General features: G+C 41.2%; 55 protein-coding genes (2 of these 55 cut by a window edge). 20 read left to right on the top strand and 35 right to left on the bottom strand.

Annotated elements, in window-relative coordinates; all coding sequences use genetic code 11:
- Positions 1–529, bottom strand: partial view of a hypothetical protein gene (locus LP316_RS03350; protein ID WP_193022680.1) — the 5' portion only. Its footprint begins 245 nt before the window's first position; only the first 529 of its 774 coding nucleotides appear in the window; its start codon is at positions 527–529; its stop codon lies off the left edge, out of view.
- Between the two features lie 134 nt (positions 530–663).
- A complete protein-coding gene (locus LP316_RS03355; protein WP_193022681.1) occupies positions 664–1,644 on the bottom strand; it encodes a phosphotransferase in 981 nt (326 codons plus the stop codon).
- Positions 1,645–1,867: 223 nt separating this feature from the next.
- On the opposite strand from LP316_RS03355, the gene LP316_RS03360 reads away from it, so the two are divergent.
- A complete protein-coding gene (locus tag LP316_RS03360; RefSeq protein WP_193022682.1) occupies positions 1,868–2,524 on the top strand; it encodes a LiaF domain-containing protein in 657 nt (218 codons plus the stop codon).
- Between the two features lie 99 nt (positions 2,525–2,623).
- On the opposite strand, the gene LP316_RS03365 is transcribed toward LP316_RS03360, so the two are convergent.
- From LP316_RS03365 to LP316_RS03385, 5 genes are all read right to left on the bottom strand, one after another.
- The gene (locus LP316_RS03365) at positions 2,624–3,253 is read right to left on the bottom strand and encodes a TetR/AcrR family transcriptional regulator (protein WP_193022683.1); all 630 of its coding nucleotides are present in this window, start codon (positions 3,251–3,253) and stop codon (positions 2,624–2,626) included.
- Between the two features lie 141 nt (positions 3,254–3,394).
- Positions 3,395–4,450 (bottom strand): DUF2955 domain-containing protein, encoded by a 1,056-nt coding sequence (locus LP316_RS03370; protein ID WP_193022684.1) that lies wholly within the window; start codon positions 4,448–4,450, stop codon positions 3,395–3,397.
- Positions 4,440–5,534, bottom strand: a complete 1,095-nt coding sequence (locus tag LP316_RS03375; RefSeq protein WP_193022685.1) for an HlyD family secretion protein — start codon at positions 5,532–5,534, stop codon at positions 4,440–4,442. The genes LP316_RS03370 and LP316_RS03375 overlap by 11 nt, the downstream gene beginning before the upstream one ends.
- Entirely contained in the window at positions 5,534–6,619 is a 1,086-nt protein-coding gene (locus LP316_RS03380; RefSeq protein ID WP_193022686.1) for an AI-2E family transporter, read from the bottom strand. The genes LP316_RS03375 and LP316_RS03380 overlap by 1 nt, the downstream gene beginning before the upstream one ends.
- A gap of 159 nt (positions 6,620–6,778) precedes the next feature.
- Positions 6,779–7,606 (bottom strand): choice-of-anchor H family protein, encoded by an 828-nt coding sequence (locus LP316_RS03385; RefSeq protein ID WP_226960793.1) that lies wholly within the window; start codon positions 7,604–7,606, stop codon positions 6,779–6,781.
- A gap of 226 nt (positions 7,607–7,832) precedes the next feature.
- On the opposite strand from LP316_RS03385, the gene LP316_RS03390 reads away from it, so the two are divergent.
- The 6 genes from LP316_RS03390 to LP316_RS03415 all read left to right on the top strand — a co-directional run bounded on the left by LP316_RS03390 (position 7,833) and on the right by LP316_RS03415 (position 13,506).
- Positions 7,833–8,090 (top strand): PepSY domain-containing protein, encoded by a 258-nt coding sequence (locus LP316_RS03390; protein ID WP_226960794.1) that lies wholly within the window; start codon positions 7,833–7,835, stop codon positions 8,088–8,090.
- Positions 8,091–8,101: 11 nt separating this feature from the next.
- Entirely contained in the window at positions 8,102–8,779 is a 678-nt protein-coding gene (locus LP316_RS03395) for a response regulator transcription factor (protein ID WP_193022688.1), read from the top strand.
- On the top strand, positions 8,769–10,106 hold the full coding sequence (locus LP316_RS03400; protein WP_193022689.1) for an ATP-binding protein: 1,338 nt from the start codon (positions 8,769–8,771) through the stop codon (positions 10,104–10,106). The genes LP316_RS03395 and LP316_RS03400 overlap by 11 nt, the downstream gene beginning before the upstream one ends.
- A 137-nt stretch (positions 10,107–10,243) precedes the next feature.
- Positions 10,244–10,978, top strand: a complete 735-nt coding sequence (locus LP316_RS03405; protein ID WP_193022690.1) for a hypothetical protein — start codon at positions 10,244–10,246, stop codon at positions 10,976–10,978.
- A 10-nt stretch (positions 10,979–10,988) separates the two neighbouring features.
- Positions 10,989–11,813 (top strand): hypothetical protein, encoded by an 825-nt coding sequence (locus LP316_RS03410; RefSeq protein WP_193022691.1) that lies wholly within the window; start codon positions 10,989–10,991, stop codon positions 11,811–11,813.
- 334 nt (positions 11,814–12,147) lie between these two features.
- Positions 12,148–13,506, top strand: a complete 1,359-nt coding sequence (locus LP316_RS03415; protein WP_193022692.1) for a DUF3300 domain-containing protein — start codon at positions 12,148–12,150, stop codon at positions 13,504–13,506.
- Between the two features lie 177 nt (positions 13,507–13,683).
- On the opposite strand, the gene glmS is transcribed toward LP316_RS03415, so the two are convergent.
- Complete coding sequence (glmS, locus tag LP316_RS03420) at positions 13,684–15,516, bottom strand: glutamine--fructose-6-phosphate transaminase (isomerizing) (RefSeq protein WP_193022693.1); 1,833 nt, start codon at positions 15,514–15,516, stop codon at positions 13,684–13,686.
- Positions 15,517–15,537: 21 nt separating this feature from the next.
- A complete protein-coding gene (locus LP316_RS03425) occupies positions 15,538–16,308 on the bottom strand; it encodes a DeoR/GlpR family DNA-binding transcription regulator (RefSeq protein ID WP_193022694.1) in 771 nt (256 codons plus the stop codon).
- 122 nt (positions 16,309–16,430) lie between these two features.
- Here LP316_RS03425 and LP316_RS03430 point away from each other — a divergent pair, with 122 nt between their 5' ends.
- Positions 16,431–17,597, top strand: coding sequence for a murein transglycosylase domain-containing protein (locus tag LP316_RS03430; protein ID WP_193022695.1), 1,167 nt, complete (start codon positions 16,431–16,433; stop codon positions 17,595–17,597).
- Between the two features lie 43 nt (positions 17,598–17,640).
- On the opposite strand, the gene glmU is transcribed toward LP316_RS03430, so the two are convergent.
- From glmU to rpmH, 20 genes are all read right to left on the bottom strand, one after another.
- Positions 17,641–19,011 (bottom strand): bifunctional UDP-N-acetylglucosamine diphosphorylase/glucosamine-1-phosphate N-acetyltransferase GlmU, encoded by a 1,371-nt coding sequence (gene glmU / locus LP316_RS03435; protein ID WP_193022696.1) that lies wholly within the window; start codon positions 19,009–19,011, stop codon positions 17,641–17,643.
- A 184-nt stretch (positions 19,012–19,195) separates the two neighbouring features.
- Positions 19,196–19,618, bottom strand: coding sequence for a F0F1 ATP synthase subunit epsilon (locus LP316_RS03440; RefSeq protein WP_193022697.1), 423 nt, complete (start codon positions 19,616–19,618; stop codon positions 19,196–19,198).
- A 31-nt stretch (positions 19,619–19,649) separates the two neighbouring features.
- On the bottom strand, positions 19,650–21,035 hold the full coding sequence (atpD, locus tag LP316_RS03445) for a F0F1 ATP synthase subunit beta (protein ID WP_193022698.1): 1,386 nt from the start codon (positions 21,033–21,035) through the stop codon (positions 19,650–19,652).
- A gap of 43 nt (positions 21,036–21,078) precedes the next feature.
- A complete protein-coding gene (gene atpG, locus LP316_RS03450; RefSeq protein WP_193022699.1) occupies positions 21,079–21,939 on the bottom strand; it encodes a F0F1 ATP synthase subunit gamma in 861 nt (286 codons plus the stop codon).
- 28 nt (positions 21,940–21,967) lie between these two features.
- Positions 21,968–23,509, bottom strand: coding sequence for a F0F1 ATP synthase subunit alpha (gene atpA, locus LP316_RS03455; protein WP_193022700.1), 1,542 nt, complete (start codon positions 23,507–23,509; stop codon positions 21,968–21,970).
- A gap of 14 nt (positions 23,510–23,523) precedes the next feature.
- Positions 23,524–24,057, bottom strand: a complete 534-nt coding sequence (atpH, locus tag LP316_RS03460; RefSeq protein WP_193022701.1) for a F0F1 ATP synthase subunit delta — start codon at positions 24,055–24,057, stop codon at positions 23,524–23,526.
- A gap of 14 nt (positions 24,058–24,071) precedes the next feature.
- Positions 24,072–24,542 (bottom strand): F0F1 ATP synthase subunit B, encoded by a 471-nt coding sequence (gene atpF / locus LP316_RS03465; RefSeq protein ID WP_193022702.1) that lies wholly within the window; start codon positions 24,540–24,542, stop codon positions 24,072–24,074.
- A 47-nt stretch (positions 24,543–24,589) separates the two neighbouring features.
- The gene (gene atpE, locus LP316_RS03470; RefSeq protein WP_116002224.1) at positions 24,590–24,808 is read right to left on the bottom strand and encodes a F0F1 ATP synthase subunit C; all 219 of its coding nucleotides are present in this window, start codon (positions 24,806–24,808) and stop codon (positions 24,590–24,592) included.
- A 144-nt stretch (positions 24,809–24,952) separates the two neighbouring features.
- Positions 24,953–25,780 carry a F0F1 ATP synthase subunit A gene (atpB, locus tag LP316_RS03475; RefSeq protein WP_193022703.1) on the bottom strand — a complete coding sequence of 276 codons (828 nt, stop codon included), beginning with the start codon at positions 25,778–25,780 and terminating at the stop codon, positions 24,953–24,955.
- A gap of 12 nt (positions 25,781–25,792) precedes the next feature.
- Entirely contained in the window at positions 25,793–26,188 is a 396-nt protein-coding gene (locus tag LP316_RS03480; protein ID WP_193022704.1) for an ATP synthase subunit I, read from the bottom strand.
- A 213-nt stretch (positions 26,189–26,401) separates the two neighbouring features.
- Complete coding sequence (locus LP316_RS03485; RefSeq protein WP_193022705.1) at positions 26,402–27,295, bottom strand: ParB/RepB/Spo0J family partition protein; 894 nt, start codon at positions 27,293–27,295, stop codon at positions 26,402–26,404.
- 16 nt (positions 27,296–27,311) lie between these two features.
- Complete coding sequence (locus LP316_RS03490; protein ID WP_193022706.1) at positions 27,312–28,109, bottom strand: ParA family protein; 798 nt, start codon at positions 28,107–28,109, stop codon at positions 27,312–27,314.
- 25 nt (positions 28,110–28,134) lie between these two features.
- Positions 28,135–28,764, bottom strand: a complete 630-nt coding sequence (rsmG, locus tag LP316_RS03495; protein WP_193022707.1) for a 16S rRNA (guanine(527)-N(7))-methyltransferase RsmG — start codon at positions 28,762–28,764, stop codon at positions 28,135–28,137.
- 4 nt (positions 28,765–28,768) lie between these two features.
- A complete protein-coding gene (gene mnmG, locus LP316_RS03500) occupies positions 28,769–30,658 on the bottom strand; it encodes a tRNA uridine-5-carboxymethylaminomethyl(34) synthesis enzyme MnmG (RefSeq protein ID WP_193022708.1) in 1,890 nt (629 codons plus the stop codon).
- A 397-nt stretch (positions 30,659–31,055) separates the two neighbouring features.
- Positions 31,056–31,502, bottom strand: coding sequence for a flavodoxin domain-containing protein (locus LP316_RS03505; protein ID WP_193022709.1), 447 nt, complete (start codon positions 31,500–31,502; stop codon positions 31,056–31,058).
- Positions 31,503–31,572: 70 nt separating this feature from the next.
- Entirely contained in the window at positions 31,573–32,955 is a 1,383-nt protein-coding gene (gene mnmE / locus LP316_RS03510) for a tRNA uridine-5-carboxymethylaminomethyl(34) synthesis GTPase MnmE (RefSeq protein WP_193022710.1), read from the bottom strand.
- A gap of 129 nt (positions 32,956–33,084) precedes the next feature.
- Positions 33,085–34,716 (bottom strand): membrane protein insertase YidC, encoded by a 1,632-nt coding sequence (yidC, locus tag LP316_RS03515; RefSeq protein WP_193022711.1) that lies wholly within the window; start codon positions 34,714–34,716, stop codon positions 33,085–33,087.
- A 3-nt stretch (positions 34,717–34,719) separates the two neighbouring features.
- A complete protein-coding gene (gene yidD / locus LP316_RS03520; protein ID WP_193022712.1) occupies positions 34,720–34,977 on the bottom strand; it encodes a membrane protein insertion efficiency factor YidD in 258 nt (85 codons plus the stop codon).
- Positions 34,941–35,303 carry a ribonuclease P protein component gene (gene rnpA, locus LP316_RS03525; RefSeq protein WP_193022713.1) on the bottom strand — a complete coding sequence of 121 codons (363 nt, stop codon included), beginning with the start codon at positions 35,301–35,303 and terminating at the stop codon, positions 34,941–34,943. Before rnpA ends, yidD begins: the two co-directional genes overlap by 37 nt.
- A 26-nt stretch (positions 35,304–35,329) precedes the next feature.
- The gene (rpmH, locus tag LP316_RS03530; RefSeq protein WP_074496262.1) at positions 35,330–35,464 is read right to left on the bottom strand and encodes a 50S ribosomal protein L34; all 135 of its coding nucleotides are present in this window, start codon (positions 35,462–35,464) and stop codon (positions 35,330–35,332) included.
- Positions 35,465–35,925: 461 nt separating this feature from the next.
- On the opposite strand from rpmH, the gene dnaA reads away from it, so the two are divergent.
- The 6 genes from dnaA to glyS all read left to right on the top strand — a co-directional run bounded on the left by dnaA (position 35,926) and on the right by glyS (position 45,089).
- Positions 35,926–37,281 (top strand): chromosomal replication initiator protein DnaA, encoded by a 1,356-nt coding sequence (gene dnaA / locus LP316_RS03535; RefSeq protein WP_193022714.1) that lies wholly within the window; start codon positions 35,926–35,928, stop codon positions 37,279–37,281.
- 12 nt (positions 37,282–37,293) lie between these two features.
- Positions 37,294–38,397: a DNA polymerase III subunit beta gene (gene dnaN, locus LP316_RS03540; protein ID WP_193022715.1), complete on the top strand. Its 1,104-nt coding sequence runs from the start codon at positions 37,294–37,296 to the stop codon at positions 38,395–38,397.
- Positions 38,398–38,400: 3 nt separating this feature from the next.
- Complete coding sequence (recF, locus tag LP316_RS03545; protein WP_193022716.1) at positions 38,401–39,489, top strand: DNA replication/repair protein RecF; 1,089 nt, start codon at positions 38,401–38,403, stop codon at positions 39,487–39,489.
- A gap of 8 nt (positions 39,490–39,497) precedes the next feature.
- Entirely contained in the window at positions 39,498–41,933 is a 2,436-nt protein-coding gene (gene gyrB / locus LP316_RS03550; protein ID WP_193022717.1) for a DNA topoisomerase (ATP-hydrolyzing) subunit B, read from the top strand.
- A gap of 160 nt (positions 41,934–42,093) precedes the next feature.
- Positions 42,094–43,023: a glycine--tRNA ligase subunit alpha gene (gene glyQ, locus LP316_RS03555; RefSeq protein ID WP_193022718.1), complete on the top strand. Its 930-nt coding sequence runs from the start codon at positions 42,094–42,096 to the stop codon at positions 43,021–43,023.
- On the top strand, positions 43,023–45,089 hold the full coding sequence (glyS, locus tag LP316_RS03560) for a glycine--tRNA ligase subunit beta (protein ID WP_193022719.1): 2,067 nt from the start codon (positions 43,023–43,025) through the stop codon (positions 45,087–45,089). Before glyQ ends, glyS begins: the two co-directional genes overlap by 1 nt.
- A gap of 31 nt (positions 45,090–45,120) precedes the next feature.
- On the opposite strand, the gene tusA is transcribed toward glyS, so the two are convergent.
- Positions 45,121–45,372, bottom strand: a complete 252-nt coding sequence (tusA, locus tag LP316_RS03565; RefSeq protein WP_193022720.1) for a sulfurtransferase TusA — start codon at positions 45,370–45,372, stop codon at positions 45,121–45,123.
- 61 nt (positions 45,373–45,433) lie between these two features.
- Positions 45,434–46,369 (bottom strand): SPOR domain-containing protein, encoded by a 936-nt coding sequence (locus LP316_RS03570; RefSeq protein WP_193022721.1) that lies wholly within the window; start codon positions 46,367–46,369, stop codon positions 45,434–45,436.
- A 238-nt stretch (positions 46,370–46,607) separates the two neighbouring features.
- Between LP316_RS03570 and LP316_RS03575 the strand changes: the two genes are divergently transcribed.
- The 4 genes from LP316_RS03575 (at position 46,608) to LP316_RS03590 (ending at position 51,977) form a co-directional block, all read left to right on the top strand.
- Positions 46,608–48,473, top strand: a complete 1,866-nt coding sequence (locus tag LP316_RS03575) for a transglycosylase SLT domain-containing protein (protein WP_193022722.1) — start codon at positions 46,608–46,610, stop codon at positions 48,471–48,473.
- 62 nt (positions 48,474–48,535) lie between these two features.
- On the top strand, positions 48,536–49,855 hold the full coding sequence (pepQ, locus tag LP316_RS03580) for a Xaa-Pro dipeptidase (protein WP_193022723.1): 1,320 nt from the start codon (positions 48,536–48,538) through the stop codon (positions 49,853–49,855).
- A gap of 24 nt (positions 49,856–49,879) precedes the next feature.
- Positions 49,880–50,500, top strand: a complete 621-nt coding sequence (locus LP316_RS03585) for a YigZ family protein (RefSeq protein WP_193022724.1) — start codon at positions 49,880–49,882, stop codon at positions 50,498–50,500.
- 25 nt (positions 50,501–50,525) lie between these two features.
- Positions 50,526–51,977, top strand: a complete 1,452-nt coding sequence (locus tag LP316_RS03590) for a TrkH family potassium uptake protein (RefSeq protein ID WP_193022725.1) — start codon at positions 50,526–50,528, stop codon at positions 51,975–51,977.
- Between the two features lie 51 nt (positions 51,978–52,028).
- On the opposite strand, the gene trkA is transcribed toward LP316_RS03590, so the two are convergent.
- From trkA to def, 4 genes are read right to left on the bottom strand one after another with little or no spacing between them, the layout of a single operon-like run.
- Complete coding sequence (gene trkA, locus LP316_RS03595) at positions 52,029–53,405, bottom strand: Trk system potassium transporter TrkA (protein ID WP_193022726.1); 1,377 nt, start codon at positions 53,403–53,405, stop codon at positions 52,029–52,031.
- 23 nt (positions 53,406–53,428) lie between these two features.
- A complete protein-coding gene (rsmB, locus tag LP316_RS03600) occupies positions 53,429–54,712 on the bottom strand; it encodes a 16S rRNA (cytosine(967)-C(5))-methyltransferase RsmB (protein WP_193022727.1) in 1,284 nt (427 codons plus the stop codon).
- Between the two features lie 8 nt (positions 54,713–54,720).
- A complete protein-coding gene (gene fmt, locus LP316_RS03605) occupies positions 54,721–55,698 on the bottom strand; it encodes a methionyl-tRNA formyltransferase (RefSeq protein ID WP_193022728.1) in 978 nt (325 codons plus the stop codon).
- Between the two features lie 28 nt (positions 55,699–55,726).
- Positions 55,727–56,236: a peptide deformylase gene (def, locus tag LP316_RS03610; protein WP_193022729.1), complete on the bottom strand. Its 510-nt coding sequence runs from the start codon at positions 56,234–56,236 to the stop codon at positions 55,727–55,729.
- A 174-nt stretch (positions 56,237–56,410) separates the two neighbouring features.
- Between def and LP316_RS03615 the strand changes: the two genes are divergently transcribed.
- Both LP316_RS03615 and dprA read left to right on the top strand, forming a co-directional pair.
- Positions 56,411–57,499, top strand: a complete 1,089-nt coding sequence (locus LP316_RS03615; RefSeq protein WP_193022730.1) for a LysM peptidoglycan-binding domain-containing protein — start codon at positions 56,411–56,413, stop codon at positions 57,497–57,499.
- A gap of 38 nt (positions 57,500–57,537) precedes the next feature.
- Positions 57,538–57,671, top strand: partial view of a DNA-processing protein DprA gene (gene dprA, locus LP316_RS03620; protein WP_193022731.1) — the 5' portion only. It continues 976 nt past the right edge of the window; only the first 134 of its 1,110 coding nucleotides appear in the window; it begins with the start codon at positions 57,538–57,540; its stop codon lies off the right edge, out of view.

Here is a 57,671-nt window from a genome sequence, read left to right on the forward strand (position 1 = left end):
CGGTGATCAATTGTCCCTCGCCAATACCATCAAAATCGTTGTCTACACGGGCGTGATTATTGGTACCACCGGCACTGCGTACTGAAAACAGCGGTAGATAGCCAGATTTATCCACCTGTGTCGCAATGGTAAAAGCAGTAGTCGCATCAATATCTTCGTTACCGTCACTGGCGTCATCTTCGGCAATAAACCAAGTAAGTGATAAGTTTTGCCAAGCACTGATATCGATATTTTGCCACTCGAGTGTGACTTCGTCTTGCGCGTTGGCCAAGGCGCTATCGGTATCTTGAACACCGTAAAAACCAGCGCCCTGATGATTTTGGTACGCTATTCCAGTAGGCAGGTTTACTGAGTTAAGTCGGCCATAGTAATCATTATTTGCCAGATCGAGCAGCGCATCACTGCTTGAACTTTGGTAGGTTGTAATATCATCCTCAAAATCTTCAAGTAAGATGATATCTGCAGTGGCATTGGCTTGAATCAACAGGTACGCGGCCGCCATGCCGCTATATAGTTTGGCTAGTCTCATATCGTTATTCCTTAACGAGGGTTAAAAATTCCTTTTTTGAAAAAGTAGTCAAGGAATTGAGCCCTGTAAAGTGATCAACGACATTTATTTAACCGGAACTCGGGATAAGAAGTAAGTTACATTCGATTTTTCTATTAACACTTGGCAAGCTCCAGTAAGCACAATTGAGTTTGCTGTTTCATAAATTCGCTAATTTTTGCGCTTTGGCTATTCCATCCCACTAAAAACCGATAAAAGTCAGCCCAAGCAAAAGGATATAAATAGTTAAGTTCTTGACTAACCTCAGTAAAATCGAGCGGTATTTGATACTGCTCAAACGCCGCCGCCAAATAAGATAGATAGCGCATTAGTACCTCTTGCCCCATGTCAAAAAGCTGATCGCCTGACAAACAACCTGAGGCTAAATAAGCAATATCTTTTACTGGGCTGCCGTAACCAACATACTGAAAATCGACTGCCGCAACATCGCTTTGCTGATGATGAAAACAGAAATTCGCAAACTTAGCATCACCGTGTATTAACGTTTTAAAGCGTGCGCTCGCCAAACGCTGGTCGATAGCTTTGGCTTTTTGTTTTAATTCGCTTTCAGGCATATTCTGCCATTCACTTTGCCTAGTCGATAAGTGCCAATAACTACCTGTTGGCCATAGATCTTGGCTTTGGATGCGCCAAGATTGAGCGTGAAATTGTGCTAACCAGCGCAATGCTAAATCGAGTGCTTTACCTTGCTGGTGTTCTATTCGGACATCAAAGCCCAACTCATCAAGATCTTCAAGTACCAACAACATATGCTCATCAAAGTGGTGTAAGGCAAGTAATTTCGGTACTTTGCATTGCTCATTGAGGATTGGTGAGACTTGCTGATAAAAAGCACTTTCCACTTGATAAGACTTTAATTTGCGCTCATGGCCAACGTCACTATGCCAACCTCTTGGATGATCGACTACTTGCGGTGGTGCCACTACTTTAACCACGTAACAGCACTGATAACGTTCACTAAACAAGCGAATAATTTGTCCGTAACCACTCCACAGCGATTGGAGTGACTCGCTCATTATTAAGGTATTGTCGTCTAATAAACGGCGTAAACAGCTGAGTAATTTATTGAGATCCATAACCAGGTATTTTTAATTAAAGCTAAGTAAAAGACTAGTGATATTGACCAATTGATGGCGTAAAAATTACCATAAATTAACAAAATTCATCACATCCACTAACACTAAAACAGCTTAAGAAGCTGAAATATAATGATTTTTATTTTCTGGTTTGTAAATTGCTTTATCTTGTTCTAGGTTATTCGACTCAACGCAATACGGATTTATAAAACAGGAACCCCCCATGACGAGCGTAAAATTAGAAGACAGACCGATAGACCAAGTTCGCGAAGAAGTTATCGATAAACTCATTTACAACTACAGTCGAGGGGTTATTTCCGCAGAAGCTTTTGAGCGCAGATTGGATCAAGCCATGGCGAGTGAAGTACACCAAGAAATCGTCGACCTAGCTAAAGACCTCCCGATGCAAACTGACTCCTCATTTAAGCAGCAAAAAGATGCTAGCTTTAGTGTTAATTACTCTCACCAAGGCGGCGCAGATACCTTAAAACTCAAAACCATCCTCAGCCACAATGAACGCAGTGGTCGCTGGCAAGTCCCCCAAGAAATTAACAGTATGAATATTCTCGGCTCGTCAGTGCTTGATTTTTCTGATGCTGAATTTACTTATCAAAACGTAACCGTCTATCTCGACTGTATTCTTGGCTCTAGCGTCATTTATATTCCCGAAGGTGTTAATGTCGTATGTGAAGCATTTTGCTTTATGGGTAGTATCGAAAATAACGCACCGTCAATTGCAACTCGACAATCGCCAACCATTACGCTTAAAGGTAATATGTGGTTAGGCTCTGTCGAAATAAAAATTAGACGAACAATTAAAGAAAAATTTGTCAGCTTTGCCAATGAACTCAAAGCGATGTTTGATCCCAAAACCTACTGATATTGAACCCGCGAATATGGCCAATAGTTTATTTATGGTACTTGAATTTCGCCCAATACATGATTGACCAATACTCGACTCAAAATTAGCAACGAATAACTATGGCTTTTGCAAATAAGCAACTAGCATTTTTGGTAGCGATTGTGCGAATTGTTCTGCTGTCTGTTCACAGGCAATTGCAGGCGTTAAAGTTGGATACAACACTTTTTCCAATAGCGTATTGACCATGATAAACACCACCATATTTGCCGCTTGATTCGCATCTTCAACCTGAATTTCATCACTAAAGTTGAGCATAATATTGGCAAGTCGTTGGTAAATTTGCCTGCGATCAACACTTTTATCAGACGCTAATATTTGGCTGTGTAATCTTGAGTTTAGATGCAGGGTTCTAAAAACGCTTTTTTTTCCTTCTAAAAACGCTAAGGTTGCCAGTGATAGCTGCTTTATCGCTTGGTTTAACGTTTGATAGCTTTGACTTTCTAGACTGGTGACCCAAAGATCTAAATCACGACCAAAATCTTGGTAAAGCAAAGGTAATAATGACTCTTTGTCTTTAAAACGACGGTAAAAAGTACCTACCGACACTCCAGCATGCTCGGCCAACTCTTTAATTGAGATATGTTCAAAAAATTTTTCTTCTAAACAGTGATGAAGGGCATCTAGTAGCTTGCGTTGCGTTTTTTGGCTACGCAATTGTTTTGGCTCGATTACACTATACTCTGACATTCTAGTTACAAAATATTAACAAACAATAAAAAAGCTAAATAATGCTTGTTTTATTAGCAAACGGCAAGCGTAAAATCAGCTAATAACTGCCAGTATGTCTTCACAACAAAGTTCTACCAAGGATAAACAATGCGAGTACTATCAAGTAGCAGACGCTTTTATTTTTTGCTGTAATTGCGCCTTGTCAAACCCGAGTAGTAAGACGGCTACATTAGATGAAAATAACACGTACAAACAAGCCAGTGCTATTTGTAATATCCTTGAGGCAAAAGTAGAAGACGCGCCGCCATCAGCTAATGTTGAGCTACCTAAAATAACCACCACGGTCGTGATCGCAATAGCAAACAGCGGTGCCACTTTTCTCGATGAAAAAATAACGAAAGACAGTAATAACGCCATAACACCATAAAGCAAGACCATAAAGCCATAGTCGGTGACGGCAATTAACAGCGCAAACATCAAGAGTGCAATAACGCCTCCCAGAATATTGCCAACTAACAAAGCAACACTGCCTTTAGTGCCCAATATAGTTTGAGGCTTTTGCGCTAATATCATGATAAACGTTAAGATCAGTGCTCCGCCGGTCATATCGAACAAAAAGAAAAAGATAAATGCTGGCAATGCGACCAATGTGGTTAAACCAGCAAGGTAGTAATTATCTGCCACTGAACGGTTAGCAGAGACCTCCTGCTCAGCACTCATACTCTGCTCACGGTTAATCGGAAAAAGGCTGAAGGTAGCTAAGGTGACGATAATTGCGATGAAACACGAATATCCAAATCCAAGCGTAAATTGTGTTGCTGCCTCTGCGTGAACTTTTGCCAGCAATGGGATGACGGCAATGCTAATGAACAGCAAGGTGACAACAAATTCATTGCCACCACTGTTGCCCCAATAGGCTAGCCAAAAAATTAATAGCCCAGCTAGTATAAAAAACGCAAAAGGATACGGTAAAACAAATTTGCTGTATTGTAGTCCGACAAAAAACGCACCGAGTACCACAACGAAAACTCCCGCTAAGGCTTTGGTGGGTAGGGTAGCTGTATCGCCACACAAAAACTTACACACCAACAGTGGCATAAAATAAGCAAGAGGCCAATTAAAGGCAAAAGCAATCGCTACCGATAACGTTAAACCAAAAGCGAGGCGATACTGGCGTATGGTCCGATAATCTGCGTTTTTTAAACTAATAAACATAGGATAAGTAACTAGTTAACCAACTCCACAATTTCCCTAAGCTATTGAGAATAAAACTATCTCCGGTGTAAGTGATCACATCAGCTTGACCACCTTCTCGCAAGTAATGTTGCGCATCGGCTAAATCAGTAAACTTGATAATCACTGTAAAACGCTGAGGATCTCTCATCCAGCCTTTGGGCTTTTGTGGAATAGGCAAGGCACCGGGGGTGTTTTTATCAAAGCTAACACCGTAGCCAACACTCACTATCTCACCGTTAAAACGCACGCCAGGACGCGCATCTAATAAGATTTGAACAGGATTACCTTTAGCGATATTACCCAAATTATTCTCTTTGTAAGCCGCTTCAATCCAAGCGTATTCATTGCTAATAAAAGTTAAAATGGTTGCGCCCTTGTTAGCGTAATAGCCCTCATCAATTTTTACATAAGAGACAAAACCATTGCCTGGCGCTCGAACCACCGTGCGTTCGATATTGAGTGTTGCTTCGGCAACTTTGGTCAATGCACTTTGAATTTTTGCGTTTTTACTGCCAGCTTCACCCATAACTTGCTGTGCCTGAATATACGATTGTTCAGCGCTTAGTACCTCTTGCTTAGCCTTTTCAACCATGCCTTTGTTTCTATCGACTTCTGACAGCGTGACAATACCTTCATCTTTCAAGGCAAAAATGCGATTAGCATTGGCTTCTTTCGTCACCAAATCGGCTTTGGCTTTCTCGAGTCGCGCTTTCGCCGCGCCAACAGCAGCGGTATTAGCGCCAAGCTCCTGGCCCGCTAGCTCAAGCTGGCTATTAGCTTGCTCTAGTGCTAATTGGTAATCTGAGCTATCGATTTCAAACAAGATATCACCTTGCTTAACGACTTGATCACCAGCAACATGCATCTTAGTGATAACACCTGATACCTGCGGCACGATTGGTACAACAAAGCCTCGTACCCGTGCTTGATCTGTGATTGGCGTGTGTCTATCGGCAACCAACGCCCACGTAAAATAAGCTAATGCTATAACAACTAAGATTTTAGTCAGCTTTACCGCTGAAGCGTTATTACTTGGTTCAACCTGAGATTCTTTTACTGACATTACGCATCCTTCTCTTGATCAATATTGAGCCAATCGATCATCAATTCATAACTCAACGCTAAAATAACCGCGCCGACAAATAAGCCAATAATACCGTGCAGCAGCATACCGCCAATGGCACCGAGCAAAATAACCGGCATTGGAATATCCATTCCTCTACCGAGAAACATAGGCTTTAGAAAAGCGTCACTAATACTGATAACAACCGAATAGATGAGAAATAACACCGCAGGTGTAGTATCTGCTACAGAAAAATAGTAACCGGCAAGAGGTAACATAATAATCAGCACAGGTAGTTGAGCAATGGCAAAAATAAGAACAACCAAAGCAAGAATACCCGCTGCAGGAATCCCCGCTACAACCATACCTAAACCTAATAGAATGGCTTGAATTAACGCGATCCCTAGCACCCCTGTAGCCACACTTCGCACCGTTGCCACAATTGTCTGTTTGGTTCTCTCGCCTTTGCTAGCTGAGCTACCTGAGTTATCTGACATCATGCGATTCAAAAACTTGCTCGAAGCATTACTTATTGATTGGCTATTAGTCATAAAAACTGCGGCAATAATTAATGAAACAATTAACATTAACATGGTGCCTAACGTGCCAGCGGCAGCGCCAACAATACGCTTTAAGCCTTCGCTAATCTCAGGTTTATACTCTTGAATAAAGACTTGGGTATGTTGTTCTGCATCGCGCCATAATTGATAGATTTTTTCACCAATTAGCGGCCATGACTTAACATTTTCATTCGCCGAAGGGATAGTTAATTGACCGCTATTAGCTTTTTGATAAACCTCGTGCACGGAATCAAACGTGGAATTGCCAAAGAGTATGAGTGGCACCACTAAGATGCTGATCAAAACTAACACAACAATACTTGAACTCAATCCTTGTTTAGACAACTTACTGGTTAATTTTTGCTGAAGAGGATACAGTGCAACCGCTAAAATTCCCGCCCAAACAAGCAACAAAATAAACGGGCTAACAATTGAAAAACTCCATGCTAACAACGCGATGATTACTGCTAGCTTTAACACGATATCTATGGTTAACCGAGTAACCTTGGCATCTAACTCTGACATGTAAATTCCTTGAACTTTTTTTGTTACTATAAAGTTAACACCAAAGATAGACAATACCTGATTGGCAAAGCGCCCTAATCTTCACCATATCGCAGTAGCCGCTGTACAATTATCAACCAAAACCTTGTTTGAGACATGATTTTAGCCATAAAAATCAAACTAGCCTTTAGCCCTAACAACTTTGACTAAGCCTAGCCATAATAACGCCAAAACCATCACTAAACTCATAGAGCCGCCATGGCCGTGACTATGGCTGTCATAGTGCTCTTCATAATAATCATAATTGACACTTTCTAACGGTAAGGCATATAAACCATTAACATCGTAACCGCTTAATGTCGCCACAACATCTGGGTAGCCAACTTCATATAAATCAATCAAAACGTCGTAATGGTCGGTTACATAGCCATCGAGTAAGGTGGTAACTACTTCGTATTCGTCATCACTGCTTTCGCCATAAATTAAGAAGTTGTCAGTAGAGAAGTAGTGTACCCAAGGGCCACCATTGCGGCTGAGATATAAATCGGCATAAACTTCCACAACTTCCTGCGCAGAGGCACTCATTACATCCGCATCAAAAACCACCGAAAACGTGCGATAAAAGCCATCGTAATCAATATCTTCTTCTAGGTAGCTATAGGCATCAAAAATAGTAAAGCTATGGTAATAACCGCTGCGCACACTTGCTTGGTTCAACACCTTACTTTTTAACAATATTGGTTTTTGCTCAATCATTTGAGTACGCGTCTTACCGCTTGCTAAATTGACATTGTTAAGTTTTGCTTGAGTAAGCTTTTCGCGTTTAATGTCATCACTAAAATCACGCTTTAGCCCGCCAACGGTCACCGCGAAAACAGGCTCTGTGGCTACTTGCTCATTAGCTGTAGCAAATGGTGTCATGACAACACAGGCAAGCAATGCTAAATGAAATAAAGAACTTAAAACCGCCTCTAGCAATAACGGTTTGGTTTGGCTTGTATCTTTCATAATGGTCTTCCTATTGCGGTTATCAATCTTGTTGGTAACCATTAAAAACCACTAAAACTGAACACAAGCTGAACGTTGATAGATTTTTATTTTGAAATAAGGGAGTCAACTTTGTTCAGCTTACGTTCAGCTTTTGTTGTGTAGATTGAGCGCGAATAATCATTTATTTACCCGATCCAATAATTTAAACTGATTAGCGATGCCCTGTAGGAGTGCGCTTTTAACTATGAAATTTTTGCTACCACTATTGATGACGTTAAGTTTATTTATTAGCTCGCATAGCTTGGCTAATGATAAACCTGTGGTAAAAAACGCCAATCAAGCAGCACAATTAGTAAAGAGCCGTCACGGTGGTAAGGTCCTCAAAGTTAACAGCTCAAGAGGTAAGGGCAACACTGTCTATAAAGTTAAGTTGATCAAGCAAAATGGCAAGGTGGTAACCTTCACTGTTTATGCTAATACAGGTCGGGTAGTAGAGCATTAAGGATAAAGTCAATGCGCTTATTACTGATTGAAGACGATCCCCAACTACAAGCGAACTTGGCCGCGCAATTAACGCAAGAAAAGTACTCAGTCGATATTGCAAGCGACGGCGAAGACGGTTTATTTCAAGCAACTGAGCACAATTATGACGCCGCCATTATCGATGTAGGTTTACCCAAATTAGACGGCATCAGCGTGATCAAGGCGATTCGTGCCAAGCAGATTGCTTTTCCTATTTTAGTGCTTACCGCTCGCGATCATTGGCAAGACAAAGTCAGTGGCTTAGAAGCTGGCGCTGATGATTACCTAACTAAACCCTTTCATCCCGAAGAGTTATCAGCACGGCTAAATGCCTTGATCAGACGCTCAGTAGGCAATGCTAGCCCAATTATTGAAAATGGTCCATTAAAGCTCAATACAGCTAGCCAGCAAGTATTTATCAATAATACCGTAGTGAATTTAAGTGGTTCGGAGTACAAGCTCATTGAGTATTTTATGCACCATATCGACGAAGTTTTATCGAAAACGACGCTTACCGAACACATTTACGATCAAGACTTTGATTTAGACTCAAACGTTATCGAAGTGTTTATCAGGCGACTGCGCAAAAAACTCGACCCCGACAACACCTTAAAAATCATTGAAACGCATCGCGGTCAAGGTTATCGCCTAAAACGCTATGAAAGCTAACTCAATTCGCACAAGGTTAATCGCTAGCGCGGTGCTGATCATCATCATCACGTTACCCATTGTCGGTTTTGCCCTCAACCAAGCATTTGAGAGCAAACTAAAACATGCGCTACAACAAGAGTTAAGTGCCTATGTTTATAGCATTCTCGCCGTTGCCGATGTCACCGATCAACAATTGTTTATGCCTGAACAACTATTGGAAAATCAATTTAACGTCAGCCAATCAGGGCTTTATGCGCTAATTTCACGAAACCAATCAAATACAATACAAGAAACACTCTGGCGAAGTGAGTCATTACTTACATTACAAACACCAGATAACCTAGAACATCCAGTATTAGGTGAACACGCCTTTTACACTGTCGATTTGGCACAACAACCGCACGCAATTTATAGTTTTAGCGTTAGCTTTGTCGACCAATATGACGAATTTCCTTTTACAGTTCACATTATTAAAGATTTAACAACGTTTAACGCGGTTATCAAAGAGTTTAGGCGGGAGCTTTGGCTGTGGCTGTTAGTGTTGATGGTGTTTTTCATGATAGTACAAGTGACCTGGCTAATGTGGTCACTAAAACCACTCAACACATTGAAAAGTGAGTTAAACGCGATTGAAAATGGCGACGCTTTGAGTATTAATGCAAATTACCCACAAGAATTAGCGCAAGTTACCGGACAGCTCAATCAACTACTTAATACCGAGCAATCACAGCGAACTCGTTATCGAAACTCGCTTTCCGATCTGGCGCATAGCCTAAAAGCGCCTCTAGCGGTATTGCAAAGCCAAACTGATTTAGACGACAGCTCTCGAGTGCAGTTACAAACGCTTAATCAGATGATCGAGCATCAATTAAAACGCGCTCAAGCCGCCGGCGAGTCGTCATGGCACTTAGGTATATCGATTATTCCTGTGGTTGAAAAACTGGTTAACACCATGACTAAATTATACCCGAGTATTGAAGTGGAGTTAGCTGTATTAGTATCAAAAGAGCAAAAGTTTCGAGGTGATGAAGTTGATTTAATGGAGATGATTGGCAACTTGTTAGATAACGCCTGCAAAGCGGCGAAATCAAAAGTTTTGGTTACTATTAGCCAGAAAAGCCAAGCGCTTACCTGTTGCGTTGAAGATGATGGTACAGGTATCTCTCAATCGACAAAACAGCTTATTCTACAGCGTGGTACTCGCACCGATACTTATGCTCAAGGCCACGGTATAGGCCTTGCCATTGTCAGAGACTTGCTCACTAGTTATCAAGGCGAATTGCGTATCGAACAGTCAGAAAGCTTAGGTGGCGCAAGTTTTTGCTTAGTATTTCCTACTAAATAACCTGAGTTAAGGTTAAATAGTTCCATATGGCACGAGGACGTTATCGCTGTATTGCATTAGAATGGAAACAGCTCTATAGTGAAGTTGCTAATTTTTAGCAAGGAATAGTAACGGATTACAACGAAAGGAATTATGTAATGAAATCAATATTAAAATGGCTAACTTTAGCCTTTCTCACCTCAATATCTTTGTCTTCTACTTCAGAAGAGGTTATAACAATTTACGGTTCCGATTTGAGCTTCGCCCCCAGTGAATGGACTGTTGTTTGTTCTGGTATCGGATGCAAAAATTCGGCCGATAACGTTCAAAATGCGATTGTAAATATGCTTAGAAACGCCGCAGATGAATATGTTGAAGAAGAAGAAATAAGAGACAGTTTTTGTAGTGCATTAAGAGCAACAAAACCTTCTCACTGTGAAGGTATGTTTGGAAGCTCTATGACTTGGCCGTATTTGACCGACAGTAGTGCATTTTGGAATATCCCTTCTGCGACAAATGGCTGTGGCACTGGTGGTATAATTGAGACTGCCATCAACGCTTTTCTAAAAGGAAGGAATGGATACACTGGTGATCCGGATCAGCCACTAGATGGCTATTCTTTTGAGTCTGCATGTAACAACCATGATATTTGCTATAACGGAGGTAGTGGCCAAATGGGGTGTGATATGGCGTTCTATGACTCGATGTTAGATGTTTGCAAAGGAGATTATCAGTGTAATACATATGCTAAAGGATATAGTGCGGCCGTAGAAATGGTTGGCGATGATGCTTACGATAAAGCTACGCTAACACAAGCCTGTAGAGAGTATAAAAATGATTTGAAAAATAATGCTTGTGATAAAGCCATTAGCGGTGGAATGGGATCAACCTAGAGGCAGCTTGATGAATTTCAGTAAAATAATTGTCATTGCCATAGTTTTAGGCACAATCTTATTTGTCGTAATCAATGGTTCCGAAAACGCAGAGGTTTCTGTAGATGTCAATGACTCCAACAAAACGCCCGAACAAAAATTTAAATACATTGACAGTAATAACGATAATGTTGAGGCTACTACAGCTAGTGATATTTTTACGCTTTCGGATTATTTGGAGGACTTCAGTTATACTGACAGAGCGCTTTATGAACAGATGAATGCTCGATTATTCGGGGTTCTTAACTTTAAAACCATGGCTGAGTATGAGGTGCTTAAGAGTAATGGTTTTCCATCTATTGATGATTTTCAATATGTAGATAATTACAACTCTCAGGAATTATCTAATCAATTGTATGATGAAGTAAACAATTATCCTGATTTCTCTGGAGGAGACGGACTGAGTTATCAAGCTTTAAGTACATTGAATTTACTTCAATCGCTTGCTGACTTGGAAGAAACGATTCGGTACTACGTTCCTGAGTATCAGCAAGGTGATATTTTTCCTCGAGGTAGTAGCTGGCCCGATGGTGTAAGACCTGAGCAGGTGACAGATCAATTGACTAAAATTGTGTCATCATATTCTGTTGTTATGGATGCTTCAGCTTTCGAACTGCTTGCTCAGGCAAGATATCAACAATTTGCTTTTAACTCTAGGGATAATAATGCACAGAGAGTAGTTGAAAAACTTGCTCAGGCAAACAAGTTGTTAAAGGGAAATGTGAACCTTGAGAACTATGTAAAAGCTAATTATGCTGACAAGATTGATTACTTTTACGAAATATCAAATAAGTAAGTTAACATCAATTAGTTGGTAGAAAAAAGTAATACTTTAATGCCGTTCAATTAATGTTGAGCGGCTTTTTTATGGCGCAACTACCAAACGCGTTATAATGCTTAGCAAGATATCCTGAACTACACCACTAAGTGGTACAACAGTCACCGCTTTCACTCATATTGGGGATATCAAAGCCAAAATAATTATGAAATTCTAGGTGGTAAATTAGAAATGGTTGCATAACTTAACTGGAGTGACTGAATTTGGTTGACCACGTCAATCACTAACGTTCAGCTTACGTTCAGTTTCACCTAAGTAAAGTAATACTATCTTTTGATAAAAGGATAGAACCATGAAAAAGCTGATCCCTTTGTTAGTTGCCTCCATAATGGCAATATCACTAGTTTTTACGATCCCGTCATACGCATCAAATATCGACGAGCAAACTAAAACTGAAGTACCAACAAAACCGCTAGAACAAGGTGAAATTGCTCAAGTATTAGCGCCAATAGCCTTATATCCAGACAGTTTACTCACTCACATCTTAATTGCCTCTACGTACCCGATAGAGGTGATTGAAGCACAGCGCTGGGCAGAAAAAAATCCCGATATCAACCATGACGAAATTGAGCAACAAGTGGCCACTTTTAATTGGGATCCTAGTGTTGTTGCCTTAATTGCATTTCCAACTATTTTGGAAAAAATGAGCACACAGTTGAGCTGGACCCAACAACTGGGCGATGCTTTCTTACAAGATGAAGAGCAGGTTTTAGCGACTATCCAAACATTGCGAGCGCAAGCTCAACAAGCGGGTAATCTCGATAAGATGGAGAATGTAAAAGTCATCAAGGAAAAAGAAACCATTATTATTGAGCCTGCCGAAAAAGAAGTGGTTTATGTACCCTATTACGATACCAGAGTCGTTTATGGTGGATGGCACTGGACACACTATCCACCGGTTTATTGGCACTATCCACCACATTACGCGGTTTATCACCACCACAGTCCTTTTTACTGGCATAGCGGTGTTCACATTAGCTTTAATTTCTTTTTTAGTAGTTTTCATTGGCACAATCATCATGTGGTTATCTCGCATCACCATCACAGACCACCACACCATAGACCGCACCCCGGTTATAAAAGAAGCGTGTCTCACGGTGGTTATGCCAATGCTACACGCTGGCAGCACAACCCAACGCATCGCCGCGGTGTAGCGTATCAAAGCACAACACTATCGCGTAAATACCACAGTTCAAGACCAAGCAGGGACTACAGTAAAACAGTGCGGATACAAGAAAAACAGTTCACCAACCGAAACGCTGCTACCACTACAACAACAGCGGTCACACGTCATCAAAAGCTCAATCAAAAAATGACGAAAACGACTCATGTGACTAACGAAGCACGTAACAAGCGGCCACAACACAGTACCAAGCCAGCGAATAGGCATAGCGTTAAATCAGAGAAAGAACGCGTCAGTCCGAGTAAACCGCAGCAAAAAGCAACACATGAAAGAGAGCAGTATGTAAAGCAACCTAAAAGCAGTAATAACGACTATCACAAAAATAAAAGTAACAAGCAACCGGCCAAAAGCGCGCCGCGTAAAAGTGGTAATAACTACAGTGCCCAACAACACAAGCGTTATGCTTCGGCAAACGCTAGTAAACACGCACCAAGCTCAAAAGGGGGGAGCCGCCGTCACCATCAATAAAACTATCGACTAAAAAAGCGGTATTGGTGGCGGCCGCTTTCATTTAACGATAGAAATTTGGATTAGGCTTAATCTTAATTATATAGCTGTTAGCCGGGATACTATTTTACGTGTGTAATAAAAAAGGCAACCAACAGGTTGCCTTTAAAGAACTTAAGTGTTTTAAAAATCAATAACTTACTCAACAGTAACTGATTTTGCTAAGTTGCGAGGTTGGTCAACATCAGTGCCTTTAATTATAGCGACATAGTAAGACAACAACTGTAACGGTAGCGTGTACACAATTGGCGCAATTAAATCGTCACAGTGAGGAACGTTTATTACTTTCATGGTTTCATCACTTTCAAATTTTGCGTCATTATCAGCAAAGACATACATTAAACCACCGCGAGCACGCACTTCTTCAACGTTTGATTTTAACTTCTCAATTAAATCGTTTTTCGGTGCAACAACGATAACCGGCATTTCTGCATCAATTAACGCTAGAGGGCCGTGTTTTAATTCACCCGCAGCATAGGCTTCAGCGTGAATGTATGAAATTTCTTTAAGCTTTAACGCACCTTCCATCGCAATTGGGTATTGATCACCGCGACCTAAGAATAGCGAGTGATGCTTATCAGCAAAGTCTTCCGCTAAATCTTCAATTGAGTCTGCTAGCGCTAAGACTTCTTCTACTTTGTTTGGCAAAGTCACTAATGCACTGGCCATTGCTTTTTGATCGTCAACACTCATACCGTGATGCTTACCAAGTGCTAATGTCATCATCATTAAGCCAACCAACTGGGTTGTAAATGCTTTAGTTGAAGCAACACCAATTTCAGCACCGGCTTTGGTCATAAACGCTAAGTCAGACTCACGCACTAAGCTTGAACCCGGTACGTTACAAATCGTTAAGCTTGAACGGTAACCTAATTCTTTTGCTAAACGAAGTGCTGCCAAGGTATCTGCGGTTTCACCTGATTGTGAAATAGTGACGATCATGGCATTTTTTGGCACATGTGATTTGCGGTATCTAAACTCACTCGCTATTTCGATATTACACGATACGCCTGCGTGTGCTTCTAACCAGTAACGTGCAACCATACCTGAGTGATATGATGTACCACAGGCAATAATTTGAACGTGTTCGATCTCTTTGAAAATTTCATCAGCGCCAGTACCGAATGTTTGCGTATCTAATAAACCATTATCGAAACGATTTTCTAGCGTGTTGCGAATAGCCGTTGGTTGCTCGTAGATTTCTTTAAGCATGTAGTGACGGTATTCACCTTTGTCACCCGCATCGTGGCTAACTTCTGATTCTTTAGCTTCACGAACTACCGGCTGACCTTCACTATCAAAAATATTCACTTCAAAACGAGTAACTTCAGCAACATCACCTTCTTCAAGGAAACAGAACTTACGTGTAACAGGTAATAGCGCCATCATGTCTGACGCGATAAAGTTTTCACCTAAACCAAAGCCAATAACAAGTGGGCTACCTGAACGAGCAACGACAACGCGATCTTTGTCATTAGTATCCATGATGGTAGTACCGTAAGCTCCTTCTAGTTGCTTAACTGTACTTTGAACAGCAGCTAATAATGTATCGTGGCTTTTCAACTCGTGGTGAACTAAGTGTGCAATGACTTCAGTATCCGTCTCTGAGGTAAATACGTAACCTAAGCCTTGTAATTGCGCGCGAAGTTCTTCGTGGTTTTCAATAATACCATTGTGAACAACGGCGATATTATCTGACGAGATATGTGGGTGTGCATTCGCTTCACTTGGTACGCCATGTGTTGCCCAACGCGTATGCGCAATACCAGTACCACCTGATAATGGCGCTTCTGCCAACGCATCAGCCAATTCCTGTACTTTACCCAAACGACGAGCTCGGTTTAATTGGTTGTTTGAATCGATAATTGCAACGCCAGCACTATCGTAACCACGATATTCTAATCGTTTTAAACCTTCTACTAAGATATCAGCTACATCACGCTGTGCTACTGCACCAACAATGCCACACATACTATCATCCTTATTTACTTTTTATTGTTTGAGCGGAGCAATAACTACGTTAACACCGCGCTCGATTAATTGTTTTTTTACCGACTGAGCTAATAGCTCATCGGTGATCAATGTATCTACCTGTTGCCAAGTTAACTCTAAATTGGGGATTTTTCGACCAATTTTTTCTGATTCAACAACAACTATGACTTCTCTTGCAACATCAGCCATCACTCTGCTTAGACCAATAAGTTCATTAAACGTAGTGGTACCGCGCTCAACATCTATACCATCAGCACCGATAAATAACTGATCAAAATCATAGGAGCGTAAAACTTGCTCTGCTATTTGCCCTTGAAACGACTCAGACGTTGGATCCCAAGTACCGCCGGTCATCAAAATTGTTGGCTCATTCTCTAATTCATGTAGCCTGCTCGCTATTTTCATCGAATTAGTCATTACCACTAAGCCGCGTTTATCAGTTAAATGTTCAATGATGGTTGATGTTGTTCGACCACTATCAATAACGATACGATAATGATCTTTTATTAAACTTGCCGCTTTTTTTGCGATAGCTAGCTTTCGAACCGAAACTTTAGACTCTTTAGCTTCGGTTATTTCTTGTGGCAGCGGCACCGCGCCACCGTAACGACGTAATAGTAAACCACTTTTTTCTAGCGCAGCTAGATCTTTTCTGATCGTAACTTCTGAAATATCAAAACGCTTAGCTAATGCCTCTACACTGACCTCACCGACAGAGTTAACCTCAGTAATAATAATATGACGGCGCTGTTGTGTGTTTCGTTTTGACATATTTTCTTTCGTTAAGTTTCATAACGAAACTTATTATAGTGATAAATATAAATCGGTCAACTTTTACCCCGTTTTATCATGCAATCAGTTAAACTGATAAAAATTACTGCTGATGTTTTGGTATGAAATTACGTTTTTTATTCATTGCTTTGATTGCCCTAACGGCTTGTAAATCGACCCCTAACCTCTCATCAATCAAAAGTGCCCAAGAGTTAATAAAACAAATAGAAGCCGATGACAAAAATGTGATTGCAATCGCTGATAAAGCAATTAAAACCAAAGCATTAGCTGAGCAAGACTTGCAAGATATCTCACGACTTATCGATGAACTTAGGCAACATATTGAACAAGTTTGGGGTAAGAAAAATACTGAGTTGCCCAGCAACAAGCGCTATGTTAAATACACTAATGATTACAAAGCTCGAGCTATTGTTGACTTTGCCAAAGGCCAAGTAACCGTTGAAACGCTGCTTAGTAATAACAAACAACAAGCATTAGACAATTTGTATCAAGCCATTGTGATTACGCTGCTTACACCTGAAGATCCGCGAGAAAATGATATTTTCAGCAGTAAAAAGCCTACCTTAAATGGCACACCATTTCTTTATGGTCAGGTACTGGATCAGGAAAATAAGCCAATTCAATATCAATGGCGAGCAGGGCGGTTTGCCACGCATTTAGTCAATACAGCACTTAAACAAATGCGCATAGATTCTCATGAACTATTACAAGTAAAATTTGATTTAATTGAGGCTCACCAACACTTACGCCAGCAAAAGTACAGCCAACATGTGCTCGCAGCGGCAAAGCGCTACCAAATTAAGCCAGAGCTGATTTACGGCATTATTGAAACAGAAAGTAGTTTTAACCCATATGCCGTCAGCCATGCCAACGCTTATGGTTTGATGCAAGTGGTGCCCAATACTGCTGGCGCTGATGTCTACCAAAAAGTAAAAAACACAACCGGTAAACCGACAAAACAGCAGTTATTTAATCCTGCATTTAATATCGATATTGGCACGGCTTATTTGCATTTATTACAAAACAATTATTTAAATGGTGTCAATAATAGCACTAGTCAGCACTATGCGATGATATCAGCCTATAACGGCGGTACGGGGAATGTCCTTAAAAGCTTTCATCGGGATCGAAAAACCGCTGTTAAAGTGATCAACGCGCAACAACCAAAAAACGTGTATTACGTTCTGACTAAAAAGCACCCCAGAGCTGAATCTAGGCGATATCTAGAGAAAGTTACCAAAGCAGAGAAGGGATATACAGATAAGTAAACCTAAAAGGGGTCAGCGTCATTTGACTCTAACCCCCAACCTATTATTTCTTAGTTGGTCTTGGCCAATCAGCGATGTTGCGCTGTTTTCCACGTGCAACCGCAAGCGCTTTGTACTCAACTTCTTTGACGATAACAGAGCCTGCGCCTGTTGTCGCATAATCACCAATGGTAACCGGTGCGACTAATGAGGCATTTGAACCGATAAAGGCGTGTTCACCGATAATAGTTTTTGATTTGTTTACGCCATCGTAGTTACAAGTAATAGTACCCGCACCAATATTCGCCTTAGCACCAACTTCTGCGTCTCCTAAGTAGGTTAAATGGCCTGCTTTTGCACCTTCGCCCAATACTGACTTTTTCATTTCTACAAAATTACCAATATGAGCATCACGTTTTAACTCTGAACCAGGGCGAATACGAGCAAATGGACCAGCAGAGGCTATTTCACCAATGATGGCATCTTCGATCATGGTATTAGGTTTAATCTCAGCGCCTGCGCCAATCTTACAGTTTTTCAAAATACAGTTAGCGCCAATAGTGACATTATCAGCAATGTCAACTTTGCCTTCGAAAATACAGTTAATATCAATTACTACCTCTTGACCAACGGTAACGTCACCGCGAATATCAATGCGGTTAGGATCACGTAGGCTAGCACCTGCAATCATTAACTCTTCAGCTTGGCGTAACTGATAAGCGCGCTCTAATTGAGCAAGTTGAACACGGTTGTTCGCGCCTTCTACTTCAATTTCACTGTCTGGATGAGCTGTTGCAATGACCTTACCTTCGTTGTGACAAGCAGCAATGATATCCGTTAAGTAGTACTCTCCTTGAGCATTATCATTAGATAAGTTACTTAACCAGCGTTTTAAATCGCCACCGTTCGCTAACAAAATACCGGTATTACATTCATTAATCGCTAATTGCTCTGGTGATGCATCTTTTTGCTCTACAATACCGATGACCGTGTTATTGTTTCTAATAATACGACCGTACCCAGTAGGGTTTGCTAACTTAACCGTAAGTAACGCCATACCGCTCTCTGGTTTAGCAGCAATGAGTTTTTCAAGGGTTGATACTTTAGTTAGCGGCACATCACCATAAAGCACCAAAACGTCTTCATCATCCTTTAAGTACGGAGAAGCCATATCTACAGCATGACCGGTACCCAATTGTTCGGCTTGCTCGACAAAGGTTAAATCATCAGCTGTTTCGTCTTTTGTAAGCGTTGCTTTTAAAACATCACCACCAAAACCATAAACAAGATAAATATTTTCGGCATTGACTTGGCGAGCCGCGTCAATCACATGACCAACCATAGGCTTGTGAGCAACAGGATGTAAAACTTTAGGTAAGCTTGAACGCATGCGCGTGCCTTTGCCGGCCGCTAAAATAACAACAGATAAACTCATTACTATTCCATTAATTTAATTCATTCACGCTATTGTATCGGCAAGTAATGGCAATTGAAATAAGTAAAAAAGTGGGGGGGTCAGAGTTAAATGACTCTGACCCCAAATTTTAGGCATAAAAAACGAGCCTGCACAATGTGGAGACTCGTTTTTGATTCACTAAAACTAGTGTTTGATATAGCTTTTAGATTTTCTTTTTAGCCGCTTGAATTGCACGTAATTGCGCAACTGCGCGCGCTAATTCAGAAGCTGCTTCTGCGTAATCAACATCGCCACCTTGATCATTCAAGTGCTCTTCAGCACGGCGTTTAGCTGCTTGCGCTTCTTGTTCATCTAAGTCTGCAACACGTGTTGCTACATCAGCTAACACAGTTACATTGTTTGGTTGAACTTCTAACATGCCACCAGATAAGTAAAGAACTTCCTCTTCACCACCTTTTTTGACAATGCGAGCCATACCAGGTTTTAGTGAGGTCAGCAAAGGTGCGTGGCCAGGCATAACACCTAACTCACCTTCGCTACCAGTGATCTGTAATGATTCAATGCTACCAGAGAATAACGCTTCTTCAGCACTTACTACATTCAGATTTACAGTCATTGCTGCCATTGTGACCTCCTAATTGCTCCGAAAAGCTAAATTACATTGATTTAGCTTTTTCAACAGCTTCTTCGATTGAACCAACCATGTAGAACGCTTGCTCTGGTAAGTCATCATATTCGCCAGCAAGAATACCTTTAAAGCCACTGATGGTGTCTTTAAGCGATACATACTTACCTGGAGAACCAGTGAATACTTCAGCAACGAAGAATGGTTGTGATAAGAAACGTTGAATCTTACGAGCACGGTCTACGGTACGCTTATCTTCTTCAGATAATTCGTCCATACCTAAGATAGCAATGATATCTTTAAGCTCTTTGTAACGTTGTAACGTTGTTTGAACGCCACGTGCTACGTCATAGTGCTCGTTACCAACTACTAGTGGATCTAATTGACGCGATGAAGAGTCAAGTGGATCGATAGCAGGGTAGATACCTTGTGCTGCGATATCACGGCTAAGTACAACTGTCGCATCTAAGTGAGCGAAGGTAGTTGCAGGGCTCGGGTCAGTCAAGTCATCCGCTGGTACGTATACCGCTTGGATTGAAGTGATTGAGCCTTTCTTAGTTGAAGTGATACGCTCTTGAAGTACACCCATCTCTTCTGCAAGAGTTGGCTGGTAACCTACCGCTGAAGGCATACGACCTAATAGTGCAGATACCTCTGTACCAGCAAGTGTGTAACGGTAAATGTTATCAACGAAGAAAAGTACGTCACGACCTTCGTCACGGAACTTCTCAGCCATTGTTAAGCCAGTCATCGCAACACGTAAACGGTTACCCGGTGGCTCATTCATTTGACCGTATACAAGCGATACTTTATCAAGTACGTTTGAATCGTTCATTTCATGGTAGAAATCGTTACCCTCACGAGTACGCTCACCAACACCTGCGAATACTGAATAACCGCTGTGCTCGATTGCGATGTTACGGATAAGTTCCATCATGTTTACGGTTTTACCAACACCAGCACCACCGAATAAACCAACTTTACCACCCTTAGCGAATGGACATACTAAGTCGATTACCTTGATACCAGTCTCTAACAATTCGTTAGCTGCCGCTTGCTCTTCGTAAGAAGGAGCTTCACGGTGGATAGACCATCTTTCTTCTTCACCGATTGGGCCAGCTTCATCGATTGGCTCACCCAATACGTTCATAATACGACCCAAAGTTGCAGTACCAACTGGAACTTGGATGTTATTACCTGTATTTACTACGTTCAGACCACGACGCAAACCGTCAGATGAACCCATAGCGATTGAACGTACTACGCCACCGCCTAATTGCTGTTGTACTTCTAGTACTAAGCCTGAAAGGTCACCTTCAGTTACATTTAATGCGTCATATACCTGAGGTACAGCATCTTGTGGGAATTCTACATCCACAACTGCGCCAATGATTTGGACGACTTTACCTGTACTCATGTTTAATCCTCTAATCTTTTGCTCTTTATAAGAACCTGTTGCCTTAAACCGCTGCTGCGCCAGCACAAATTTCACTTAATTCTTGCGTGATACTTGCTTGACGTGCTTTGTTGTATACCAATTGTAATTCGTCGATTAAATCACCTGCATTGTCAGTTGCAGCTTTCATTGCAACCATACGAGCAGCTTGCTCACATGCTAGATTTTCAACAACACCTTGGTACACTTGAGACTCAATGTAACGAACTAATAATTGGTCAAGTAACACTTGAGCATCTGGTTCGTATACGTAGTCCCAACGGTGCTTAATTTCGTCATCATCTGACTTAGGCAAAGGTAAAAGTTGATCGATTTTCGGCTCTTGTGCCATGGTATTTACAAATCTGTTGTAAACCACGAACAGCCTATCAATTTCGCCATTATCATAGGCATCCAGCATCACCTTAACACTACCGATAAGGTCAGTTACTGAAGGGCTATCTCCCAAACCTGATACTTGTGAAACGACGTGTGCGCCCATGTTGTTAAAGAATGCTGTGGCTTTTGCACCTACAACACCAAAATCAACTTCTGCGCCTTGCTCCTGCCATTTAGCAGCATCAGCAAGTACTTTCTTAAACATGTTAATGTTTAAGCCGCCACACAAACCACGGTCTGTAGAGATGACGATATAGCCTACGCGCTTAACTTCACGCTCTTCCAAATATGGATGGCGATATTCTAAGTTACCAAGCGCGATGTGACCGATCACATTTCGCATATTTTCAGCGTATGGACGAGAGGCAGCCATCCCTTCTTGCGCTTTGCGCATTTTAGAGGCTGCAACCATTTCCATCGCGCTGGTGATCTTCTGTGTATTTTGTACACTTCCAATCTTCGATTTTATCTCTTTAGCGCCGGACATGACTATTCTCTCCGAAAAGGTTAACTAATTACCAAGTTTGCGTAGCTTTGAACGTGTCAATAGCTTTTGCTAAACCGGCTTCGATATCAGCGTTGTAATCACCCTTTTCGTTGATAGTAGCCATCAACTCAGCTTGCTCATTATTTACGTATGATAATAACGCAGCTTCGAAATCTACTACTTTGTCGATAGCAACATCGTTTAAGTAGCCTTTTTCAGCAGCAAATAATGAAACAGCTGTTTCCGCAACAGATAACGGACTGAATTGCTTTTGCTTCATCAATTCAGTTACGCGTTGACCGTGCTCTAACTGTGCACGTGTTGCGTCATCTAGGTCAGATGCGAATTGAGCGAAAGCCGCTAATTCAGCGTACTGAGCTAATGCTAAACGGATACCACCACCAAGTTTCTTGATGATTTTCGTTTGTGCAGCACCACCAACACGAGATACCGAGATACCTGCGTTAACCGCTGGACGAATACCTGAGTTGAATAAATCAGACTCTAGGAAGATTTGACCATCGGTAATTGAAATTACGTTAGTTGGTACGAATGCAGAAACGTCACCCGCTTGTGTTTCGATAATTGGTAACGCAGTTAATGAACCAGTTTGGCCTTTAACTTCACCGTTAGTGAAACGCTCTACGTAGTCTTCGTTTACACGAGCAGCACGCTCTAGTAGACGTGAGTGAAGGTAGAAAACGTCACCTGGGTATGCTTCACGACCTGGTGGACGACGTAAAAGTAATGAGATTTGACGGTAAGCAACAGCTTGCTTAGATAAATCATCATATACGATTAACGCATCTTCACCGCGATCACGGAAGTATTCACCCATTGTACAACCAGAGTATGGTGCTAAGTATTGAAGTGCAGCAGCTTCTGATGCAGACGCAACAACAACGATAGTGTTTTCTAATGCGCCGTGCTCTTCTAAGCTACGTACTACGTTAGCAACAGTTGATGCTTTTTGACCAACAGCTACGTAGATTGACTTAATACCAGTGTTTTTCTGGTTAATGATTGCATCTAATGCGATCGCAGATTTACCAACCTGACGGTCACCGATGATAAGCTCACGCTGACCACGACCGATTGGAATCATTGAATCGATTGATTTGATACCAGTTTGTACTGGCTCATCAACAGACTTACGATCGATAACACCTGGTGCAACAACTTCAACAGGAGCAAAGCCATCATTTTCGATTGGGCCTTTACCGTCGATTGGCTCACCAAGGGTGTTGACTACGCGGCCTAATAAGCCACGACCTACTGGTACTTCTAAAATACGGCCAGTACCTTTTACTTTTACGCCTTCGGCAAGGTCGGCGTAAGGACCCATAACTACCGCACCTACCGAATCACGGTCAAGGTTTAACGCGATAGCGTAACGGTTGCCTGGAAGTTCGATCATCTCACCTTGCATTACATCAGCAAGACCGTGGATGCGAATGATACCGTCTGTTACAGAAACGATAGTACCTTCATTTCGAGCTTCACTAACTACGTCAAACTGTTCAATACGTTTTTTGATCAGTTCAGCGATTTCAGTGGAATTCAGTTGCATGCTCTGTTCCCCAGTTAAGATTGTATCGTTGATGCTAAGCGGTTCAATTTACCTCTAACTGAACCATCGATTACCATGTCACCAGCCTTGATTACAAGACCAGAAACAACGCTAGTGTCAACCACACAATTGAGCTTTACTTTACGAGCCAAACGCTTTTCAAGCGCGGCGCTTAATGTAGTTTGTTGTTCTGCTGTTAATTCAACAGCAGAGGTTACATCCACAGTGACTTCTTTCTCATATTCAGCTTTTAATTCACTAAATTGAGCAACCACTTGTGGTAGCACCAACAGACGTTCGTTTTCGGCCAAAACTTTAACAAAGTTTTGCCCTTGGCTGTTTAGCTGTTCGCCACAAACATTAATGAACAAAGCTTGTGCTTGTTCAACCGATACGCCACCAGAAAGGTAGCCTTGCATCGTTTCGTTTTGTGATACTTCGGCAGCAAATACCAGCATTTCTAACCAGTTATCCACTGCATTAGCTTCGACAGCATATTCGAACGCTGCTTTAGCATAAGGACGAGCAACTGTTGTCAATTCAGACATAGTGCTTTTACCCCTTAAAGCTCAGCGACAAGTTTATCTAAGATGTCGCTGTGTTCAGCGGCATCAATTGAACGCTCAAGAATTTTCTCGGCACCGGCTACGGCTAGAACAGCTACTTGTTGACGTAACTCTTCTTTCGCGCGATTGCGTTCAGACTCAATTTCTGCATGACCAGAAGCGATGATTTTCTCACGCTCTGCTTGTGCTTTTTCAGCAGCTTCGTCAATTAATTGTGCTTCACGCTTTTTAGCGGCTTCGATAATCTCAGCTGCTTGCGCTTTTGCTTCTTTTAATTGAGCAGTTGCTTTGCCTTGAGCTAATTCAAGCTCTTTAGCTGCACGGTCAGAAGCCGCAAGACCATCAGCAATTTTCTTCTGACGCTCTTCTATAGTAGCCATAAGTGGTGGCCACACGTACTTCATACAGAATAATACAAATACGACAAATGCGATTAATTCACCGATTAAGGTAACGTTAATGTTCATTTGTGTACCTCCTATAATTTATTCGCGAAATGAAAAACAGCTAATGATTAAGCTAATGCGAATAACATGTATAAGCCGATACCTACACCGATCATAGCGATCGCATCGATAAGACCAGCTACGATGAACATTTTTACTTGTAATTGTGGTGCAAGTTCAGGTTGACGAGCAGCTGATTCTAAGAATTTGCCACCTAATAAACCAAAACCAATCGCAGTACCTAAAGCACCTAGACCGATTAATAATGCAACAGCGATATATAACATATTTATCTCCGATTATTTTAAAGTAAGTTATAAAGTTAAAAATTAAAAAACTCTTGTTGGACATCCTGTCCTAAACCCTTCGGGTTTTTTGACCATATTCGCTTATAAGAAGTGAATATGGCCGCCTAACTCAATCCCGAAGAGTTAGTGATCTTCGTGCGCCAAGCTCAAGTACACGATGGTTAACATCATGAAGATGAAAGCTTGAAGCGGAATGACTAATAAATGGAACGCGGCCCATAAAAAATGTACTGGTAATTGGAATAAACCAATGGTAGCAATCAAAATAAAGATTAGCTCACCAGCGTATAAGTTACCGAACAAACGCAATGCCAATGAAACTGGGCGAGCGATTAAAGTAACTGATTCTAAGATAAAGTTTACTGGGATAAACGCCCAGTGGCCAAATGGTTGCATCGTTAACTCTTTAGCAAAACCACCAAAGCCTTTCACCTTGATTGAGTAGTAAATAATTAAGAAGAATACACCAATAGATAAGGCGAACGTCATGTTCATATCTGTGGTAGGTACTGACTTGATGTAAACATCGTGCGGATCCATACCCATGAAGGTAGAACCGATCCAACCAGCGATAGTTGGAATTAAATCAACTGGTACCCAGTCCATTGCGTTCATTAAAAATACCCAGACAAAAATCGTTAATGATAACGGGGCAATTAATGGGTTTTTGCCGTGGAATGTTTCTTTTACACTCGTATCGACAAATTCGACAATCATTTCAACTGCACATTGAAGTTTGCCAGGAACACCAGTCGTTGCTTTTTTAGCGACTGAACGGAAAGTTAGTAAGAATACCAAACCGAGCACAATTGACCACAGTAATGTGTCGATGTGTAGAGTCCAGAAGCCGGCATCAGCACAAGCTTTGTTAAAAGCTACGCTACCGTCAACGGTACACATTTTCGCATTGGTCAAATGGTGTTTGATATAAGAGCCAGTATCTGCTGCCATCTTTTATCCCAATTATTGTTGATTAATAGTAAAACCGTTTGCGACCGCTTGCACAAAAGGAGCAAACATCGCTAAAAAATACGTTGTGAAAAAAGCGGGCAGTTGTAAGTTTTCAACAAACTTAAAACACAATGCAAATAACACTGCCGATAACACTAATTTCAGTTTTACACCGCTGTTGAACGAGTCAACGACTTTCCTCGCGGCACTTGCCCCGGCGTATTGAAACGCTTTGTAGGCAAATAACATGTTCGGTATAAGGGCTACAATTCCGCCTAATGCGGCTGATTGAGCATGGGAAAAACCAAACATCAAATATGTCACTAATATAGATAACACTATGATAATCAGTGTTATTTTTAATTGCCTTAATGCAATTATTCGGCCCTTTTGAGCTAGCTTATTCATAACTGACTATCAACTAGTAAAAATTTCGTAGTGACTACCTAGTCTTTAAGAAAAAAATTCTCTTAAAAAAAGTCAGCGCAAGTATACTGGTTTACGCTTTTTTTGCAACAAAATAGGGCATTTCATTTTCGCAAAAAGGGGCGATAAACGCCCCTTTTTAAAACTAATATTCACTATAAATATGAATAGTTACAAAACCTGCATAGTTATTCGCTAAAAAGAACCAAATCGCGAAACGATAGAATCGAGTTCAGCTAGATCCGCATAAGAAATAACTAACTTACCTTTGCCCTTTTTATTATGGCTAATAGTTACTTGTGAACCGAGTTTCTCGGTTAAGTTTTGTTCTAGTGATTGGGTGTCCGGATCTTTTACTTTTTCAGCTTTAGGCTGTTCAGGCGACAAAACCTTTTTGATAAGCGCTTCGGTTTCGCGCACTGTTAGTTCTTTAGCAACGACCGTTCTTGCTGTATTGGTTTGTAAGTCATCTTCTAACGCGAGTAATGCACGAGCGTGACCCATTTCCAAATCACCGTGCTCCAATAAGGTTTTTACTTCGTCGTTTAGATTATTTAAACGCAACAAATTTGATACCGTAGTACGCGATTTACCAACGGCATCTGCAACTTCTTGATGGGTTAATTCGAATTCGGTTAATAAACGTTCTAATGCTATCGCTTCTTCCATTGCATTGAGATCTTCGCGTTGAATGTTTTCAATCAATGCAATTGCAACAGCGGCTTCATCTTGAACATTTTTAATCAAACACGGAATAGTATCGAGCTGAGCAAGTTGGGCAGCACGCCAGCGACGCTCACCGGCAATAATTTCAAAGCTATTATCACCAACACTGCGAACCACCACAGGTTGAATCACGCCTTGTGCCTTAATTGAATCGGCTAACTCTTCAAGCGCATCTGGCGACATATCCTTACGCGGTTGATATTTTCCTGGCTTTAATTGCTCAATCGGCAAGGTTCTTAACTGACCATCAGTCATTGTTTGAGTGTCAGTATTTAGGTCCGTTTGTTGTTCAGATTTTGCCGGAGCATTGGTAAGTAAGGCATCGAGACCTCGGCCTAAGCCTCTTCTTTTTGACGGACTCATAGGTTTCCTTGATTAATTAACTAGCTGAATTTTTAGCAGAGGCAGATTTTACATCATTTCTTTTTAAAATTTCACCTGCTAATGCTAAATATGCTTTTGCACCGGTCGAAGACTTATCGTAGTACATCGCTGGAGCCCCAAAGCTCGGTGCTTCTGCTAGCCGCACGTTTCTTGGTATGACAGTGCGGTAAACTTTATCACCAAAATGACGTTTAAGTTGTTCCGATACATCATTGGCTAAGCGATTGCGCGGATCGTACATGGTACGCAAAATCCCTTCGATATGCAGATCGCTGTTTACCACAGATTGTAGCTTCGAAATGGTATCCATCAACGCAGTTAACCCTTCAAGGGCATAATACTCACATTGCATGGGGACTAACACTGAGTCAGCCGCCGCCATGGCATTGACGGTTAGCATATTGAGTGAAGGCGGGCAGTCAATGATAATGAAGTCGTATTGTTTACGCGCTTCAACTAAGGCATTTTTGAGCCTTAATTCTCGCGCATAAAATTCCATGAGTTTTATTTCAGCAGCAGTTACATCAGTATTTGCAGCGATCAAATCATAAATACCAGCAGTATTCTTAACCACAACTTGCTCTATGGGTTGCTCTTCAACTAACAATTCATAGCAAGTTGCGTGTACTTCATATTTATCAACACCACTGCCCATGGTCGCATTACCTTGCGGATCTAAGTCGATCAACAACACTTTGCGTTTTGTTGCTGCAAGTGAAGCCGCAAGGTTTACCGATGTAGTGGTTTTGCCAACACCACCTTTTTGGTTGGCTACCGCAATGATTTTTCCCACGAAGTCCTCGAACGTTTTTTTATTGTTAACTAGTTTGTTTTTTTAGTTCAATTAAGTGTCGCTCACCGTCTAAATTTGGCACGTTAAGCGGGTAACTATTCGTTACTTTAATCTTTTCTGGCAATAATTCAATTTCTTCTGCAGGGTATTGGCCTTTTAATGCGTAAAAACAACCTTTGTCATCAATCAGATGCGAGCACCAATTAACCATATCTTGCAGTGAGGCAAAAGCTCGAGAAAGCACGCCATCAAATGGTTGCTCGACAGGATAGTTTTCAACGCGCATTTGGACAGGCGTGACATTTTTAAGTTTCAGTTGAAATACCACTTGACGCAAAAAAGTTATGCGCTTGCCGAGTGAGTCTAATAAAACAAATTCTCGCTCAGGAAACAAAATAGCTAAAGGTATTCCCGGCAAACCAGGACCGGTTCCAACATCGATAAAACGCTGACCTTGCAAATGCTCACCAACAACTAATGAGTCCAAAATGTGCTTTACGAGCATCTCATAAGGGTCGCGAACAGAGGTTAAATTATAGGCTTTGTTCCACTTATGCAACAATTCAACATATTGATTTAACTGAGCAACTTGTTCATCGCTTATGGTAAGTTGCGTTTTGCTAATAAGCGAACGTAATTCTACTTCGTAAGTCATCTGATTATGCGCTCTTTCGCAGTAGCCCGTGTTTTTTCAAATAAACAATCAATAATGAAATGGCTGCAGGGGTAATACCTGAAATACGGGACGCTTTGCCTAATGTTTCCGGTTTAGCATCCGTTAGCTTAGCTACAACTTCGTTAGATAGGCCTGAAATTTGGCGATAGTCAAAATCTACCGGGATCAGCGTGTCTTCATGACGCTTTTTCTTTTCAATTTCATCCATTTGACGATCGATATAACCTTGGTATTTGATCTGAATTTCAACTTGTTCAGCTGCTTGTTTATCTGCTAGTGCAGGGCCAAACGCTTCAATTGCCATTACGTCTTCATAGCGAGTTTCAGGACGACGTAAAATATCCTCCAGGTTCGCTTCGCGTGAAATAGGATTTTTTAACAACGGATTTAATTGTTCTTTGGCTGGGTGATCTTTGTGGACCCAAGTTGTTTTTAACCGCTGACGCTCAAGTTCAATATTTTCCATTTTTTCGTTAAAGCGCGCCCAACGCTTATCACACACTAAACCGAGCTCGCGACCTTTTTCAGTTAAGCGAATATCCGCGTTGTCTTCACGAAGTAACAAACGATACTCAGCACGAGAAGTAAACATTCGGTATGGCTCTTTCGTACCTAACGTTGCTAAGTCATCAATCAATACGCCCATATAGGCTTGGTCGCGACCTAAGATCCACTGATCTTTTTCTTGAACTCTCAGTGCAGCGTTCGTCGCAGCAATTAACCCCTGCGCACCCGCTTCTTCATAGCCGGTAGTGCCGTTGATTTGACCCGCAAAATACAAGTTTTGAATGAACTTAGACTCTAGTGTTTGCTTAAGATCACGCGGATCAAAGTAATCATATTCAATCGCGTAGCCCGGGCGAGTAATATGCGCATTTTCAAAGCCTTTGATCGATCGCACTAAATCCATTTGGACATCAAACGGCAAGCTTGTTGAAATACCGTTAGGGTAAATTTCATGCGTGGTTAAGCCCTCTGGCTCAACAAAGATTTGATGAGTATCTTTATCCGCAAAGCGCATTATTTTGTCTTCAATAGAAGGGCAGTAGCGCGGGCCAACGCCTTCAATGACACCAGTATACATTGGCGAGCGATCTAAACCTTGGCGAATAATGTCGTGAGTTTTTTCATTAGTGTGGGTGATATAACACGAAATTTGTTCAGGATGATCCTCTGGCGATCCGATAAATGAAAATACCGGACGAGGCGTATCGCCAGGTTGTTCTTGCATTACTGAGAAATCAAGCGTTCTAGCATCTAAACGCGGTGGTGTTCCAGTTTTTAAACGGTCAATTCTAAATGGTAAATCACGTAAACGGCTCGCTAAATTAACACTTGCAGGATCACCTGCGCGACCACCTTGATAGTTATTTAAGCCAATGTGTATTTGACCAGCAAGGAAAGTACCAACCGTTAAAACAACCGTTTTACCTTTAAATTTCAGGCCCATTTGAGTTGATACACCAACCACTTGATCGTTTTCAATGATCAAATCATCGCACGGTTGTTGAAAAATGGTCAGGTTTTCTTGGTTTTCAAGGTAACTTCTAACAAACGATCGATATAACGCGCGGTCCGCTTGTGCACGTGTAGCACGCACTGCAGGCCCTTTACTTGCATTTAATGTGCGAAATTGGATCGCACTGTGATCAATAGCTGTAGCCATTAATCCACCTAAAGCATCAATCTCTTTTACTAAATGACCTTTACCAATGCCACCAATAGCTGGGTTACAAGACATTTGCCCTAAGGTATCAATATTATGCGTTAATAAAAGTGTTTTACAGCCCATTCTTGCTGCTGCTAAAGCTGCTTCTGTACCAGCGTGACCGCCGCCAACAACAATAACGTCAAATGAGTCTTGATACCACATTGATCATTTACCTTAGGTTAATTTAAAAGGGCACGTATTCTACCGTTTTTTTTGGATCGTTGAAATGAAAATTATCGTTTTATTTGTCTTGAGGATCACTAATTAAATATAAAGATCTTATATAAAGATCTTATTATTACTTACTATTAAGATCGCACTGATCTGTTGATAACTCGTTGTAGCCCATATACGGTAATGAGATCCGCGTGATCAGATCCTGTGATCAAACATTGATCTAGTGGCGTATATCCTTTGATCAAAACGGCTATTTATCCACATCCGAAATTAGTTTTAATTTAATAAACTGAATAATAAGATCTATTTCAGGCCTTATCACCAATTATATCCACAGTAGTTGTTTTATCGATCTATTTCTGTGGGTAACTTATGGGTAAGATCAAGATAACTGATCGTTTAGATCGCATAACCACTGAGCGGATAGTACTTCTGGATCGATATCCGCTTGCATATCGTGTAGAAGTGGTTCTGTTATTTTTGTGCAACCTTTTGATATTAATAGGTTATTTATGTTTTTGGCGGCTTGGCAAAACGTATCGTAGCTCGAATCACCTAAGCCGATCGTTAAACATTTTGTTGTTGATAGATCGATTTCTTGATCTGTTAGTTGATCAACGAAGGGTTGGAAGTTATCTGGATATTCGCCTGCACCATGAGTTGAGGTACAAACCAACCAAATTTGATTTCGATGTGGAATATCAGCTAAATCGGGTGATAAATGTAGTTGAGTTTGGTGGTCTAATGCTTCAAGCGCTTCTTGACAGGCCTCTGCCACATACTCTGAACCGCCAAGCATACTGCCTACAATAATTTGAAAAGAAGCCATAGTTACGCCTATTGATGAAAAATATGCATAACTATAGCATTTTAGCCTGGTGTAATAACTAGTGGAGAAGCTATTTACCTATACAGAAAGATGAAAAGATCTTACCTAATAAATCATCACTGGTGAACTCTCCAGTAATTTCATTGAGCTCTTGTTGGCAAAGTCTTAATTCTTCGGCAAGTATTTCGCCAGCGACATAGGCTTCTAATTGCGCTTTACCGTTGGTGAGATGGCTATAGGCGTTATCTAATGCGACTAAGTGACGTCTGCGCGCCATAAAGCCTCCTTCAGTGCTTCCTTGATAGCCAATGATCTCTTTTAAGTGCTCAGTAAGGAAATTTATCCCTTGATTCGTTTTGGCTGAAAGGGTGATCACTGGCGTGTTAGTTTCTTTGGTTATACCTATTGGAGCGCCTGAAATATCGGCTTTGTTCTTGATTATGGTAACACCGATATTCTCCGGTAATGCTTGATAAAACTCTGGCCAGAAAGTTTTTAAATCTATTGCTTGATCATTTGAACTATCGACCATGAGTAATACGCGATCGGCCTGTTTGATCTCTTGCCAAGCGCGTTCAATGCCTATTTGCTCGACTTTATCAGGGCTTTCACGCAAACCTGCGGTATCGATAATGTGAAGTGGCATACCATCGATATGGATTTGTTCGGTTAGCACATCACGTGTTGTGCCTTCAATATCGGTAACTATGGCGGTTTCTTTACCACTTAACGCATTGAGTAAACTTGATTTACCGGCATTTGGGCGACCAGCGATAACCACTCGCATACCTTCGCGTAAAATACTACCTTGCTTGGCTTGTCTTTGAACATCCTCAACGCTATCAATGATCGCGCTAAGGTCGTTCATGACTTTTTCATCAGCAAGAAAATCAATTTCTTCTTCGGGAAAGTCGATTGCTGCTTCAACATACATTCTCAAATGAATAACATCTTCAACGAGTTGATGAATTAGCTTAGAGAAACTGCCTTGCAGTGACTGTAAGGCACTTTTGGCTGCTTGTTCTGAGCTTGAGTTGATCAGATCGGCAATCGCTTCTGCTTGGGTTAAATCGAGTTTATCGTTAAGAAAAGCTTGTTCTGAAAATTCACCCGGTTTCGCCATTCTAATGCTATCAATCGCTAGAATTTCTTTGAGTAGCATATCGAGAATAACCGGACCACCATGACCTTGAAGCTCTAAAACATCTTCACCTGTAAATGAGTTCGGCCCTTCAAAAAACAAAGCTATCCCTTGATCGAGTATTTCTCCCGCTCTCGTTTTAAAAGGTAAGTATTCGGCGTAGCGCGTTTTAGGTTGTTTACCTAGAATAGTTTTAGCAACACTTGCTGCTAGTGGTCCAGATACCCGGATAATACCAACACCACCACGGCCAGGGGCCGTTGCTTGGGCAGCAATAGTTTCGGTATTACTGTTGAATGACACTTGCGTCATATTGATTCTCGATAGTGATTAATGTCGCTATTTTACGCTAAGTTTTAGCTAAGCTGAAATATTGGCAATAAAAAAGGCGACTTGATGTCGCCTTATGTTTAAATATAACACTGAGTATCTTAGTGCGTATTATTTTTGTTTGGCTTTTTCCATGCCTCGGAAAATCATTTTCATTTGTACGATTGAAATGATGTTACTTACTAACCAATATAAAACAAGACCAGAAGGGAACCAGAAGAAGAACACTGTAAACATCACTGGCATGTATTGCATGATCTTTTGCTGCATAGGATCTTGTACCGTCATCGGCTGCATTTTTTGCATCACGTACATACTGACACCCATTAAAATAGGTAGGATGTAATATGGGTCTTTTGATGATAGGTCAGTTAACCATAAACCAAATGAAGCGTGACGTAATTCAACACTTTCTAGGAATACCCAGTACAGCGCTAAGAAAATAGGCATTTGAATCAGCATAGGTAAACAGCCACCGGCTGGGTTTACTTTTTCCTTGCGGTAAAGCTCCATAGTTGCTTGGCCCATTTTTTGGCGATCATCACCATAGCGCTCTTTTAATTGCTGCATTTTAGGTTGTAAATCACGCATTTTCGCCATTGAGGTGTATTGCGCTTTAGTAAGCGGGTACATAACGCCTTTGACGATTAAGGTGATAATGATAATTGCAACCCCCCAGTTTGATACAACAGATTGAATTGCTAACAATAACCAGTGTAGCGGTTGGCTGATCATAAATAAGAAGCCAAAGTCTACAGTGAGATCTAAGCCATCAGCGATAGCTGCAAGTTCGTCTTGTAGTTTTGGACCGACATATAATGTAGCGGTTGTTGTTGTCGTTTGGTTTGCATCGACAGTAATCGCTGGTGCTTTAAAGCCAATGACAGCATCGCCATTTGAGGTGTAGTTTGTATATAGCTGATTGTTATCGCCAACTTGTGGTACCCAAGCTGAAACAAAGTAATGTTCAAGCATCGCAACCCAACCACCACGGGTTGTTTTGTTTAGGTTCGCGTCTGCGATGTCAGCGAAGTCATATTTTTCGTATCTTTCATCTGTGGTTGAGAAAGCAGCGCCGCGATAGGTTGGGATAAATGCTGATGATTCATCAACAAAAGTTGATTGTTTTAACTGGCCATAGAGCTGAACACTCGCACTTTGTGCTGTGTTATTAGTTAACGTGTAAGCTAAACCAATATCGTATTTGCCTTTGGTAAAGGTATAAGTTTTTACTAGGTTTAAACCGTTTTCTTGATTTAACACTAAGTTTACTTGCAATTCGCCTTGATCATTTAATTGATAATCGGTTTTTTCAACTTGATAAATAGGACGGCCTGGAATGAGTCTGTCTGGTCCATTAGCACCCGTTAAACCACTTTGTGCAATGTATTTTCTAGCGCCGTTTTGCAACATGGTATATGGAATACCGTCACCTTGCTCTGTATCGTATTCGAGTAAAGCAACTTCTGTAATATCACCGCCTTGGCTATTGATTTTTACTTTCACCACATCTGTGGTTACGGTGATCATTTGTGCTGAAGGCGCTACTACGTCAACTTTAGGTTGAGCTTGTGAAGATGCAGGAACAAAGTCGTCATTGTTCGTTTGTTCTGATTGGATATCTTGAGTTACTTGTGGTTGCTGTTGTACTTGAATCGGTGCATTTTCAAGTTGCCATTGTTGAAATAACAAAAAGCTCACTACAAGTAGTGCTATAAATAGCAAACTGCGTTGGGATTCCATAAGTTACTTATTCTCTTTTGGTTTATGTGGTACTGGATCTTCACCACCTTCATGTAAAGGATGGCATTTTAGTATACGTTTGCTCGCTAACCAACCACCTTTTAACAATCCGAAACGATTTATTGCTTCAATGGCATAAAAAGAGCAGGTTGGATGAAAGCGACATTTACTGGCACCGAATAGTGGGCTGATAAAAGTCTGATAAAACTTTATCAGTAATATTGCTATTTTTTGCCCAATCGACGGTTTATTTTTCGCCATATGCCATATATTTGCTTGCTAATATCTTCGTTTTCAAGGGAGTCGATACCAGACTTAACCATAACGACCATATCAATATGTGGTAATTGATGTTGATTCAAACGAAAACTTTCACGCACTAAACGTTTAATCCTGTTTCTTTGTACTGCTAGTTTGACACGTTTTTTAGCAATAGCTAGCCCTAAACGATTTTGTTGATCGTTATTGGGAGTAATTAATACAGTAAAGTGTTGAGTAGAAAATCGAGTAGGATTTGAGAAGATGTTTTGAAATTGACTGGGAGTCAATATTCTCGACTCCCTAGTAAACTTTTTAGTAACCGTCATAATCTGGCTACGAATCTCGTGAGAGATTATGCGCTTAAACGAGCACGACCTTTAGCACGACGACGCGCTAAAACAGCACGACCGTTCTTAGTAGCCATACGAGCACGGAAACCGTGGTTACGTTTACGCTTTAATACGCTTGGTTGAAATGTTCTTTTCATGAGACTTAGTCCGTCGGTTGTTGTTGCCCTGGCAAAACAGCCCTATTGGCACACTGGTTCAAAAAATGAGGGCGAATTTTAAAGCGCCTGTAGTTTTTTGTCAATATTATTATTTGGATAAAATTTGAAAAGATCGTTTAAGGATCCTTAATCTTTTTACCTCTATCCACAGTTTTGTCACACTGATCATTGCTTTTTATTGTTTTTGCTTAATTTTTTAACAATTGTTATTAAAACTTTACTGGTCATTTTAATCTATTATAAAAGGTTAAGTTATTGTTTATTTTGGTTTTTGATGTGGTTGAGATAAAAAAAATGGCAATTCATAAAAGTCAATATTGATGTTGTGGATAACTCGTTAGATAATAGCCGGATAATTAATAATATTTATTTTCTGATCCGCGCTTTTTGCCTTGTTTCTGGGCATCTCTCGAATAGATTAGAATGTTAGGAGTCATAGAGTGTCACAGTCACTCTGGCAACGTTGCCTGTCTGTTTTACAAGAAGAATTACCAGCACAACAATTTAGTATGTGGATCCGACCACTGCAGTGTGTTGAAGAAAATAATATCATGACGATCTACGCTCCTAATCGCTTTGTTTTAGATTGGGTAAGAGAAAAATACGTTGATCGCATTAATGAACTCGTATCGATGGAAGAGTCAAACCCACCGTTATTGCGGTTTGATGTAGGTAGTTTACCAAACCATGGTCAAGAACAGGCAAGTCAGGTAACAGAAGTACCAAAGCCTTCAACCGTTAATACGCAATCCCAGCCCGAAGCTAATTTACCTAAGTCAACTAATGTTTTTGTCAAGTATACGTTCGACAACTTCGTTGAGGGTAAGTCAAACCAATTAGCAAGGGCAGCAGCTTCACAGGTAGCTGATAACCCAGGTACTGCATATAATCCTTTATTTATCTATGGTGACACTGGCTTAGGTAAAACTCACTTATTGCATGCAGTTGGGAATGGTATTTTACATAGTAATCCTAAAGCGAAGATCGCTTATATGCACTCTGAGCGCTTTGTACAAGATATGGTTAAAGCACTGCAAAATAATGCGATAGAGCAATTCAAGCAGTATTATCGCAGTGTCGATGCGTTACTCATCGACGATATTCAGTTTTTTGCCAATAAAGAGCGTACGCAAGAAGAGTTTTTCCATACCTTTAATGCATTGTTAGAAGGCAATCAACAGATCATTTTAACGAGCGATCGTTACCCTAAAGAAATTGATGGTGTTGAGGATCGGTTAAAGTCGCGTTTCGGTTGGGGTTTAACTTTAGCTATTGAACCACCTGAATTAGAAACTCGTGTAGCCATTTTAAAACGAAAGGCGCAAGAGCGAAATATCAATCTAGCTGATGAAGTAGCGTTTTTCATTGCCAAACGCATTAGAGCAAATGTACGCGATTTGGAAGGGGCACTAAATCGAGTTATTGCCAATGCCAATTTTACTGGCCGTGCCATTACAATTGATTTTGTTCGCGAAGCACTGCGAGATTTACTTGCACTGCAAGACAAGCTTGTTACTATCGATAACATACAAAGAACTGTAGCGGAGTATTATAAAATAAAAGTGGCAGACTTATTGTCTAAACGCCGCAGCCGTTCAGTAGCAAGGCCGCGCCAAATTGCGATGGCGTTGTCAAAAGAGTTAACCAACCACAGCTTACCAGAAATTGGTGACGCTTTTGGTGGTAGAGATCACACGACGGTTTTACACGCTTGTCGAAAAGTTAAAGAGCTTCGTGAAGAATCTCATGATATAAAAGAAGATTATTCAAATTTAATAAGAACATTATCATCTTAAGGGTTATAGCAAATGAAGTTTTCGGTAAATAGGGAAGTCTTACTTAAGCCATTACTTTTAGTTTCTGGTGCAGTTGAGCGCAAAAGCACATTGCCGATATTAGGTAATATACTTTTTGATGTAAGTGGGCAATCACTAACCTTAACTGCCACTGATTTAGAACTTGAGATGGTCTCTTATGCCGAAGTAGAAAATCTCGGCGAAGACGGAAAGGTGACAATACCTGCACGTAAACTACTCGATATATGTAAGAGTTTGCCGGATAATTCTCAATTAACCTTTGATGCTCACGATGAAACGGTAACGATTAGCACGGGTCGTAGTAAATATTCATTATCTACTTTGTCTGCGAATGATTTCCCTAATATTGAACAGTGGCAAGGCGACGTCGAGTTTAAGTTGCTTAAGTCTGAGTTACTGCGTTTGATCGAAAGTACGCATTTTTCAATGGCAAACCAAGATGTTCGTTACTATTTAAATGGTATGTCAATTGAAACTGAAGGTAATGAGATTCGCTCTGTTGCGACCGATGGCCATCGATTAGCTATTTGTAAAATTTCTAACGACGCCTTAGCACTACCTTCGCGTCAGGTTATTGTTCCGCGCAAGGGTATTCTAGAAATCATTCGACTGCTTGAGCCTGTTGAAGAAGAGATTCAGATTTTTATGGGGTCAAATCACATTCGCATTTTGGACACAGCGTTCTCCTTTACCAGTAAGTTAGTAGACGGTCGTTTCCCTGACTATCGTCGCGTATTACCGAGAAACGGTGATAAGGTGTTAACAACCGATAAGGATGCTCTTCGTCAAGTTTTGTCTCGTGCATCGATATTATCAAATGAAAAATTTAAAGGTGTGCGTTTAAATTTCGAATCCACTGAATTGAAAATCACAGCGAACAACCCTGAACAAGAGCAAGCTGAAGAGTTAATTGAAATTGATTTTCCTTATGAGTCGTTAGAGATTGGGTTTAACGTGAGCTATGTGCTTGACGTTTTGAATGCTATTAAAGACGAAGAAGTACAGTTTACACTTTCAGATGCTAACAGTAGCGTAGTTATAGAAGGTAAAGATTCAGGCGAAGCAATTTACGTTGTCATGCCTATGCGCTTGTAGTGAATGAGTGTAATTAAACTTACCACCCATAATTTTAGGAACCTAAAGCCAGCGACAATAACTTTTAATCCAGATTTAAATTTTATTATTGGTGACAACGGTAGTGGTAAAAGTAGTATTTTAGAAGCGATTTTCTATTTGGGTCATGGAAAGTCTTTTCGCAACGCAAAACTAGATAGTCTAGTGACTTTTGAACAAGATTATTTTATTGCGAGTATAGAGAATAATCAGCGCTCTCGATTTGGTATAAAAAGAGATATTAAGTCGGGTACTAGCGAGATTAAAGTAAATGGCGAAAAGGTTAGTAAACTTTCAGATTTGGCCGTGAATATTGCGGTGCAAGTGATAACACCAGAAAGTTTTAAGTTGTTTTTTGGTGGTCCTAAAGAACGTCGACGCTTTTTTGATTTAGGCATGTTTCACGTGAAACATTCGTTCGCTAGTTTATGGCGTGATTTTGCAAAGTTACAAAAACAACGCAATGCACTGTTGAAATCGTATCGCAGTAAGTCCGATTTTGACTATTGGGATGAGCAATTTGTAAAACTGAGCGAAGCCATAGCAGAACTTAGAAAAAGTTATTTTATGCTGTTATCTGAAGAGCTTTCGGGTTGGATTAAAATTTTATTACCGGAACTTGTTGAAGATATCAATGTTCAATACTACCAAGGATGGCCAAATAAAAAATCACTGATCGAAGTGATGACAAGTAACTTTGTCCGAGATTGTCAGTTAGGCTTTACTCAATATGGCGCCCACAAATTTGATGTGCGCTTTTTAATAGGTGGCAAAGCACTTGATTTAAAGTTATCTCGCGGTCAACAAAAGTTGTTTTTACTGGCACTTACTTTTGCCCAAACAAAATTGATTGAAAAAGTAGAGCGAGTAAAACCAATTTTATTAATAGATGATTTTGGTGCCGAGTTAGATATTAATTCGCGAACTGCATTAATGAATGCATTAAGTAAAATAGATTGCCAAAGTATAATTACGGCAATCGATGAGTTTTCGTTGGAACCCATGTTACAACAAGAACAACAATATAAGATGTTTCACGTGAAACATGGTGAAATCTTAGAAATAAGTAAATAGGCTATAAAATGACAGTAGAAAACGAATACGGCTCAGATAGTATAAAAGTACTGAAAGGGCTTGATGCGGTAAGAAAAAGACCAGGGATGTACATTGGTGATACTGATGATGGTACAGGCCTACACCACATGGTATTTGAGGTCCTAGATAACTCAATCGACGAAGCTTTAGCGGGTCACTGTAACGATATCCATGTCACAATTCATTTAGATGGCTCTGTTTCAGTTAAAGATGATGGCCGTGGTATTCCAACTGATATCCACCCAGAAGAAGGCGTTTCAGCTGCTGAAGTTATTATGACGGTGCTTCACGCTGGTGGTAAATTCGGTGGTGAAGATTCAGGATATAAAGTATCTGGTGGTCTTCACGGCGTAGGTATTTCTGTTGTAAACGCGTTAAGTGATAAGTTAAAACTCACTATTCGCCGCAATGGTAAAGTTCATGAGCAAGAATATCATTTAGGTGAGCCACAAGCGCCGCTGGCTGTTGTAGGTGACACTGACTCAAAAGGTACTGAAGTTCGCTTTTGGCCAAGTGCAGAAATATTCTCTGATATTGAATTCCATTACGACATCCTGCTAAAGCGTATCCGTGAACTATCATTCTTAAACTCTGGTATTTCAATTACGCTAATCGATGAGCGTGATGAAGATAAAAAAGAACACTTCCACTATGAAGGTGGCATTCAGGCCTTCGTTGATTATTTAAATACCAACAAAACGCCGGTCAATGAAGAAATATTCTACTTTGATCTAGAACGTGAAGATGGCATTGTTGTTGAAGTTGCGATGCAATGGAACGATGGTTTCCAAGAAAACATCTTCTGTTTTACTAATAATATCCCACAAAAAGATGGTGGTACTCACTTAAGTGGTTTTAGAACGGCTTTAACTCGTACGCTAAATAGTTACATGGTTAAAGAAGGTTTAAACAAAACTAAGAAAGGTGAAACTAATGCCTCAGGTGATGATGCTCGTGAAGGTTTAACTGCGGTTATCTCAGTTAAAGTACCTGATCCTAAATTCTCATCACAAACAAAAGACAAGTTAGTATCAAGTGAAGTTAAATCTGCTGTTGAACAAGCGATGGGTGAGAAGTTAGGCGAATACCTACTAGAAAACCCAGGCACAGCGAAGACGATTATCATGAAGATTATCGACGCTGCCCGCGCTCGTGAAGCGGCTCGTAAAGCACGTGAAATGACACGTCGTAAAGGCGCACTTGATATCGCAGGTTTACCGGGTAAATTAGCTGATTGTCAGGAAAAAGACCCAGCCCTTTCTGAATTATACATTGTGGAGGGTGACTCTGCGGGTGGTTCAGCAAAGCAGGGTCGTAACCGTAAAAACCAAGCAATTTTACCGTTAAAAGGTAAAATTCTAAATGTTGAAAAAGCGCGCTTCGACAAAATGATTTCTTCTGCTGAAGTAGGTACCTTAATTACTGCGCTAGGTTGTGGTATTGGTCGCGACGAATACGATCCTGAAAAATTACGTTATCACAGCATTATTATTATGACCGATGCTGATGTTGACGGATCTCATATTCGTACACTGTTATTGACCTTTTTCTATCGTCAAATGCCTGAAATCATGGAACGTGGTTATGTCTATATTGCACAGCCACCACTTTATAAAGTGAAAAAAGGTAAGCAGGAGCGCTACATAAAAGATGACGAAGCGTTAACTGAATACCTAACAACACTTGCTTTAGAAAATGCTGAGATTCACGTTAATGAATCTGCACCAGCTATTGCCGATGTGTCATTAGAAAAGTTAGTTAATCAGTATCGCTCGACGATGGATACGATTAATCGTGTTTCACGCCAAATTCCACAAGATATTCTAGAGAAGATGGTTTATTCGAACGTGATTGAAACCGCTGACTTTACTAGTGAAGAGGCTGTAAACACTTGGTCAAAGGACATCTTATCTCAATTAGAAAAACAAGATGGCAATGGCTCGATCTACTCAGTAGAAGTGTTACATGACGCTGAACGCAACATCTTCTATCCTCGCTTTAATGTTCGCCAACACGGTATTGATAAGCAATACAGTTGTGGCTATGAATTTGTTAATTCAAACGAATTCAATGCGATTCGCTCGCTCAACAAAGCGATCAATGGCTTAATGGAAGAAGGCGCATATGTAAAACGCGGTGAGAAAATTAAGCCTGTTGCTAGCTTTGAAGAAGCACTTAATTGGTTAATGGCTGAGTCTAAGCGCGGTCAATACATCCAACGCTACAAAGGGCTAGGTGAGATGAACCCTGACCAGTTATGGGAAACGACAATGGACCCTGAAACGCGTCGTATGTTACGTGTAACAATTGAAGATGCCATCGCAGCCGATCAATTATTTAACACCTTAATGGGTGATCAGGTTGAGCCAAGACGTGACTTTATCGAAAATAATGCACTGAAGGTTGCTAACCTAGACGTGTAAGAACTACGCGTAAATACAATGAAAACATGCCCGGTCACCAAATCGGGCATTTTTATTTTAACGGACGCCAAACCTAACGCTATAACCACTAGCTAAACCAAGTCTAGCGGGTATAATTAGCACAATTTTATTAAAGTTTATTACGTAAACTAGGAACGACATGAGTACGTTTGATATAAAAACCTTTCAAGGTCTAATTTTACAATTACAGGATTATTGGTCACGCCAAGGTTGTGTGATCATCCAGCCACTTGATTTAGAAGTTGGTGCTGGTACTTTTCACCCTATGACATTCTTACGAGCAATCGGCCCTGAGCCAATGAGCAGTGCATATGTCCAACCATGTCGTCGTCCTACAGATGGTCGTTACGGTGAAAACCCTAATCGCTTGCAACACTATTACCAATTTCAAGTGATGTTGAAGCCTTCACCAAAAAACATTCAAGAGCTCTACTTAAACTCGTTGAAAGAGCTTGGTATCGATCCATTGGTTCACGATATTCGCTTCGTTGAAGATAACTGGGAATCGCCAACGTTAGGTGCTTGGGGCCTAGGTTGGGAAATCTGGTTAAACGGCATGGAAATCACTCAGTTCACGTATTTCCAACAGGTAGGTGGCTTAGAGTGCGCGCCAGTTACTGGTGAAATCACGTATGGTCTAGAGCGTTTAGCTATGTATATTCAAAACGTTGATAGTATTTACGACTTAGTCTGGACTGATGGCCCTATGGGTAAAGTGTTATACGGTGATGTTTTCCATCAAAATGAAGTAGAGCAATCGACCTATAACTTTGAACACGCAGATGTACCAGCACTGTTTGAACAGTTCGACCACTGTGAAAAAGAAAGTCAAAAATTGATTGAGCACGGTTTACCGTTACCAGCATACGAGCAAGTAATGAAAGCATCACACGCTTTTAACTTATTGGATGCACGCCATGCTATTTCGGTGACAGAGCGCCAACGTTACATTCTTAGAGTAAGAGCTCTATCTAAAGCTTGTGCTGAGGCATACTATGAAGCGCGCGAGAAGCTGGGTTTCCCACTTTGCCAAAATGAACAGCAAACAACTAATAAGGAAGAGAAATAATGACAACACAAACCTTATTAATTGAGTTAGGCACGGAAGAGCTACCACCAAAGTCACTCAAAGAGCTTGCAGAAACGTTTTTAGCGCAAATTGAAGCTCAGTTAGGTAATGCCAACCTAGCCTATGAGAACGCTACCTGGTTTGCTTCTCCACGCCGTTTAGCAGTGAAAGTTACTCATCTTCAAGCAAAACAAGAAGACAAAGTTGTTGAAAAACGCGGTCCGTCTGTTTCTGTCGCCTTTGATGAAAATGGCGTAGCCAGCAAAGCAGCAGAAGGTTGGGCACGCTCAAATGGCATTACTGTTGATCAAGCTGAGCGATTATCAACAGATAAAGGCGAATGGTTACTACATAAAGCGACAGTGAAGGGCGAGTCGGTTGATGCACTTATTCCTGCTATGGTGAAACATGCAGTCGCTAAGCTACCAATTCCTAAGCCAATGCGTTGGGGTAGTAGCAGAACACAGTTTATTCGTCCTGCTCATACGTTGACCATTTTATTTGGCGACCAGGTTATCGCTGGTGAGGTATTAGATATCCATTCAGATCGCTTAAGCCAAGGTCACCGTTTCCATAGTGAAGGCTTAGTCTCTATCGATCACGCTGACAACTATGAAGCGATTCTAAAAGCGGCTTATGTCTTAGTTGATTATCAAGCTCGTCAAGAAATTATCAAAGCACAAATTGCCAAAGCTGCACAAGCGCTTGGTGGTGAAGCGTTAGTTGATCAAGATTTATTAGATGAAGTAACCGCGCTTGTAGAATGGCCAGTGACATTAGTCGGTGATTTTGATGAGAGCTTCTTAGAAGTGCCAGCTGAGCCGCTTATTTACTCAATGAAAGATCATCAAAAATATTTCCCGGTGATGGACACTAATGGCAAGCTGTTAAATAAATTTATTTTTGTTTCAAACATCGAAAGTAAAGACCCAGCACAAGTAATCGCTGGTAACGAAAAAGTTATCCGCCCGCGTTTAGCTGATGCTGAATTCTTCTTTAAAACTGATAAGAAACAAACGCTAGCGTCGCGTTTAACCAGTCTTGAATCAGTGTTGTTCCAAAAACAACTAGGCACATTGAAAGACAAGTCTGAGCGCATTGCGGCAATGAGCCAGTTTATCGCGAGCTTAATTCAGGAAAACACAGAACAAGCTTACCGTGCTGGTTTACTGAGTAAAGCCGACTTGATGACCGAGATGGTGTTAGAGTTCCCACAAGTACAGGGGACTATGGGTAAATACTACGCTTTACACGACGGTGAAGCCGCACCAATTGCTCAAGCATTAGAAGATCAATACCGTCCGCGTTTCGCTGGTGACAAACTCCCTGAAGGGAATATTGGTTGTGCGGTAGCGATTGCAGATAAAATTGATACGCTAGTTGGTATTTTTGGTATTAATCAAGCACCAAAGGGCGACAAAGACCCATTTGCACTTCGCCGTGCAGCGATTGGTTTAATTCGTATCATTATTGAGAAAGACTTAAACATCGACATCACTGCATTAATTGAGCACAGCGTTGCGTTATATGGTGATAAGTTAGTTAATGAAAACACATTATCAGATGTTAACGACTTCATCTTAGGTCGATACAGAGCTTTCTACCAAGAACAAAATATTAGTGTTGATATTATTCAAGCTGTTTTAGCTAAAGCGACAACAGCGCCACTTGATTTTGATAAGCGCGTTAAAGCAGTTACTCACTTTAAAGGCTTAGCTGAAGCTACAACACTGGCCGCTGCTAATAAGCGCGTAGGTAATATCTTAGCTAAATTCGACGGTCAATTACTCGATTCGGTTAATGCTGAACTAGCGAGTGAAGATGCTGAAAAAGCACTTATTGTTGCTGTAGCAAGCGTTGCTAAAGACATTGAACCTATGATTGAAGCAAAAGAATACCAAGGTGTACTGACAGCACTTGCACAGTTAAAAACACCGATTGATGCGTTCTTTGATGATGTGATGGTTATGGCTGATGATGAAGCCGTGAAGGTAAATCGTTTAACTTTACTTGCTCAAATTAGAGCCTTGTTCTTAAACGTTGCTGATATTTCATTATTGCAATAACAAAGACTAATCTAGAAAGTAAAAGGGAGTGCTATGCACTCCCTTTTTTGATCAGGTATTGAAACGGCTTGGTTTGCGTTTGTTGAGCGATAAGTTCATGCTCCATAAACCGACAAAAGCTTGGAACATCACGCGTTGTCGAGGGATCATCAGCGGTGATCAATAAGGTTTCACCAACAGCTATTTTTCGAATGTTTAACCTGATCATCATTACCGGTTCAGGACACCTAAGCCCAATCGCATCAAGTACATGATCTGCTGATTCAAATAGTTGTTGATTCATAAACGACTTACTCTTTTACTTGCCGGAAAGGCTCGCTAGTTTACGAAAATTCATCGAGAGATCAATCTTTGTCTTTAACTTGCAATACATAGCTATCAATTGCCAGCGGCATTAAGTGAGTTGTCTGCCAGTCTGTAGCTGATTTTTTGTTGTTAAACTGACCAATTAAGACCCGATTTAACTTACCATCCATTACGGTTACGAGCCTATCACTCGCTACCAAATTAGGATGGGCTTTTAGCTCTTTAACAAATGTCTCGGCATTGCTTGTTGTGACGAAAACACCTAACTGAATATACCAATTATGAGTCGAGTCCACGCGCTGTTCAATTGAATCTGTTTCGTTAACATCGGCTTGTTCATTCAGGGTATTTGATTCAGCGCTAGCTAACGAAGTAGTCATCTCGATTGGTGTTTTAGCTGCCGGTGGTATCTTGTTATTGTCAACACCTGAAACTGCTTGAATACTTGAATTGACGGTTTTTGTCTTGTTGCGACTCTGGCCGAAGCTAAACGTTAAGCCTAAATTCAGGCTATGCATATCTTTATAGGCTTGGTTACTAAACTGGCTTTGATGTTTTAAGGTTATAGCGAGGTTGTTTGATACCGCGAAGTTAAAGCCCAAACCCAAATAGGGCAGCGTGCTTTTGTCAGATAAGAAAGCTTGGTTCGAACTATCTGTTACATACATAGCACCAACCGAAGCAAATGAAGCAAACCGCTCATTGACCTGTTTTTGCATAGTAGCACCAAAATAAAGCGAATCGAATTCACCAACTAGCAGGGCGTCATTAGTGTATTTTTCTAGCTCACCTGAATGATCAAAACCCATTTGCACAGCAAAGTTAGGTCGAAAAAAGTATTGATAACCGGCATTAAAGCCAACGTCTTGAGCTGATTGGTAGTCGTAACTCGACAGCAAGTAAACTTGATGCTTCTCGGCATAGCTAAGATGAGAAATCAAAAACAAACTTAGTGAGACAATGAGAGTTTTCATGAGGGCATAACACGTCAATATTATTTTTATTATTGCCAATCATCTTACCAGTATGACAAAGCGCGATAAAGTCTAAAGCGATATTGCACACTTAGGCGGCGATCTGCATAATGAATATTGATTGTCCATCAACAAATAATAGCAGGACAAGCTAGTTAATTGCCGAGTGATTTTCATGCCCAACGTTAATTTTTTTTCCAAGCTTTTAATTCCAATCGCTCTCATTACCACGACTTTAATGAGCTACTCAAGTGACGCGGCTAAACAAGATAATCAATATTACCGCGATCTGTTCAAGCAAGCTGAGCGCCTAACACATCGTGCTCAAAGCGCAGAGTATAAAGCGCTGTATCAGCAACTTCACTTTTATCCGTTACAACCTTATCTTGATCAACAGCGTTTGATCAAAACAATGCATATTAACAATGCCAATAATATCAATGAGTTTTTAGCGCGTTATCAAGGCACACCACTTGATTGGCCATTGAGAAAGCAGTGGCTTACCTATCTGGCTAAAAAGAACTATCCATCCCTTTTTATTGATGCGTTTAAGCTAAATAGCGATGCAAAACTGATGTGTTACATGTACAAAGCACAGCTTAAAACCGGTGTCCCTGCACAAGAGGTGTTACCTTTGGTTACCGATTTGTGGGTAGTAGGGAAGTCGCAACCCAAAGAATGTGATTCCCTATTTGAGCAGTGGCAGCAGGCTGGCTATCGCACACAAGAAGTGATTTGGCAGCGCTTAACAAAAGCAGCTGATGGCGGTAATCACACCATGATCCCGTATATCACTGGCTTATTAGAGCCAGAACAACAATATTTAGGGAAACTTTGGCATAGCGTTAGAAGAAATCCAAGCTATGTGACAAATCTTAATCGTTTCCCACAACAAAGTGTTAGGGAAACACAAATTCTTACTTATGGTTTAAATCGTTTGGTTTGGCGTAACCAAGATCTCGCAATCAAGGTTTACCGCGAAGCCAAAGATTTATTTCCATTTTCTACCGAGCAACATCAGTTAATTGAACAAAAATTTGCTTTAGCCTTAGCCAGTAAAGGTCATCAATCTGCCAAACAGTGGTTGGTAAAAGTCGATGACTCATTGCAATCAGGCCAAGTTATTCAGTGGCGTATTTCACAAATGTTACGCGATGACAACTGGCAAAGTATCAATCAACAACTCGCCCAGTTTCCAGAGCATGTTAAAGAAACATTGCAGTGGAAATATTGGTACGCCAGAAGTTTGATAGAAACTGAGCAAAGCCAAAGCGGCAATCAACTACTAACAGAATTAGCTAAGGAACGTCATTACTACGGATTTTTAGCCGCTAGCCATTTATCTCAAGATATTGTGCTCAATGATCAACCTTTAGTGATTTCTGTGCAAGAAAGGCAATCGATATTACAAAGCGATAGCGCTAAAAGAGCATTTGAACTGTTTTATTTAGGTCGACCCACGATGGCTCGCAAAGAATGGAACCACTGGCGTAAATCGCTAACAAAACGCGAGCGATTGGTTGCTGCCAAAGTGGCGAATGAAGCAGGGTGGTACGACCGAGCGATATTTACCTTGGCCTACGAAGGTTACTTGAATGATGTTGATTTACGCTTCCCATTAGCTTATCAAGAAACCATAGTGAAACAGGCGACTAAAAATCAGATCTCGCCGCCCTGGGCATTTGCCATCGCAAGGCGAGAAAGTTCCTTTATGCCAGATGCACACTCTGGCGCAGGTGCTCGCGGTGTGATGCAAATCATGCCCGCAACGGCGCGCCATGTTGCTAGGCGACCGGTTTCAACTCGTAAACTAAACGATCCTGAACAGAATATTGCTTTAGGTACTAAGTATTTAAAACAGTTACTTGATAAACACAATCAAAACCAAATTCTTGCTACGGCAGCATACAATGCCGGTAGTTCAAGAGTTAATCGCTGGTTAAAAGAAACGCCAACGCTAGCCGCTGATATTTGGATTGAAACCATCCCGTTTAAAGAGACGAGAGAATACGTTAAAAGCGTGATGGCCTATCAACAAATTTATCGAGAAAAAACTAATCAAAAAGAATCGTTGTTCGCCATGTTAATTGCGATGGAAATCTAGCTCAATGCTAAGCATACTGGTACTATTGCTGCTTATTACAACAGACTTATATGGTAGGGCTTATGTCTAAGTTACAAACTCTATATCCAAATCACGTTAACATTATGCAGGAGCGCACGGCAAAAGTATTAGAACGTGAGAATTTAGATGGTTTAGTGATCCACTCTGGCCAAGAAATAAAAGTATTTTTAGATGACTACGGTTACCCTTTTAAGGTTAATCCACATTTTAAAGTGTGGTTACCGCTCGTTGATATTCCAAACTCATGGTTAATCGTAAATGGTAAAGACAAACCAACCCTTATTTACTATCAACCGGTTGATTTCTGGCATAAAGTTATCCCGCTAACAGAAAGTTACTGGAATGAGTTTTTTGATATTAAAGTGCTTACCAAGGCGACTGAAGTTGATAAGTTGTTACCTTATGACAAAGCTGGTTATGCTTACATAGGTGCGCATATTGAAGTAGCGCAAGCACTAGGTTTTGACAACTTAAACCCTGAGCCGGTATTAAATTACTTACACTATCATCGCGCTTACAAAACAACGTACGAGCAAGAGTGTATGCGCAATTCAAATAAAATTGCGGTAGCAGGTCACAAGGCGGCGAAAGCGGCGTTTATGGCCGGCAAGTCGGAATTTGATATTCAGCAAGCCTATTTAAAAGCGACTAACCATACCGCTAATGAAACCCCGTATGGCAATATTGTCGCATTAAATGAAAACACCGCGATTTTGCATTACACCGCACTTGAATTAACTACGCCAAATCCACTGCGCTCATTCTTAATTGATGCCGGTGCCCAGTTTAATGGTTATGCCTCTGACATTACCCGTACTTATGCCTATGAGCAAAATGAATTTGCCGACATGATCAAGCGAATGGACCAACTGATGCTTAAGTCTTGTGATGGTTTGCGCCCAGGTAAAAGTTATGTTGATTTACATATTGAAACTTACCGTGATATTGGCAACGTACTTAACGAATTTAATATTATTAATGTTGATGCAGATACCGCAGCAGAGGCAGGGATCATCTCTACTTTCTTCCCACACGGTTTAGGTCATCACTTAGGGTTACAAACCCACGATGTTGGCGGCTTTATGGCCGATGAACGTGGTACCCATATTAATTCGCCAGAAAATCACCCGTTTTTACGTACTTCGCGTGTGATCGAAGCGAACCAAGTGTTTACCATTGAACCAGGTTTATACTTTATTGACTCTTTGCTAGCGGATCTAAAAGCTTCACAACACAAAGATATGGTTAACTGGCAACAAGTCGAAGCCCTAAAACCATTTGGTGGTATTCGCATCGAAGACAATATCATTGTTCACCAGTCGTCAAATGAAAATATGACGAGAGACTTAGATCTTGATTAATTAACCTGAATTCAGGTTCACAAGATGAACAACTCGACATACGAAGTTGCGATTAACGAGGTTGAATTAGAAACAGTCGTTAATCGCAGTCGTTTTATCTGCTACCTTTTTCCGTGTACTTCACCAACTGAATTTAAAGTTCGGCTCAGTGCTTGTCAGCACGAGCACCCCAATGCTTCACATCACTGTTATGCTTTTTTGCTAGGCTCGCCAACCGATAGCCAAAACTATGGTTTTTCTGATGATGGCGAACCTTCGGGAACAGCCGGGCGGCCAATGTTGGCTAGCTTGCAAGGTGGAGGTGTTGGCGAGGTTGCAGCAATTGTTGTACGCTATTTTGGTGGCACTAAGCTCGGCACGGGTGGCTTATCGCGAGCTTATAGTCTAAGTGTCAGAAATGCATTAGAAAAATTGAAAAGCAAGACTAAAATACCTATGGTACAACGTCAGCTGACGTGTCAATATACACAAGTTAATGATGTTTTTTACTTACTAGAGCAACATCAAGGCCAGTTAATTGAGCAGCATTTCGATGAGCATGTTAATTTAACTATCGAGCTGCCATTAGCCCAAGTCGATAGGTTTACTAACCAGTTAGAAACAATGTCGTCGGGTAAGTTGGTATTAACATCAGAAGAAGAATAATCATTGGTTGGATACCGATAAAGCCGTGCAATATAGAAATATCATTCGAATTTTAGGGTTATTGGTAACCTTACTTAGTGGCACTATGTTGCCACCCGCAATCGTCTCGGCAATATATCGAGATGGTGGTGGTGTGCCATTCTTACTCTCATTTGTCTTTTGTTTGGCTGCGGGTTTTCTTACATGGTATCCCAACCGCAATCAAAAAGGCGATTTAAGAGCGCGTGAAGGCTTTTTAATTGTTGTTCTCTTTTGGACGGTATTGGCGAGCTTCTCGGCGATACCTTTAATGCTAATAGAAGAGCCAAGTCTGTCGATAACTGATGCGTTTTTTGAGTCTTTTTCAGGTTTAACAACGACAGGTGCAACAGTCTTAACTGGCCTTGATAGTATGTCGCACGCGATCTTATTTTATCGCCAGCAATTGCAATGGCTTGGTGGTATGGGGATCATCGTTTTAGCAGTTGCTGTTCTACCCATGTTAGGTATTGGTGGTATGCAATTATACCGCGCCGAAACACCGGGTCCGGTAAAAGATTCTAAAATGACGCCTCGCATTGCCGATACGGCAAAGCACCTTTGGTATATTTACCTCTCGCTAACCATTTTATGTGGATTAGCGTATTGGTTAGCGGGGATGTCGGTATTTGATGCGATTTGTCATGCTTTCTCAACCATTGCTATCGGTGGCTTCTCAACCCATGACGCCAGTATGGGCTATTTCAATAGTCCGGTGATTAACTTGGTGTGTGTGGTCTTTTTAATTATTGCTGGCGTTAACTTTGCGCTACATTATGCGGCAGTACAAAATCGCTCCTTTAAAAGCTATATTCACGACCCAGAGTTTAAAGTGTTTATTTCTATTCAAGTGGTGTTAACGCTAGTTTGTTTTATGGTGTTAATGGCTGAGGGTACTTATAGTGATGCCGATAGAGCACTTGATCAGGCGCTTTTCCAATCTGTGTCGATTAGTACCACTGCGGGTTTTGCTACGACCTCGTTTGCCGATTGGCCCACACTTTTACCTATCTTGTTGATTTTTTCTAGCTTTATCGGTGGTTGTGCGGGAAGTACTGGTGGCGGTATGAAAGTTATTCGCGTGTTTTTGTTATATCTTCAAGGGATACGCGAGTTAAATAAACTGGTCCATCCAAAAGCTATTTTCACCATTAAATTGGGTCAAAAAGCATTACCACCTAGAGTGATAGAAGCGGTTTGGGGGTTTTTCTCGGCATATGCCGCGGTATTTGTTATTTGTATGTTGTTACTTATTGCCAGTGGTATTGATGATATCACCGCGTTTACCGCTGTCGCCGCATGTTTAAATAACTTAGGCCCAGGGCTAGGTGAGGTTGCCGCTAACTTTGCGAATATCAATGACTTTAGCAAGTGGGTATTGATTGTCGCGATGTTATTCGGTCGTCTTGAAATATTTACGTTATTAGTCTTATTCACGCCCGCATTTTGGCGTTCGTAATCACGCTTTCACAACAAAAAGCCCAACATATGTTGGGCTTTTTGTTGTGTATTAGAAGTATATCGCGCCGACTTGGAATAGCTTTTCAACCTCAGTGATGTACTTCTTGTTCACTAAGAAAATAATGACGTGATCTTCTTCTTGGATGACCGTATTTGAGTGAGCAATTAGCACTTCATCACCGCGAACGATGGCACCAATCGACGCACCCGGTGGGAGTTTTAGTGATTTAATGGTTCTGCCAACAACTTTAGAGGCGCTTTCATCGCCTTTGGCTACGATTTCGATAGCTTCCGCCGCGCCACCACGCAACGAGTACACGTTGTCTATCGAGCCTTTGCGAATACGGGTTAATAGCGCGGATATCGTCGCGTGTTGAGGTGATATTGCAATATCAATGTTACTGCCGTGCACTAAGTTGACGTAGGCGTCGCGTTGGATAAGTACCATGGTTTTGCGCACACCCAAGTGCTTAGCCAATAGTGACGACATTATATTGGCTTCGTCGTCATTGGTTACTGCAATAAAGACATCAAATTGGTCAATATGCTCTTCAACAAGCAATTCTTGATCTGATGAATCGCCGGTAAAAACAACCGTGTTTTTTAATTCAGAGGCCAATTGATTAGCGCGCTCAACATTGTGCTCAATCAGTTTTACTTGATGGTTTTCCTCTAAAATACTGGCAAGGCCGGCACCAATGTTACCACCGCCAGCGATCATAATGCGTTTATAAGCAGGCTCGAGCTTTTGTAGCTCGTTCATCACGGCGCGTATGTGTTTAGTTGCGGCGATAAAGAATACTTCATCATCTGCTTCTATCACTGTTGTGCCAAGCGGGCGAATAGGTTTGCCGCGACGATATATCGCCGCTACTCGGGTATCGACGTTAGGAATGTGTTCACGCAAAGTTGACAGGGCATGACCAACAAGTAAACCGCCGTAGTAGGCTTTAACAGCAACCAAACTCACTTTACCGCCAGCAAATTCTAAAACCTGTAGGGCGCCGGGATAATCAATCAAGCGAGCGATATCGCGGGTCACTAATTGCTCAGGGGCAATGATGTGATCAATCGGAATATGTTGGTTGTGGAACAATTCATCGCGATATTTCAGGATTTGCTCAGAGCGAATACGAGCGATTTTCTTGGTGGTACCAAAGAGTGAATAACTAATTTGGCAAGCGATCATATTTGTGGCATCGTCACTGGTTACCGCTATTAGCATATCGGCATCTTCTGCGCCGGCTTGTTTCAACACCTCTGGATGACTACCTGCACCCGCGATAACTTGTAAATCTAGCTTGTCTTGTAACTCGCGCAACTTATCTTGGTCGATATCGATTAGGGTAATATCGTTTTGTTCACCAACGAGTTTTTCTGCGAGTGTGCCACCAACTTGTCCGGCACCTATAATTATTATTTTCATTCAGTGTTCCGCTTAGCAGCGAGTTAGTTATTTTTGATCAGTTTGGCGTAATAAAAGCCGTCCATCGCCTGTTCGTCAGGGAGTATTTGCCAGCCAATATCGTCAGGGTTATCTGTTATTGGTACTAGGCTTGCCTCTGGCGTATTTGCTAAAAAGTGCGCTATTTGCGCTTTGTTTTCTTCTGGTAATACGCTACAGGTAGCATATAGCAAGGTACCACCTGGTTTTAGCATCTGCCATATATTTTGCAAAATTTCTTGCTGTACTTTAGCTAATGCATCGATATCGTCGGCTTTTCTCAACCATTTGATATCAGGATGACGCCTAATGACCCCGGTTGCCGAACACGGCGCGTCTAATAAAATTCGATCAAAGCGCTCACCGTTCCACCAATCACTTGTAGTTGCATCGGCGCTGACAAGCTTAGCGTTAAGATTTAGCCGAGTTAAGTTTTCTTGGACACGAGCTAAGCGTTTATCTTCAATATCGATAGCCGTCATCAGGCAATCAGGCGTCAGTTCTAATACATGACAAGTTTTACCACCGGGGGCCGAGCAACAATCCAAAACACTATCACCAGCTTTTGCTTCAAGTAACCAACCAGCTTGCTGAGCCGCACCGTCTTGCACAGAGACATGGCCTTGCTCAAAGCCGGGCAATTTGCTGACATCAACTGCACTTTTCAATAATATTGTCGGTGCAAGTGTTTGCTCAACCGTGTGTTCAATACCTTCTTGAGTTAATAACTTGCTGTAATCGGTAACACTGTGATGTTGCTCGTTAACCCGCAACCACATTGGTGGTTTAGCTTGGTTTGCTTGTAAAATGGTCTGCCATTTTTCTGGGTAGGCCGCTTTAAGTTTGTTGATAAACCAACTTGGGTGATTGTATTTTACTGGCTCAGGTAAGTTTTCTAACGAGCTCTCGTTTTGCCTTAAAAAGTTGCGCAAAACCGCGTTAATCATCCCTTTTAAATGAAATTGCTTAAGTGGTTTAGCTGCTGAAACCGTTTCGTTAAGTGCTGCGTGATCGGGAATGCGCATGTACTTTAATTGATAAATTCCCACGAGTAACAGAAAATGAGCAACGCGCTGTTTACCTTTTAATGGTTTATCCACCAGATCGCGGACGCTGTATTCAAGTTCTGGTAAGTAACGAACAACGCCGTAACAAATTTCCTGTAATAGGGCTGAATCTTTATCTGCTGCCTGTGCTTGCGCTAGTGGCAACTCTTCTGACAGGCTACGACCTTTATCAACCACGTTAAATACGCATTTAGCAGCGAGTGCGCGTACATTTTTACTCATTGGCTTTGTTACTCATTCACTAGGCTAGTGATTGTCGAGCCGACCTCGAACCAATGGCCACGAGCATTTAAAATATCAGCAACAGCTAACGGCTTTTTGCCCGGTATTTGCAATGATTCAAGTGATAGGGCACCACGACCTGTAGCGACAACAATGCCTTTTTTGTCTGCGGATAAAATAGTGCCCGGCGCTTGATCATGATCGAGGCTTTGCGTGCTTGCTTGCCAAATGCGAATGCGCTGAGCTTGCTGTTTTTCATCGATTAAGGTGAATTGTGCTACTGGCCAAGGGATATAAGCGCGAATTTTTCGATCGAGCACATCGGCTGGTAGTGTCCAATCAAGTTCAGCTTCGGCTTTATCGAGCTTGGCAGCGTAATTTGCCAAGCTGTCGTCTTGTTTCTCTGCTGTATGTTGACCGTTAGCCATTAACTCAAGAGTTTCTATCAGTGCTTTTGGACCTAACTCGGCTAATTTTTCATAAAGGGTTGCGCTGGTGTCATGGTCGGTAATATCACAAAAGGCTTTTAAGAGCATATCGCCCGTGTCTAAGCCTTTGTCCATTTGCATAATGGTAACACCGGTTTGGCTATCTCCGGCTTCAAGTGAACGCTGAATGGGGGCTGCGCCACGCCACCTAGGTAAAATTGAGCCGTGAACGTTAATACAGCCTAATCTTGGCGTATTTAAAATAATTTCAGGTAACAATAAGCCGTAAGCTACTACGACCATAACGTCGGCTTGGTAGGAAGCTAATTGCTCTTGGTCAGTGACATCTTTGAAATTAACCGGTTGCTCTACGGTTAAGTTGTGATCGAGTGCTAATTGTTTGGTTGCACAGGGTGTAAGTTTTTTACCTCGGCCTGAGGGTTTATCAGGTGGGCAATAGACCGCGACGATGTTGTGAGGAGAGTCGATTAACGCCTGTAAATGCTGAGCAGCAAAATCAGGCGTACCTGCAAAGATGATATTTAACGGTTGAGACAAAAGCGTTTCCTACTGTCGTGAGTTGTCTTTATGCCTTGGCAAGGCGTGCTTCTTTTTCAAGTTTGGTTTGAATGCGTTTGCGTTTAAGTGGCGATAAGTAATCGACAAATAAAATACCTGCTAAATGGTCGAGCTCGTGCTGAATACAAATGCTCAGTAGTTCATCGCCGTCTAAGGTAAACTCTTTACCATCGCGATCTAATGCCTTAACCGTAACATGTTCATGGCGAGTGACTTTTGCGTAGCAACCAGGTACAGATAAACAGCCTTCTTCGTTGATAAAGGTTTCGTCGCTTTTGGCGACGATTTCTGGGTTGATTAGCACGATAGGCTCGTTGCCCTCGTCAGACACATCCATTACCACAATGCGCTTGTGAATGTTAACTTGGGTAGCGGCTAAACCCACACCTTTTTCGTCGTACATGGTATCAAGCATGTCATCGACAATTTTTATAATTTCATCGTTTACTTCAGCAACTTCTGCTGCTTTGGTTCTTAATCTTTCGTCTGGGAATCTAAGTACGTTTAAAATAGCCATAATTTTTCAAAATAATTAGCAATATTAATAGGGATGTCGATTATATTTGTTAGTTTAACCCCAAGGAAAAACAAAACGGCAAATCTCGACATGCTCTAGCTAGAATGTTATGTTTCAATTTTAGCCATTAAATGCAATTAATCATAGTGGTTATTGAATAACAGGCAGGGTAGCATGTTAAAAAAAATAATATTAACAACAATTAGCTTTCTTTTACCTTTGGTCGTACTGGCTGATCAACTGACGCTAAAAGAAAATGCGCCAAAAACTTATATCGTTAAAAAAGGCGATACCTTGTGGGACATCTCAGGGATTTTCCTCAATCAACCTTGGCTTTGGCCTAAACTGTGGCGTTTAAACCCTGAGATCAATAACCCACATTTGATTTACCCCGGTGATGAACTTCGCTTAGTTTTCGATGAGCAAGGTCAACCGATGCTCGTCAAAGGTAAACCCGAACTAAAGTGGACACCAAAAGTTCGCACTCAGTTAAAAGATTTAAACCCAGTAGAAACCCTGCCACTCAATATTATTGAGCCTTATATTCAATATGCAAGCGTATTTGATAAAGCAAGTTTAGATAACATGCCTTATGTCTTGGGCAGTGATGAAGGTTATAAGTCGAGTGTTGATGGCTTCTACTTGTATATCAAAGGCAATTTAACCCTTGGCCAAAGTTATGCGGTGTACCAAAAAGGTGATGCTATTATTGATCCTCAATCCCAAGAAGTATTGGGTCATCACACCGTTTTAGTGGGCACAGGTAAAACGTTACGAGAAGGGGATATTGATAATAATATTCCAGCCACCTTGTATTTAGACGGAATTAAACGCGAAGTGCGCTCTGGTGATGTCGTGCTGCCGGTTCACCAAGATCAGCAATTACCATCATATTATACAATGCAATCTGCGAGCTCAGATTTATCGGGTGCTATCATTCATTCTGCATCAGGGGTCCGCGAGTTTGGTAAGCTTGAGGTGGTGATGATTAACTTAGGTGAAAGTCAGGGCGTAAAATTAGGTGACGTATTTAGTATTGGCCGTGTCAGCCCTGGTGTTGTAGAAACCAAGCAAGGCCCTGTTTATACTCAGGATGCGTCGCGTTGGCATCGCATGGCTAATAAAGCACAGTCTGACTACAATATGCCGACAGAAACGTTTGGACAAATGATGGTGTTCAAGCTTTATGATAAAACAGCAATGGCACTGATTTTAAATTCAACTAAGCCGATTAGGCTATCTGATATAGTAAAAGCCCCATAGATTAAGTAGTACTAAAGGCTATCTCTTAAGGAGGAGAGGTGGCTAAGTCAAACATCCATTATTGGCTCGCGGTACATTTAATACCGCGTTTAAGCCTCAGGAAAAAACGTCAACTTGTCGAGCAAATAGGTTTAACCACCTTGTTCGAGCATTCGCCCGCGTTGTCGGTATT

Origin of the sequence: Thalassotalea sp. LPB0316, assembly GCF_014898095.1 — a bacterium.
Classification (GTDB): domain Bacteria; phylum Pseudomonadota; class Gammaproteobacteria; order Enterobacterales; family Alteromonadaceae; genus Thalassotalea_G.

What these genes read in the sequence shown, in the direction of transcription:
- recF (WP_193022716.1), top strand. Translation starts at nt 38,401, where the DNA reads ATGAGTGTAATTAAACTTACCACCCATAATTTTAGGAACCTAAAGCCA.
- mnmG (WP_193022708.1), bottom strand. Translation starts at nt 30,658, where the DNA reads ATGTGGTATCAAGACTCATTTGACGTTATTGTTGTTGGCGGCGGTCAC.
- LP316_RS03585 (WP_193022724.1), top strand. Translation starts at nt 49,880, where the DNA reads ATGAACAACTCGACATACGAAGTTGCGATTAACGAGGTTGAATTAGAA.
- atpH (WP_193022701.1), bottom strand. Translation starts at nt 24,057, where the DNA reads ATGTCTGAATTGACAACAGTTGCTCGTCCTTATGCTAAAGCAGCGTTC.
- dnaN (WP_193022715.1), top strand. Translation starts at nt 37,294, where the DNA reads ATGAAGTTTTCGGTAAATAGGGAAGTCTTACTTAAGCCATTACTTTTA.
- rnpA (WP_193022713.1), bottom strand. Translation starts at nt 35,303, where the DNA reads ATGACGGTTACTAAAAAGTTTACTAGGGAGTCGAGAATATTGACTCCC.
- LP316_RS03405 (WP_193022690.1), top strand. Translation starts at nt 10,244, where the DNA reads ATGAAATCAATATTAAAATGGCTAACTTTAGCCTTTCTCACCTCAATA.
- LP316_RS03365 (WP_193022683.1), bottom strand. Translation starts at nt 3,253, where the DNA reads ATGTCAGAGTATAGTGTAATCGAGCCAAAACAATTGCGTAGCCAAAAA.
- mnmE (WP_193022710.1), bottom strand. Translation starts at nt 32,955, where the DNA reads ATGACGCAAGTGTCATTCAACAGTAATACCGAAACTATTGCTGCCCAA.
- LP316_RS03380 (WP_193022686.1), bottom strand. Translation starts at nt 6,619, where the DNA reads ATGTCAGAGTTAGATGCCAAGGTTACTCGGTTAACCATAGATATCGTG.
- LP316_RS03415 (WP_193022692.1), top strand. Translation starts at nt 12,148, where the DNA reads ATGAAAAAGCTGATCCCTTTGTTAGTTGCCTCCATAATGGCAATATCA.
- LP316_RS03440 (WP_193022697.1), bottom strand. Translation starts at nt 19,618, where the DNA reads ATGGCAGCAATGACTGTAAATCTGAATGTAGTAAGTGCTGAAGAAGCG.
- glyQ (WP_193022718.1), top strand. Translation starts at nt 42,094, where the DNA reads ATGAGTACGTTTGATATAAAAACCTTTCAAGGTCTAATTTTACAATTA.
- glmS (WP_193022693.1), bottom strand. Translation starts at nt 15,516, where the DNA reads ATGTGTGGCATTGTTGGTGCAGTAGCACAGCGTGATGTAGCTGATATC.
- atpF (WP_193022702.1), bottom strand. Translation starts at nt 24,542, where the DNA reads ATGAACATTAACGTTACCTTAATCGGTGAATTAATCGCATTTGTCGTA.
- LP316_RS03570 (WP_193022721.1), bottom strand. Translation starts at nt 46,369, where the DNA reads ATGAAAACTCTCATTGTCTCACTAAGTTTGTTTTTGATTTCTCATCTT.
- rsmB (WP_193022727.1), bottom strand. Translation starts at nt 54,712, where the DNA reads ATGAGTAAAAATGTACGCGCACTCGCTGCTAAATGCGTATTTAACGTG.
- LP316_RS03430 (WP_193022695.1), top strand. Translation starts at nt 16,431, where the DNA reads ATGAAATTACGTTTTTTATTCATTGCTTTGATTGCCCTAACGGCTTGT.
- LP316_RS03390 (WP_226960794.1), top strand. Translation starts at nt 7,833, where the DNA reads ATGAAATTTTTGCTACCACTATTGATGACGTTAAGTTTATTTATTAGC.
- atpA (WP_193022700.1), bottom strand. Translation starts at nt 23,509, where the DNA reads ATGCAACTGAATTCCACTGAAATCGCTGAACTGATCAAAAAACGTATT.
- LP316_RS03360 (WP_193022682.1), top strand. Translation starts at nt 1,868, where the DNA reads ATGACGAGCGTAAAATTAGAAGACAGACCGATAGACCAAGTTCGCGAA.
- LP316_RS03410 (WP_193022691.1), top strand. Translation starts at nt 10,989, where the DNA reads ATGAATTTCAGTAAAATAATTGTCATTGCCATAGTTTTAGGCACAATC.
- LP316_RS03375 (WP_193022685.1), bottom strand. Translation starts at nt 5,534, where the DNA reads ATGTCAGTAAAAGAATCTCAGGTTGAACCAAGTAATAACGCTTCAGCG.
- LP316_RS03480 (WP_193022704.1), bottom strand. Translation starts at nt 26,188, where the DNA reads ATGAATAAGCTAGCTCAAAAGGGCCGAATAATTGCATTAAGGCAATTA.
- LP316_RS03425 (WP_193022694.1), bottom strand. Translation starts at nt 16,308, where the DNA reads ATGTCAAAACGAAACACACAACAGCGCCGTCATATTATTATTACTGAG.
- LP316_RS03505 (WP_193022709.1), bottom strand. Translation starts at nt 31,502, where the DNA reads ATGGCTTCTTTTCAAATTATTGTAGGCAGTATGCTTGGCGGTTCAGAG.
- glmU (WP_193022696.1), bottom strand. Translation starts at nt 19,011, where the DNA reads ATGAGTTTATCTGTTGTTATTTTAGCGGCCGGCAAAGGCACGCGCATG.
- tusA (WP_193022720.1), bottom strand. Translation starts at nt 45,372, where the DNA reads ATGAATCAACAACTATTTGAATCAGCAGATCATGTACTTGATGCGATT.
- LP316_RS03575 (WP_193022722.1), top strand. Translation starts at nt 46,608, where the DNA reads ATGAGCTACTCAAGTGACGCGGCTAAACAAGATAATCAATATTACCGC.
- LP316_RS03355 (WP_193022681.1), bottom strand. Translation starts at nt 1,644, where the DNA reads ATGGATCTCAATAAATTACTCAGCTGTTTACGCCGTTTATTAGACGAC.
- LP316_RS03400 (WP_193022689.1), top strand. Translation starts at nt 8,769, where the DNA reads ATGAAAGCTAACTCAATTCGCACAAGGTTAATCGCTAGCGCGGTGCTG.
- def (WP_193022729.1), bottom strand. Translation starts at nt 56,236, where the DNA reads ATGGCTATTTTAAACGTACTTAGATTCCCAGACGAAAGATTAAGAACC.
- atpG (WP_193022699.1), bottom strand. Translation starts at nt 21,939, where the DNA reads ATGTCCGGCGCTAAAGAGATAAAATCGAAGATTGGAAGTGTACAAAAT.
- LP316_RS03370 (WP_193022684.1), bottom strand. Translation starts at nt 4,450, where the DNA reads ATGTTTATTAGTTTAAAAAACGCAGATTATCGGACCATACGCCAGTAT.
- glyS (WP_193022719.1), top strand. Translation starts at nt 43,023, where the DNA reads ATGACAACACAAACCTTATTAATTGAGTTAGGCACGGAAGAGCTACCA.
- LP316_RS03385 (WP_226960793.1), bottom strand. Translation starts at nt 7,606, where the DNA reads ATGAAAGATACAAGCCAAACCAAACCGTTATTGCTAGAGGCGGTTTTA.
- rpmH (WP_074496262.1), bottom strand. Translation starts at nt 35,464, where the DNA reads ATGAAAAGAACATTTCAACCAAGCGTATTAAAGCGTAAACGTAACCAC.
- atpD (WP_193022698.1), bottom strand. Translation starts at nt 21,035, where the DNA reads ATGAGTACAGGTAAAGTCGTCCAAATCATTGGCGCAGTTGTGGATGTA.
- yidC (WP_193022711.1), bottom strand. Translation starts at nt 34,716, where the DNA reads ATGGAATCCCAACGCAGTTTGCTATTTATAGCACTACTTGTAGTGAGC.
- trkA (WP_193022726.1), bottom strand. Translation starts at nt 53,405, where the DNA reads ATGAAAATAATAATTATAGGTGCCGGACAAGTTGGTGGCACACTCGCA.
- rsmG (WP_193022707.1), bottom strand. Translation starts at nt 28,764, where the DNA reads ATGACTTACGAAGTAGAATTACGTTCGCTTATTAGCAAAACGCAACTT.
- LP316_RS03615 (WP_193022730.1), top strand. Translation starts at nt 56,411, where the DNA reads ATGTTAAAAAAAATAATATTAACAACAATTAGCTTTCTTTTACCTTTG.
- pepQ (WP_193022723.1), top strand. Translation starts at nt 48,536, where the DNA reads ATGTCTAAGTTACAAACTCTATATCCAAATCACGTTAACATTATGCAG.
- yidD (WP_193022712.1), bottom strand. Translation starts at nt 34,977, where the DNA reads ATGGCGAAAAATAAACCGTCGATTGGGCAAAAAATAGCAATATTACTG.
- LP316_RS03485 (WP_193022705.1), bottom strand. Translation starts at nt 27,295, where the DNA reads ATGAGTCCGTCAAAAAGAAGAGGCTTAGGCCGAGGTCTCGATGCCTTA.
- LP316_RS03395 (WP_193022688.1), top strand. Translation starts at nt 8,102, where the DNA reads ATGCGCTTATTACTGATTGAAGACGATCCCCAACTACAAGCGAACTTG.
- gyrB (WP_193022717.1), top strand. Translation starts at nt 39,498, where the DNA reads ATGACAGTAGAAAACGAATACGGCTCAGATAGTATAAAAGTACTGAAA.
- atpB (WP_193022703.1), bottom strand. Translation starts at nt 25,780, where the DNA reads ATGGCAGCAGATACTGGCTCTTATATCAAACACCATTTGACCAATGCG.
- atpE (WP_116002224.1), bottom strand. Translation starts at nt 24,808, where the DNA reads ATGTTATATATCGCTGTTGCATTATTAATCGGTCTAGGTGCTTTAGGT.